Raw genomic sequence first — 57,488 nt, 5'->3', positions numbered from 1 at the left:
AAGATGTTTTTGATAAAAACATTTTGAATACTTCTCAGGGCATCTTACCAAAGTTAATAAGCGATTTTTTATGTAAGGCAAAATATATTCACTTATTTCATCATAATAACTATATAGTTCCCCTTTAGTAATTTTATCTTCTGAGTAAATAACTTTATCAGCGTGAGTTAAACCAGCCGAAGTCTGCTTTTTCTTTGATCTCTTTTCCGCACTTATAGTTGCTTGCCTAACCTTTTTAATAGGTGTTTCAACTTCTTTGCTTACGAAACGAGCATCTTTATCGTAACGCAAACCTTGAAAACTAGGATGGCGCAAGCGTTCATCATTAGTCCACTCCGTGAATTCAACTTCTGCAACTAAAATAGGGTTTACCCATAGTGCTTTAGAAGCATCAGGAGGACGCGAGTTAAAAGGATTTTTTGTTGTGCGATTTTTTTCTAATTCTTTAAAAACGGACTTTAATGATGCTTGGGTAAAGCCTGTGCCTACGTTACCACAGTAATGTAATTGGCCTTGTTTGTCGTAAAATCCTACCAGTAATGAACCAAAATAATGGCGAGCTCCTTTAGGTAAAGTATAACCGCCAATAACAAACTCTTGCCGTTTAATACATTTAACTTTTACCCAATCTTCTGTCCGCTTTTCTAAATAAGTTGAGTTAACTTTTTTTGAAACGATGCCTTCTAAAGCTAGCGCGCAGGATTGCTTTAATACTTCTTCACCTTGATCAATAATATGTTCACTAAAACGCAGAACTTCTTTATTACTCGATTCAAGGACTTTAGCTAACATCGTTTTTCTTTTTAAAAGAGGCTGCTCTCTTAAATCAGATTTTTCAGCATAGATTAAATCAAAGATATAGTAAATAAAGGGTATTTTTTTATTGGCTTTAACTGAATTTTGTAATAATTGAAAATTAGATTTATGTTGTTCATCAAGTACTACAATTTCGCCATCAAAGATTGCTCGTTTTACAGGTAATTTCTTAAGCTCAGCAACAATATTAGGAAAATTACTTGTCCAATCCTTATTATTACGCGACATCAGTCGAATTGTACTACCATCTTTAAAGGCTATAATCCGATAGCCGTCCAATTTAATTTCATGAAGCCAATCAGAGCCTTCTGGTATTTCATCAACTAAAGTCGCAAGCTCAGGTGAAATTGTATCTGGAAAAATTGATTTAGCTTTATTTTCTGATAATGCAGAAGCTAATTGTTTAGCAATGTCTGACTTTTTAATTTTTGGGGCTTTCTTTAGACCCTGTTTATCCCAGCTATGCGTATAATTTTCAGTAATTTCTTCTAAGTTCTGACCTGTTAAAACACTATTTGGTTTTTCTTCAGTAATATTATATTCAGCTAATGGTTTTGCTTCTTTATCTTTATATTTTATTAAAAACCAAACTTTTTTATCTTTATAAGATTTAATTAAATCCCAGCGCCCCTTTAATTTTTCAGCATTTAGTTCAAAGCGCAAATGTCCTTTTTCATAAGCTGCTACCGGATCATCATCTAAAGAGCGCCATTTACCTTTATCCCAGAGCATGACGGTTCCACCACCATATTCGCCTTCCGGAATAATCCCTTCAAAAGAACCATATTCAACTGGATGATCTTCAACCTGCATTGCTAATCTTTTTACGGTAGGATCAAGACAAGGTCCTTTAGGTACAGCCCAGCTTTTAAGTACGCCATCTAACTCTAAGCGAAAATCGTAGTGCAGGTGGCTAGCCGCATGCTTTTGAATAATAAAAAGATTTTTATGAGTATGCTGGACTTTGCCCTTAGGCTCTGGCGTTTTATGAAAATCTCTTTTTTCATGATAAGTTTTCAAATTCATAAGCGTATCCTTATGCTTACTAAGCCTCTATTGGACAGAAAAGAACAAACAATCTTACTTTAAGATAGGGGTTTTATACTAATAATACACTATAGAATCTTAAGGTTAGTTTATGCTTTGTTGGGCTAACCATAGCGTAGCCCAACCTACCTTTGCTGTTGTACTTCAAACGGAAATGATAGAAAAAATTAAAAGCAACAAATTATTTAGCTAATAGCGGTTTTAAAAATTGGCCAGTGTAAGAACCTTTACACTCAGCGACCGCTTCTGGTGTTCCCGTTGCAATAATCTGCCCACCTTTGCTACCACCTTCGGGTCCTAAATCAATAATCCAATCTGCCGTTTTAATAACGTCTAAGTTATGTTCAATGATAATAATCGTATTTCCATGCTCTCGCAGTCGAAATAAAACAGCTAATAGCTGCTTTGTGTCATGAAAATGTAAACCTGTAGTCGGTTCATCAAGGATATAAAGCGTCTTGCCTGTATCTCGCTTAGATAATTCACGAGCCAACTTAATTCGTTGCGCTTCACCACCTGATAACGTCGTCGCACTCTGACCGATGTGAATATAAGACAAACCTACATCAATTAGCGTTTGGCATTTTCTTGCTATGACTGGAATTGCGTCAAAAAATTCTCGTGCCTCTTCAACAGTCATTTCTAACACTTCATGAATATTTTTACCCTTATATTCAATTTCTAGTGTTTCACGATTATATCGTTTTCCTTTACAGACATCACAAGCCACATAAATATCGGGCAGAAAATGCATTTCAACTTTAATTAATCCATCACCTTGACAGGCTTCGCAGCGTCCACCCTTAACATTAAAACTAAAACGGCCAGGCTGATAACCACGCGCCCGTGCTTCTGGTGTATTGGAAAATAACTCACGAATAGGCGTAAATACACCTGTGTAAGTGGCAGGGTTAGAACGTGGGGTGCGACCAATAGGACTTTGATCGATATCAATTACCTTGTCACATAATTCTAAGCCTTGAATACTTTCCAAAGTCCCATTACATAATAAATTAGCTCGATTCAGTTTATTCGCTGCAATAGGATATAAAGTATCGTTAATTAAGCTTGATTTACCGGAACCAGAAACACCTGTAATACAGGTTACTAAACCAAGTGGAATACTTACTTTAATATTATTTAAATTATTGCAATTAACACCTGATAGGTGCAGCATACGAGATTCATCTATTACTCTTCGCTGCTCAGGAATTGTAATACTTTCAACGCCAGATAAATATTTTCCAGTTAGAGAGGCTGGATTTTTCATAATTTCTGTTGGATTTCCAGAAGCAACAATTTCACCACCATGCACTCCGGCACCTGGACCTACATCAAGCACATAATCTGCAGCACGAATTGCATCTTCATCATGCTCAACAACGATGATTGTATTACCTAGATTACGTAAATGCATTAATGTTTTTAGTAGCCTATCATTGTCTCGCTGATGTAACCCAATGGAAGGCTCGTCTAAGATATACATTACCCCTACAAGTCCTGAGCCAATTTGACTAGCTAGACGAATACGCTGCGCTTCACCACCAGAAAGCGTTTCAGCACTGCGAGAAAGGGAGAGATAATCAAGGCCTACGTTAACTAAAAACCCAAGTCGCTCAACAATTTCTTTATTGATTTTATCAGCAATTTCACCACGGTAACCGGTTAAATGAAGGTTCTTAAAAAATTCATAAGCTTTATCAATCGAGTACGCACAAAGCTCGGGTAAATTTTTATCATCAATAAAAACGTGTCTCGCTTCTTCACGCAAACGAGTGCCAAAACAAACTGGACAAGGTCGCGAGGAAAGATACTTAGCTAATTCTTCTCGCGTTGCTAATGACTCTGACTCATGATAGCGGCGTTGCATGTTAGGAATAATACCTTCAAAGGCATGTCTTCTAAGGAAATAACCACCACGAGGTCGCTGGTAGCGAAATTCAATTTCTTCTTTACCGCTACCATGCAGAACAACATTTTGTATTTTTTCTGGTAAATCACAAAAAGCTGTATCAAGATCAAAGCGATAATGCTGCGCTAAGGACTCTAATAAAGAATAATAATAGGTCGTTTTTCTATCCCAACCCCGCACAGCGCCGGATGCTAAACTGGCTGTTTCATCATGTATTACACGATTGGGGTCAAAAAATTGATTAACACCTAAGCCATCACAGGTCGAGCATGCGCCTAAAGGATTATTAAACGAGAATAGTCTTGGCTCTAATTCACTTAAACTATAACCACATTCAGAGCAGGCAAATTTTGATGAGAAGACAAGATCAGCAAAGCTGTTATCTAATGAAACAACCAGTGCTATGCCTTCGGCTAAGTTAAGCGCATTCTCAAACGATTCGCTAAGGCGTTGTTTAATATCCGGGCGAATTTTAAAACGGTCAACCACGACTTCGATAGTATGCTTCTGACGTAAAGACAACTTCGGTGGATCGTCCAATTCATAAATCTCGCCATCAATCCTCGCTCGAATATAACCTTGTGCTTGTAGCTGCTGTAATAACTGTAAATGCTCACCTTTTCGCTCCCGAACCACAGGGGCTAAAATCATCGCTTTACTATCTGCTGGTAATGCTAAGACCTGATCAACCATCTGACTTACAGTCTGAGCATGTAAGCTAAGTTGATGAATGGGGCAGCGAGGCTCACCTACCCGTGCAAAGAGTAAACGTAGATAATCATAAATCTCTGTAATAGTCCCTACGGTTGAGCGCGGATTATGAGACGTTGCCTTTTGCTCGATAGAAATTGCAGGGGATAAACCTTCAATAGCATCTACGTCAGGTTTTTCCATGACTGATAAAAATTGACGTGCATAGGCAGAGAGCGATTCAACATAACGCCGCTGTCCCTCTGCATATAAGGTATCAAAAGCAAGTGATGATTTACCTGACCCAGATAGACCAGTTATAACTGTTAATTGATTGCGCGGTATTTTAACGTCAACATTCTTTAAATTATGTGTTCTTGCGCCTCGAATACTTATTGACTGCATAAGACTAGCCATCTTGCTATAAAAAATTACAAATTATATACCTGTTATTAAGCATTTTGCGAGTTTATATCTTCATTTAGTCAATAAGGATAAATATTAACCTTCAGCAATTGCTATACTACTGATGTTAAGTGTTTAATAGGGAAATTTAAATGCCTAAGTATATTTACAAATTTATTTTATTGCTTACTCTTCTACCAATGCTATCCTTTGCTGATAATGCCAACGTTTTAGCCTGGACCAAACAAACTCTTTTAAACACATTATCTCTTAACTATAAAACAATGGATAATCAGTTAAATTCAGTAAAATCACATTATACGCCAGAGGCTTGGCAGAATTTAAATAGTTTTCTGGGCGATAAGATTAATACAATCAGAGATAATCAACTTACTCTTCATCCCAGTGCAGTTAATACAAAACAATTTATAGCTCAGCAAGGTTTTGAAAATGTCGTTTTTTGGCGGGTGAACCAAGGTTTTAATATTCCTGAGCTAAAAACAACTATTTATTTTTCTGTGGTTGTTATTCCTGCTAAAAATCCACCTTATTTAATTCAAAGTCTTAATGTTACTAAATTAGATGATTAGCTTTATTTAAAAAACTGCATGTATTGCTAATTTTAAAAATTTATTAAACAATTCTTACTGATATAAAATTTGGTATTGAGAATACAAAAGAATAAGCCACTAGGTACTGTTAAACGCTTTTTGAGAGACGTTGATAAAGTAATTTTAATGAGGATTGTTTTATTCTTTATTTCTTATCCTAGTAGTACTCTATAGGAAAGCCTGTTATTTAATTTTGACCTCAAACTTTCTCGTTTGCCATTTTAAAATATTAATGAATCATTTTAGTATAGGGATATCTATGAAAAAAAATTACCCTTGGTTAATTATATCAGCTAGCCTAATAACTGGAAGTGTCACTGCAGGAACCATGGGCCCTGTCTTGCAACCTTCTCCTTGGCGCTGGATAGGTACATTAAGTGTAGGTCCTGTTTGGAACGATGATGTAAGTGCGCAAACTTTTTACTTAACCCCTGAAATTATAAAAACCTATACGGCAAATAAAACCAATTCCACGTTAGTTAATGGGGAAGTTTTTCTTGGTATCCAACACGCCTGGTCGCCAAGCTTCTATAGTCAATGGGGCTTAGCTGTGGCAGCAACTAACAATGTAAAATTGTCAGGTCATATTTGGGATGATGCCGACCCGCAATTTAATAATTTCACCTATCGCTATAAAATTCAACATACTTACGTGGGGTTTAAAGGCAAGTTCTTAGCTGATATGGGTTATTGGTTGATACCTTGGATCAGTGGGAGTCTAGGCGCAGGTTTTAACTACGCACACGATTTTAACAATACGCCTTTGATTTTTGAAGCACTGCCTAATTCCAATTTCACTTCTCATACGGAAACGACTTTTTCCTACACGGTAGGCGCTGGTGTACAAATGACCTTAAATCCTAATTGGCAAATCGGCGTGGGCTATGAGTTTGCTGACTGGGGTAAAAGCCATTTAGGACGCGCTACCGGACAAACTAACCATTGGGGCTTAGAGCAAAATCACCTCTACACAAACGGTGTTTTATTCAATCTTACTTATTTAGCCTAAAAAAGACACGCTAATAAAAGGGCATTATAATGAAAAAGGATTTAATGAAGAGACTAATTATTAGTAGCTGGTTGTTGTTGGCTATGGCCTTTGTTCAGGCAGGAACGCCTTTATGGACGTTCACGCCTCTAACACCAACTAAAATCACAGTTCCGGTGTCGAGTACTGCTACTGTGCAATATCAAGTGACTAATCAATCAAAACGCGTTCATACGCTGGTCATGACGCCTATTCCAGGCATTACCCAAGTCACTACAGCGGGTCATTGTCCTCTTGTCTTCGTGTTAGGCTATCAACAGTCCTGTCTTTTAACGCTATTTATCGAAAGCAGTAGTTTAAGCGGCAATGTTATTGGCGGCCCGGTGGTGTGCGATCAGGCCAATCCCCTACAGTGTTATCGGCCGAGTCAGGCTAATAGCTTAAAAATTACGAAAGGCCGAGCGGTGTCTTTCACGGTAGGTGGTCGAACTTTCGGCCTTTTAGGCACATTAGTATTAGTGAATAATGGTAGTGAAGCATTAACGTTGAATGCAGATGGAACCTTTACCTTTCCAACTGCCTTGCCACCTGGCAGTACTTATTCGATTACCGTTCAAAACCAGCCTGCTACCCAAACGTGTACCGTTAGTAATGGCAGTGGCACAATAGCCAATGCCAATATACGCAATATCAGAGTCAATTGTTCAACGAATGCCCGCACGATAAGCGGTACTGTGACAGGACTTGCACCCTCTGAATCAGTAGTGCTGCAAAATAATGGTGGCAATAACTTAACAGTTAACAGCAATGGTACTTTTACGTTTTCTGCACCCGTGGCACAAGGCGCACCTTATAATGTCACTATTTTAACCCAACCCACTACGCAAACATGTACGGTAACCAATGGCAGTGGTACAGCAGGTGCTACAAACATTAACAATGTTCAAGTCACCTGCGCAACTAATGCTTATACGGTGGGTGGAAACGTCTCAGGTTTAACAGGCACCGTGGTTCTACAAAATAATGGAACTGATAATCTAACACTCACAAGCGATGGGTCGTTTACCTTTCCCACGCCTGTAGCCCAAGGAGCAACTTATCAAGTCACAATCTTAACCCAACCGGCTAGTCAAAACTGTACCGTTAGCAATGGCAGCGGTATTATGGGTGGTGCTAATGTCACTAATGTGGCGGTAAATTGTGCTGATAATACGACTAATTTAACTATTAGTACAAGTAATTTGGTTTTGAGTGTAACAGGATTGATTGAATATGGTATGCCAGGAAACCCTAATTCTGGGGTCGCACGAACCATTACTATTACTAACACAGGCAGTTTGCCAGCATTTAATTTAGTTGTTTCTTCGGCAGACTTGCCTACTGGCACCACCAGTAGCTCAGATTGTCCGACCACATTAGCTGCCGGTGCTAGTTGTACCATTACCGTTACCCCAGGCAATACAGCGAGTTCCGACGGTACTAATCCATGCTCTACTGGAACCCAGGCTTCCCCAAGTTTTATTCAAGTATTTGGTAGTAATACAAATCAGGTTGGCGCCAGTGTCTATGTATTAAGCTATGGTTGTTTTTATCAGGGTGGCTATGTGTATGCTCTTAATGATCTTACGCCAGCCAATACAAGTATAGGTGGAAAATTAGCAGCACTCAGCGATCAATTCCCACTTCCTCAGGTGTTCTGGAGCACCGATAATAGTAGTCCGCCTAACGTAGCCTATGATCGTATTTTTGGTATTTCAGAAACCTCAACCACGGCTTCGCCTAATCCTAGTAGTGGTCAAGTAACTGGACAAATAGCCTGTGATGGCGCTATTGATGGCGCTTGTAATACGAATAACATTTATGTCTATTATCAAACTGCCGCCACCGGTGCGCCAATCAATCTATCTACTTACGCCGCTGGAATTTGTAAACAAAATATCAATGGACTTAACGATTGGTATTTACCTGCCATTTGTGAGCTTGGCTATGAGGGTACTAGCAGTGCTAGTATTGCCATTAACTGCGGTACAATGTCTGAACCTTCTTTACAAAATATACAATCCAGTCTTATAGACTTCGGCAATCTTATTTCGCTCACAGGTACCTATTGGAGTTCAACTGAGCTCGCAAGCGATCCAGTGAACGGTGCTTGGCTCCAAGTTCTCTCTCCTTTAAACTCAGGACAGATCCCAAGCGATAAAGGACAGCTCACAGGAGTGCTTTGTACTCGAATTTTTTAGGCACTTAGCTTTTTTCTCTTGCAAGGCCACTTTAAGTGGCCTTAGTTTAAACACCTAAGAAAAGGGCACTAAGATTATTAGTTTTAGAAAAACTATTATAAAAATGATACAATCTCAACCTATTTGCTTTGAGTTATCACTATGCGCATCTTCACTAATATAATTCTTACTCTATTTCTCTTAATAGCTACGTTTAATGTAAGTTATGCCGAAAATAAACTACAAGAAATCGAACAAACTATTAGCGACTCAGTGATAACCACGAAAATCACTGCAAAATTCACTAAAGATAAAGATTTAAATCCGCTTAAAATTTCTGTATCAACAGAAGATGGCGTGGTTACTTTAAAAGGGTATGTTAAAAACAATGAAGCGTTTATCAAAGCATTACGATTAGTCAATACAACCAAGGGGGTCAAATCCATTGACGTAGAAGATTTAGTCATTAAGCAAGTTAATACGGCCTTAACCGACACTTATATTACAGCTAAAGTTGAAGCAGCCGTTCTTAAAGCAAAAGTATTAGATGATGATTCTATTCCTTTGGTAGGTATTAACGCTAGGACTATAAATGGCGTGGTTACCTTAAGCGGACAAGTGAAGGATAGGAAATCGATTGTAGCGATCATTAAACGTGCCACTGCGGTTCGCGGTGTTAAAAAAGTTATTTCGCATTTAGAAGTCGGTAAAGAATCATCATAACATTTAATTATTAGTCTTCTTCAAAAGGATATTGTTTCATGACTACCTTAACTCGCTTTAAGTTTTTTCTTTGGTATTTCGGGCGCTTTCAAGTGCCCTTAATTGGTTATTTAAAACCTAAGATTATTGAAATTAATGATAGAAATCTAATTATTCAATTACCTTTAAGGCGACGTAGTAAAAATCATTTAAATTCCATGTATTTTGGTGCTCTTGCTGTTGGTGCTGATTTAGCAGGTGGATTATATGGCTTTTACTATGCTAACCAAATGAAGAAAAAAATATCCCTTGTATTTAAGTCATTTCAAGCTCAATTTATCAAGCGGCCAGAATCAGCTGTTTATTTTGTTTGTCAGATGGGTAATAGTGTTAGAGAAATGCTTATAGAATCAGAACAAACTAAAGAGCGAATTAATAAAATTATTGAAGTCCAAGCTTATACACATTATCTTAATGCCGCTGAACTAGTAGCAACTTTTAAGCTTGAATTATCAATAAAAGTACTTAAAGTGTAAAATTATCTCTTGACAATCTAGCCATATGACAAAGTTAAAAACATTCTATAACTTACCTATGTTTGCTTTTATTTTCTTAGTTATAATCACTTATATCTTGCTTTTTTATTTCCTATCTAAGCTAGATTTAAGGTTAGATTTTGTCTCTTTCTATGCTTCAGCGCTCGCTTATAATAATCACTCTAATCCTTATACTGCTTTAAGTGCCACTTTTTTATCCACTAATGAAAAACTACCTATTAATTTAAACCCTCCCTTTTTCATGGAATTTATTAGGCCATTGGCACTTCTTAATTATAAAGACGCAGTTATACTTTGGTCAGTAAGCATATTCATATTAGGATTAATAGGTGCCTACTTTTCCTTTAAGCTAACGCTTAAGCCTGTTTTTTTTCGAAAACATTGGTTTTATTGTTTAATGATGTACCTCGCATTTTATCCAACAATAATGTCTATTAATCTCGCACAAATAGGTGGTCTCCTATTATTTTTTATAATTATTGGATATTTTTTTTACCGCAAAAACAATAATTTTTATGCCGGTATTTTATGGGGGATTATTATCTCACTTAAACTATTTCCTGCTTTATTATTTATTTTTGCCTGGAAAGAGAAGCGCTATCAAGTTGTAGTTATCATGATTATAACCTGTCTTATTGCCCATTTAATTCCTATTTTTACCTATGGAATCAATATATATTCTCTTTATTTTTCTTTATTACGACGAGTACTTTGGTATAGTGATTCTTGGAATGCCTCTATCTATGGTTTTTTATTTCGCTTTCTAGTAGACCCCTATAGTAGAAATCCGGATTTGTGGCTAGTTCAGTTAATTTATTATATTACTTTTATTAGCGGCTTAATTTGGTATATTAAAAGGCTTAATTATCTAGATTTAGATAGAAATAATCACCGCTCATTTTGCTTAACTTTAGTTGTCATGCTAGTTTTAAGCCCTCTAGGTTGGCTTTATTATTTTCCTCTTTTGATAATGCCGCTTGTTGATTTATATGAATCTAGCGAGCAAGGACCTCCTATTACGCTTGATATGAGTCTATGGATAATTAGTTTTCTTTTTGTTAATTTTCCTATAGGTTATCTTGCTGCTCATCAAATGCCCCCTGATATCTTCTATAAGTTAACCTGCTTTTCTGTTTATTTTTATGGCTTATTGATAATGGCCTATCTTTTGAGCAAGCCCAAAGTTAGGCATGTAGCGTCTAATTTAGAGTCCAATATTATGGGAAAGAATTATTTACTATTTCCTGCTATGCTTATCTTATCTTTTGGATTATTTATTCCATTACTAGTTTTTGTTACACATTTACCTTAAATATGCTTCTTAAGATAAATTTCTGCGATAAAAATAATGAGCTTTTAAAAAGCCATAATTTGACAAGAATAAATCTTAAGATTAACGTTAATAAAATGAGTAAGGGAATTGTTTAAAGCAGCTATGATTGATTTAACAATTTATACCCAACCTGATGACGAAACATGCGGTCCTACAAGCTTACATGCAATTTATAGTTATTATAATTTAGATCTCTCCTTAGATCAGATAATTAGTACCGTTGAACGCGCCATTTCAGGAGGCACTTTAGCATCCATGCTAGGAAAGCATGCTTTGCTACAAGGATTTAGTGCGATTTTATACGTTAATAACCTTAATGTTTTTGATCCAACATGGTTTGAAAACAATGGGATGAGCTGTCCTGAGCTATTGGCACGGAAAATTAAAACTCAGATGAAATATAAAAGAACAAAACGCTTTCTGCAAGCTAGTCATTCCTATTTAGATTATATGGCTTTAGGAGGCGAAATACGCTTTAAAACCTTAAATATTCAACTACTAAAAGAATACTTTAACCAACAAATTCCCATCTTAACAGGCTTAAGTGCAACCTATTTATATCGAAGTGCACGAGAAATTTATAACAAAGCAGGCCAGGGACTATATGATGATATTCGCGGAAAACCTTCTGGGCACTTTGTTGTTCTATGCGGCTATGATGAATCACAAAAATTAATTATTGTTGCCGATCCCCATCGAGAAAATCCCCTGTCACAAGATAATTATTATAAAGTAAATAGTAATCGATTAATTAATGCCATCATGTTAGGTGTTTTAACTTATGATGCTAACTTACTAATCATACAACCTAAGGAGGCGCTGGATGCAAACTATAGTCGTAACTGATGAACCTCCCAGTTGGGAATTTTTAAGCCACTTGGCGCCAATTGTTCACGCCAGAGATTACCTGTCTAAAGAAGAATATACCCAAACTAAAGCTATACGTGTAATTAATCTTTGCCAATCTTATCACCATCAAAGCATTGGCTACTATGTTTCGCTTTTAGCACATGCACGCGACCATAAAGCAATTCCATCGGTAGATAGTATTCAGGATGTACTAAGTACTAGTTTATCTAAGTTAATTTCCCAAGAAATTGACGATGAAATAGAACATAGCTTACATGATATTAAAACGGATGAGTTCGTATTTAGCCTTTATTTTGGGCAAAATATGGCTAAACGCCATGCTTTACTGGCCAAAAAACTACATGGTCTTTTCCCTCTTCCTTTACTTCGTTTTACCCTTGAACGAAAGAAACAATGGCGAATTAAGAATTTACAAGCCTTATCAATTGCAGATATACCTCCTCATCATATGTCTTTTTTAAAGGAAGCAGCAGATAGTTATTTATCTAAAAAACGTTTTCACCAATGGCGTAAAAAACAACGTTATCATGATTTAGCTATTTTAATTGATCCTACTGAACTCAATGCCCCTTCGAATAAAAAAGCATTAGAATTTTTTGCCCATACGGGTGAGGAAATGGGTTTAAATGTCGACTTTATAGAAAAAAGCGATAGTAAGTCGATTGCGGAGTATGATGCCTTATTTATCCGAGCTACTACCGCAGTCAACCATTATACTTATCGTATGGCGCGTTATGCTCATCAACAAAATATGGTGGTTATTGATGACCCGCAATCTATTGTTAAATGCAGTAATAAGGTGTATTTAGCGGAATTAATGCGTAGCCATCAAATTTTAACGCCAGAAACACTTTTTTTAAGTAAATATGATAAAGATGTTCCTGAAATTAATTTTCCTTGTGTATTAAAAAAACCAGATGGGGCTTTTTCACATGGGGTAATTAAAATTGAAGATAGTAAATCACTGCAAAAATCTCTATCCCAATTTTTTAAAACCTCTGATCTCGTCTTAATTCAGCCCTTTATTCCTACCGAATTTGATTGGCGTATTGGCATATTAGATAACCGACCTATATTTGCTTGTCGCTACTATATGGCTAAGAACCATTGGCAAATTTATAATTGGGAAGAAGCTACGCAGGAAACACGGGAAGGTAAAATTGAATCCTTTCCTATCCACGAAGTACCCGAAGCTATTATTAAGACCGCTTTAAAAGTAACGCGCTTAATTGGTGATGGTTTATATGGCGTCGATATGAAAAGTTATAATGGCAAACATTATGTCATTGAAGTGAATGATAATCCCAATATTGACTATGGATGGGAAGATAAAATACTGGGCGAAGCCCTTTATCAGCAAATTATGAATGTTTTTCTTCAACGAATTCGCAGGAAGCATGGTTATGTCTAATTATTCTATTTTTTCTGTCATTGGTATTGAAATTGAATATATGTTAGTTGACAAAACCTCGCTAAATATTCAGCCAAAAAGTGATCTTATTTTGCAAGAACTTGCTGGTGAAATAGTCAATGAAGTAGGCTTAGGCGAAATTGCGGTTAGTAATGAATTGGTTTTACATGTTCTTGAATTAAAAAATAATGGCCCTCGCCCTATATCTGAACCGCTAGAGACTTATTTTCAAAAGACAGTTGAAAAGCTAAGCAAACTATTAGACAAATACAATCTTCAGTTGCTGCCTACAGGTGCCCATCCATGGATGAATCCTTTTAAAGAAACTAAACGCTGGCCACATGATAAAAAAGAACTTTATCAACAATTCGATAATATCTTTAATTGCGAAGGCCATGGCTGGTCAAATTTACAAAGTATGCATCTTAACTTACCTTTTGCTAATGATGCCGAATTTAATCAGCTACATAATGCAATTCGTATACTATTACCCTTATTACCTGCCTTAGCAGCAAGCTCGCCTTTCCTTGAAGGTGGCATAACTAATATTTTAGATACAAGACTGGATTTTTACGGTAAAAATCAACTTAAAATTCCTGCGATAAGTGGCAGTATTATTCCAGAGTTTATAAGTTCGGAAGCAGATTACCAGCGAAAAGTGTTACAGCCAATGTATAAAGCTATTAGCCCTTTTGATCCTGAAGGGATTCTCCAATATGAGTGGCTAAACTCCCGGGCGGCAATTCCCAAATTTAATTATAAAGCGATTGAAATTCGTATCTTAGATACTCAGGAATGTGTTAAAGCTGATATTGCTATTGCCAAGGCAATTTTTTATATAGTTAAAAACTGGATTGAAAACTCAAATTATTTTTTAGAAAATCCTTACCCTACACAACAATTAAGAGCCCTTTTTGACCAAACCAAAGTGAATGGTTTGGCAGTACCGATCAATGATCAAGAACTAGTAAAACAATGGCAGTTAAAACGTCCTGTTAAAAATTGCAATGAAGCATGGTCTCAACTTATTGAACAAGTTAGCCATCATTTAGATGATACAAGTCAACGTGTCTTAGAGTATATTTTAAGTCAAGGGAATTTAAGTGAGCGTTTATTAAAGGCTAGCGGTCCAAATGTTGATAAGAATATTTTATCAAGTATTTATCGCCAGCTTGGCCATTGTTTGTTAACAAATCAACAATTTAATCCAACGTGAAACAAATAAAAGTTATTTTAAGCTGCGAACATGCAGTCAATACGATACCATCAGCGTTCAAGCATTATTTTAGAAATCATCAACTACTATTAAATACCCATAGAGGACTAGATATTGGCGCTTTAGCTATCGCTAAACACTTAAGTCAAGTATTTAACTATCCTTTAGTCTCGGCTACCGTAAGTCGCTTATTGATTGACTGTAATCGTAGCCTTAAACATAAAACCTGTTTTTCTGAGATATCACAACAATTTTCACCTCAGGAAAAAGAGTATTTAGTACAAAATTATTACTTACCTTTTCGGCAAGCAGCTGAAAAGATCATCCAAGATGCCATTGTTGAAGGGTATCAAGTCTGGCATTTATCTATTCACAGTTTTACACCAAGTTTAAGTGGCGTAACTAGAACGACTGATATCGGGTTTCTTTATGATCCAAAGCGGCCTACTGAGCAAAAGCTTGCTCGACTATGGCAGCAAATATTAAAACAGAATCATCAACATTTGCGAGTACGACTAAACTACCCTTATCGAGGTACCAGCGACGGCTTTACTACTAGCCTAAGAAAAAAATATGCAGCCGAAGATTATTTAGGCGTTGAATTAGAATGTAAACAAAGTTTAACTGAGAAACCACATTCATTGGCAGCGCTCAATACAAACTTAGTTGACTCTTTAACATTGCTACTTAAGGAGTTAGACATTCTAGATATTCGTATATAAATTTAATTATTAGACTTCTCTGTATTCATTTCTTTAAACCCATTGCTCGTAGAAGTGCTCTAGTTAATTCCCGAAAAGTCTGACGCACAATTTGCCGAAATAAGCTACTTTTACCAAGCGTCGTTATGATAGATAGCTCGTCTTTTTCTTGATTGTTTTTATTTATTTTACCAGGTTCTGGATGCCTTTTATTGGCTAACACTTCTGCTGCTGATTTCTCAGTTATAATCTGACTATAATAAGCTAATAATTCAGATTTCATAATAATTGAATTAGCTTCTTGATTGGTTAAAGAACCCATACGTGATTCCGGCGGGCGCATCATACAGTGCACAACAGGTGTTGGCTGGCCACGGTCATCAAGTGCGGTTACTAATGCCTCACCTATCCCTAGTGAAGTTAGTAAATTTTCAATATTATAATAATTTGAAGGTGGAAAATTCTGAGCGACTAATTTTATTGCTTGCCTATCCTTTGCTGTAAATGCCCGTAAAGAATGTTGAATTTTTAAACCGAGCTGGCTTAGTATACTGGCAGGAATGTCACTAGGTGTTTGGGTGCAAAAAATAATACCTACTCCTTTGGAGCGAATTAACTTGACAGTTGTTTCTAAAAGTTGCAATAAGGTTTGACTGGCTTGGTTAAAAATTAAATGCGCCTCATCAATAAATAACACCAATTTTGGCTTAGGTGGATCGCCTATTTCAGGTAATTTTTGATAAACATCGGTTAAAAGTTTAATCATAAATGTTGAAAATAGCTTAGGATTCTCTTGCATAGTCATTAAACGTAAAATAGAAATAATACCTTCCCCTTGCGCGTTAATGCGAAGTAAATCGTTTATTTTGAAAGCAGGCTTGGAAAAAAATTCCTTGATACCCTGCGTCTCCAAATCAATAATTTTACGTAAAATAATATTAATGGATGTACTAGCAACATTGCCAAATTGAGCTTTAAAGTCAGCTTTTCCTTCTTCTGTTTGAATAAAATTCAAAATAGCTTTGAAATCATTTAAAGTGATGAGTGGTAAATTGTTTACTTTCGCATATTCAAAAATAACAGTAATAATACTGGCTTGTGTTTCATTAAGTTCTAAAAGACGTGCGAATAAAAGTGCACCAAAATCGATTAATGTCGTACGTAGTTGAACACCTGTAAGCTTCTCACTTAAAGTAAATAACTCAACAGGATAAGCTTTTGGTATAAAGGATATATTTAATAACTGGCTAAGACTTTTTAAAAAATCATTGGGGATAGCGGGCATAGCTAATCCTGATACATCCCCCTTAATATCCATGACCAGTGAAGGAATACCTGCTTGTGATAATTGCTCACATAATACTTGCATTGTTTTTGTTTTACCTGTGCCTGTCGCACCAGCGATTAGCCCATGACGATTAAAATTTTTAAAAAGTAGATTGACTGAGGCATTAGGAACAATCTTGTTATCAATTAAAATATTACCTAAGCTGAAAGAAAAAGTTGGGCGAGCTTGATAAGGCACTGATAGTTCAGATGTTGATGACTTATTCATTTATTATTTTTAAGCAATTTACTTCAGGCTATAATATACTTTTTCTTTTGCAAAAGAAGAGATTTGTACATTAAAAGCCGAAGTTATTTCTTGTATTTAGTTCCTTTAAGTCAAACCAAGGCAGGTTCTCATTAGGGATATGTTTTAATTCATTTAATAAGAATTTGCTAAAAGGATGAGGACGATGCTCGCTATCAGAATCATTTAAAAAGTTACTAATGAGTTCAATAGCATCAGCATTATTTGTCATAGCTTGTAGTTCATCGTTTAAAGCAAGCACAGTTTGTTGATCCATTTCATTTTGAGACCAATTACCAAAAAAGCTACTAGAATACATATCTCTGTTATCCTGATATGTAACAACTGCTCTCACAACAGCATCTTTTATTGCAGTTAATATCGATTCATCAACGATAGCTTCATCCAATTCTTCTTTGGAATCATCTTTTAAAGATAAATTTATTGCCTCTTGTAATTGAGCTTCATCGTTTAATGTTTCTATAGCTTCCTTTTGCTGATAAGGTGGATCCTCGTCAACTATGGGTAGGGTATATCTGGTTAGAGAATTAGCAGGTATTTTTTTAACAGAAGGCCGATCATAATAATTAGGATCATCAAGCGATCCTGAAGAAATTGGCTCTATGGGATCATTAGAGTAACTATCCATTTTATCTTCATTGTTTCTATGTAATGGTAATTCACTTGCTTTAAATGATATAGGTCGTGGATAAATTAATGGTGTAATAGGTAAATGAAGAGTATCTAATAAATCTGCTCTTTCAGCTGCGACAAGGTCAAGCAAATAATTTAGCTTGCTTATATATAATTGTTCTCTAAGCTTACTATTTTCATTATTTGGATTAATCTTTGTCTCTCTATCAAATGCGGTTTGAGAAGCAATATACTTTAGTGATTGATAAAGATCGCTCGTTTCATCTTTAATAGTTTCTAAAGTAGCTAAATAACTGTACGGATCTGAAAATAATTCAGGATCTAATACTTCAAACAGCCTAGAGCCGCAGTAACTATAGAATATTTCTTCTTTATTTTTGAGCTTTTCATCTAATTTAGAGAATCTACTAGTCAAACTAACTTGGCTAACTAGCGAATTTCGTCGCATCATTTTCTGCCATTTTTTTAGTCTCGTTTGTTGCATTTCTGGCGTAAGTGGTAATTCCGGAAGTAAATCAAGTGGTATGGGTTTAGGAGCTACATCTTTAAAAGGATTATTCTCGCCTTTTAAGATTTCAGGAGGAACACGAACAGCATCACCATTAGCAATTAATTGGCTTACTTCAAATTGTCCTGAAGTATGAGATTGATGCCAGTTTGTCTTATAGAGCACTCCATTGTCTAAATAAAACCCATGATTTGCTTCTGCTAATGGATAAACTTCAATTTCCTGAGGTGATGGCTTAAATTCTAATTTAGCATTCGTTACCCAAGATCCCTTATTAACGGGCATCCATTTTGCCCATCTAGTATCTGCAGTAGCAATTTCTGCTAAACATGAGTTATCGGCTTGAATATTAAAGCGCACCCAAAGTTTTTGTTTATCGCACCAAAAAGGACCTAAGAACATAGCAAAAGCCAAAATAGCTAACTTAGGTCTATCATAACATATTTTTGCAAATTATTAAACAAAAAGGCCATTAAAAACCCAATATGTACTTCAATTTGTTACTGGCAATCAGGGCACAAACCATAAATATTTAAGGCATGATCAGTCATTTTAAATTTAGCTTTTTCAGCAATTAATTGTTGTCTTTGCTCAATGACCTCATCAATAAATTCTTCGACCTTGCCACATTTAACACAAACAAGATGATCATGATGTTCACCTTGAGATAATTCAAAAACTGAATAACCGCCTTCAAAATTATGGCGCGAAACTAAACCGGCTGCTTCAAATTGAGTTAAAACCCGGTATACAGTTGCTAATCCTACATCTTCTCCCATATCTAATAGTTTTTTATAAACAGCCTCAGCACTTAGATGATGATCCGTAGATTGTTCCAAAATCTGTAATACTTTTAATCTTGGTATAGTAATTTTTAAACCGGCGTCTTTTAATTGCTGACTTTCTTCCACAAATACTCCTAAAACAGTAATGATGCTTAAAGCGGGTGTTTTTTCTAAAGATAGCATGATATTATGGCGAAATTTTTAATTGTGGGCAAAAAAATGAGATTTACACCACGTATCTTACTGATTGCTTTAGTATTAACATTAACACAATGCATGTCCTATGACTTTGCTAGACGTGTCGTCCAGCAAGGAAATTTGCTACCTCAAGATAAAGTTGCACGCTTACACGTTGGCATGAGTAAAGAAGATGTAGCTATTTTAATGGGAACCAGCCTTTTAAGCCCTACTTTCAATAATGATCGTTGGGACTATGCTTATACTTGGCAACGTGGTAATAGTATAAGAGAGGTTCGTAATATTGTATTATATTTTAGACACGATAGGTTAACTCGAATTGAACATATGCCTTAAATTGTAATATTAGTTCCTCTTAGCTCGCAAACGCCGTTTTTCTTTAGGATCACTAACTAGCGGGCGATAAATTTCAATTCGATCGCCTGTTTTTAAAGGTGTTGTCCGCTCTACACGTTTCGAAAAGATACCAATAGGTAACTTTTGTATATCTGGGCAAAGAATAAATATTCCAGATTCATTAAGTGCATCTTCTACAGTCGCACCTTCAGGTAGCGTACAATGTAAATGTGTCATTACCTGCTCGTCGCTAATATAAATGACTTCAACGTCGACCATAAATAGACTCAGCACGTTCACAAAAAGCATCGACCATTTTATCAGTAACCTGCTCAAATACAGATCCTAATAAGTACGCAAACATTCTACCTGCAAATTCAAACTCTAAATCAAAACCGATTTGGCAACCTTGTGGTACTTCATCAAAGCGCCAAAAACCTTCTAAATGTTTAAACGGACCGTCAACCAAGCGTATTTCAATCATTTTATTGAGCTGTTGAAGGTTTCTAGTAGTAAATGATTTACTTATACCAGCCGCAGTGATAACTAAGGTCGCTTGAATCTCATCCTCATCACGATAATTTACTCTACTTTCAGAGCAATACGGGAGGAATTCATGATAACGCTCAACATCGTTAACTAAATTAAACATTTGCTCGCAAGAAAAGGGTACAACTCGCAATTTTTTAACCATTGTCATATCCAGTTAAGCTCCTTTAAATTGCGTCGATAACCAACTGGCAATATCGATAATTTCTGAAGGGCAAATGGCATGCTCCATAGGATATTGTCGCCAAGTAATATTATTAAATTCATTCGCTATCAACCATTCTTTTGTTTGCTTTGACCAGTCTGGTAAGACAATTGGATCATAAAGTCCAGACGCTAAAAAAATGGGTGTATTCTTATCTAAGATAGGTTTCGATTCAAGAGCAAGTGGCAAATAAGCAGATAGCGCAATGACGCCTGCTAGAGGAAGGTCATAGTGAAGAGCACTGTATAAGGCCATTGCCCCACCTTGTGAAAAACCAGCTAGTACGATTTGTGAGGTCTCATAACCAGCACTTACCTGTTGTTCAATCACTTCTTTAATATAATTAAAAGAATGTAAAATGCCTGCTCTATCTTCTCTATCAGTTAAATTTAAGCCAACAATATCATACCAAGCACGCATAGGCATGCCAGCGTTTAACGTAACGGGTCGAATAGGGGCATCTAAACAAAGATGTTCTACAGCTAATTCAACGATAGGATACTCAGCAGCTAAACCTGCCATATCTGAGCCATCAGCCCCAAGCCCATGCATCCAAATAACACAGCCCTGAGAGCGTTTAATATCTTCAGAATTAAAATTACTCACTTAAACTCCAAACTAAATTATTAACACTATCCTTACCTATCTTAAGCATTTTATTAGCAGCTTACTTTTTAGAGGAGTGTTGAACTAAACCTGGTAGTTTAAGCGATTTTGCTTATTAAAGCACCTAGTGAGTTTAATTTAATCATTTAATAATAAGAATTAAATTTTTAATTTTCTCTTATTTATGAATAAGTAAGCTATGTTTTAAACAAACCATCCAAAAAGGTACTTCTCTTATCAATCAGAATAATTTATAATTAGTTAGTATATTTTTTGTTCTAAATTAATTTTAAGGTAGTAAGGATTTCTTTTTATGCGTCAAGAGGTTGAAAAATTTAAAAGCCGTTATATTAATCTCCCTATATTCAAAGACCTTATTAGTAAGGGCAAAGAGCTTAATGATGATCAGTGGACACACTTACATGATCGCGTTAAAGCATTGGGCATAAAAAAATTACAGGCTTCTCGTCTAATTCAACTATTAAGCGAAGTTCTTGATACTAACTTTAGTACTGTTAACGCTGGCCTACAAAGAAAAAATACAGATAGAGCTTGCAAACGCATTGTGTCAGACGATGAACCTGCTCCTTCAACTAAAAAAAGAGCTATGGAAAGAGAATATAAGGACACAGAAGCGAATCAGGATCCTCAACGACAACTTATTATGGATGTTATAGATGCTAATAACATAACACCTCTAAAGAAAAAGAAATTAGAAAAATATAATGTAAGAATTACCTCTCTCACAGAAAGTTCTCCTGTGAAAGGTTATGAAGGGGTACCTACGGTACGTACCCCTGGTAAATCTACTGCTTATCAAGTATATGCAGCAGAAACAACAATAGAAGATATATCTGGCAAAATATCTGAGCGCCGTTACAAATTTTTTAAAAAAACTACGCCAGAAAAAAATAAGTTAAATCCCGGTCGAGCCAGGATAAAAGACCTATCAATTGAGGAAATCAGAGAGGAAATACCACAGTTGGTCTCTAAAAAAATTCCGCCGCAAGAGTATACTGTTAAATTCCAAGATATTTTGAAAGCGCATGTTAAAAAGAGACGTTTTGGCCAAAATAGTTTAACTGGTGCATCATGTCGTGAAGTATTTGCTGCCTATGGAGCGGACACTATTATTAAGCCTAAGGGAAGTGATTATCATTGGAGCCACATTAGAGGCCTTTGCCTAGGTGGTCAACATTCTGCCGACCATTTATTTCCAGCTACAGCCGCTTCTAACTATAGTACTTTATTAGTTGTTGAAAATTTCATTATTGAAAAACTAAGTGAAGAAAGAGAATTTCCCATAGAGCAAATTAATATCAAAGTAACACCCGTTTATAGTCAAAATTCAGAAATCCTCATACCAGAAGTGATAAATTTTGAATTAACCTGGGAAGAGCTTAACAGTGATCTAGAGGTAGTTTCAAAAAAAGAAATAATTACTATTAGTACACGCTCGGAGTTAAAACTCACTCAAGGTGCTCGAGCTGCTATTAACTCTATGAGGGTAGGGGCAAGCGATGAAGTTGAAACTAAAGAACAATTAACTGAGATTCCAAGGCGACACCAATAGCTATCTAATGCACTATTTTTTATAATGAAATAACAAATTAGCTAATTTTCTCATTATCATGAAATTTATATCAGCATTATTTATTTTAATTACAGTTATTAACCTTTCTTCCTGCGGTCAAAAAGGGCCTCTTTATTTACCCCCTCCTCCTAATCAACAAAAACCTGTATCCTAGTTATTTTGATTGAAAATAATATGCCACTTCACTTTACTAAAATGCATGGTTTAGGTAATGATTTTATTGTTATCGATGCTTTAAGACAAAAAATTGATTTAAGTAAGCTGAACATACCTAGCTTGGCCAATCGTCATACTGGTATAGGCTTTGATCAATGCTTAATAGTTGAAGCCAGTCAAGATGATAAAATTGATTTCTTCTATCGAATCTTTAATGCTGATGGGCAAGAAGTTGGTCAGTGTGGTAATGGTGCACGTTGCTTAGCGCGCTTTGTAAAACATTATGGGTTAACGACAAAAACACAAATTCGCATTGCTACCAAAACAACTAATATGTCTTTACAAATTAACTCAGATAATACCGTAACTGTTGATGTTGGCCAGCCTCTTTTTGAACCCAACCGTATTCCATTGAAAGCTTTAAAGCAAATGCCTCTTTATTGCTTACCCTTAAAAAATGGCAAAAGCCATGAAGTACATGCTTTAAGCGTAGGGAACCCGCATGCTATTACCGTCGTTGATGATTTAATTCAGACACCGGTAGCAAAGTTAGGTAAAGAAATTAGTGAGCATCCCCTTTTTCCAGAACAAACAAACGCTGGATTTATGAAAATTATAAACGAACATCAAATTGCACTGCGTGTTTATGAAAGAGGTTGTGGTGAAACGCAAGCTTGTGGCAGCGGCGCACTTGCAGCAGCTATAGCAGCGCAATTATTTCATCATTTAAAAAGCCCTATTGAAGTTGTTCTTCTAGGAGGGAATTTACTTGTTGAATGGTCAGGCTTATCAACCTCTGCTTTTTTAACAGGGCCTGCAACCTTTGTTTATGAGGGAAGATTATGCGAATAGTGATTCTCGGAGCAGGCCAAGTGGGCGGCACTTTAGCCCGTAATCTTGCTCGTGAAGAAAACGATATTACTTTGATTGATTTAGATGAAAGTAAACTGCGTGATTTAGGTCATCGTCTAGATATTCAAACAGTGCATGGTTCTGGTTCTCATCCAAGTGTTCTTATAGAAGCAGGTATAGAACAAGCAGACATGCTAATTGCTGTAACTAATAGTGATGAAATTAATATGATGGGCTGCCAAATAGCCTATAGTTTATTTCGCACGCCTATGAAAATAGCGCGTATTCGTTCTCAACACTACTACAATTATCCTGAGCTTTTTCATAAAGATCATGTGCCAGTTGATGTGTGTATCAGCCCTGAAAAATTGATTACCGAACATATCCAAAATCTTATTGACTACCCTGGCGCTACCCAAGTTTTTGAGTTTGGAGATGGTTTATTATTAATGGTAACGATTAAGCTCGCCGCAGACAGTACGATGGTAGACCAAAAGCTTTCCGCATTGCATCAAAAGCTTACTCAAATTGATTTTCGTATTATCACTATTTTTCGTAACAATACTGCCATTGCTCCTAATCGGGACACAAAACTACAAGTAGATGATTTAATCTTATTTATTGCGCCGCCCCAAGCAATTCAACATATTATGATTGTTTTAGGCTGCTACGCACCTCCTAATCGGCGTATTATAATCGCTGGTGGTGGCCATATAGGTTCGCAGCTTGCTCAAACATTAGAGTCAAGTTACCGTATTAAAGTTATCGATCATAACAGCAATCGTACAATGGATTTGGCTTCCCAATTAAATAGAGGAACAGTTTTACAAGGCGATATTGCTGACTGTGATTTATTGATTAATGAAAATATTGAATTTACGGATGTCTTTTGTGCTGTTACTGATGATGATGAAGCTAATATTATGTCTTGTTTACAAGCCAAGCGTTTAGGTGTGCGCCAAGCCATGGCACTGGTTAATCGCCATGCTTATGTAGAATTAATTAAAGACAGCGCTATAGATCAAGCCATTTCGCCTCAACTTATTACAATAGGCTGCATATTAGCAAAATTACGAGGTGGTCATATGGTTAAAGTGCATAGACTGCAAAACGGCGAAGCTGAAGCAATTGAACTAATTACTCATGGTGATCACTATACATCACATGTTGTAGGCCGCAGACTAGATGAAATTGAGATACCGCCAAGCTGTATTATCGCCGCCATTATTCGTGATAATAAGCCTCTTTTAGCATCGCCTGAATTAATCATTGAGTCAGATGATCATGTTATTTTACTTTTATTGAAACGGCGCTACATACGTCAACTGGAAACACTTTTTCAAGTCACTTTAACCTTCATGAATTAATTAATAGACTTTTTATTCAAAAATAAGTCACTATAATGAGGCCGTCACCATTAATATTTTACTGTATCAAATTTTATCATGCAAATTAAAACTATCTTTCGTTTATTAGGTTTGCTTTTAATGATGTTTAGCATCAGTATGTTGACCCCATTATTATTTAATTTTATTTTTCACGAGCATTTCTGGTTTCCCTTTATTGCAGCTTTTACCTGCACGTTTAGTATTGGTGCCTTTTTTGCTCTGTTATTTAGGCATGAAAATCATGAATTAAAAATACGTGATGGCTTTTTAATTGTCGTATTATTTTGGTTCGTATTATGTTTTTTTGCCTCCCTTCCTTTTGTCATTGCACTTAATGGGCATCATATTACAGATGCAGTTTTTGAATCTGTATCAGGCTTTACAACCACAGGCGCCAGTATTATTACGCATTTAGAAGGCTTACCCAATGCACTTTTATTTTATAGACAACAATTGCAATTTTTAGGAGGTATGGGAATTGTTGTTTTAGCAGTAGCGATTTTACCTATGTTAGGTGTCGGCGGTATGCAACTTTATAAAGCTGAAACACCAGGTCCACTTAAAGACAGCAAACTTACACCGCGCATTGCCCAAACTGCCAAAGCTTTATGGTCCATTTATGTACTTTTAACTTTATTATGTATGTTATGTTATTGGGCAGCCGGCATGGATTGGTTTGATGCGCTGGGTGAGAGTTTCGCTACAGTATCTACGGGTGGATTTTCTATGCATGATGCTAGTTTCGCTTACTATCATAATGAGGGTATAGAGTTAGTTGCTTGCTTTTTTATGTTATTAGGGGGCACGAATTTTGCTCTTCACTTCACGGCCTTTAGAAAAAGAACTTTATCCCATTATTGGCAGGATGAAGAATTTCGTTCTTATTTAGCTTTTTTGTTAATAGCAACTTTAATTGTTACCTTAAGCCTCGTTTTCTATGGTTTTTTTAATGCTAGTCATCATACCTTAATTAAAAGTCTTTTTAATATTATTTCGCTTGCCACAACGACCGGTTTTCTCTCTGAACCTTTTGGATATTGGCCAACTTTTGTGCCTTTGCTTATTATTTTACTTGCCCTAGTTGGTGGTTGTGCTGCTTCGACCAGTGGCGGAATTAAGGTAATTCGTGCTTTACTTTTATTTAAACAAAGTAAGCGAGAAATGGCCCGGTTAATTCACCCTAATGCGGTTTTTACGATTAAGTTTGGTAAACATGCTTTATCCGAATCAGTGTTACAATCGATGTGGGGCTTTATTTCAGTTTTTATTGCTCTATTTTGGACTTTAGTTCTGCTATTGATGGCCTTTAATAATGACTTTACGACTGCTTTTTCTGCTGTTATCGCAAGCCTAGCAAATGCGGGAGCGGGTATTGGAGCAATTAGCTCCAACTTTGCTGCTTTGAATGTGCCTAGTAAGTGGGTTTTGATTTTTGCTATGTTAGCGGGTAGATTAGAAATATTCTCCTTACTTATTTTATTTTCTCGTCATTTTTGGGAAAAATAATTATTCTAGAATTATTACAAATTTTGAAAAAATGTCCCATTTACTTTAATTTTCTAGATAATTTGTCATTAAATCCTTCTAGGATTACTTAATTTGGTTGTATATAAAATATTTAATTAAAATAAATATCGCCTGAATTTACAACCTTATCTAGACAAAAATAAACAAAATGATATAAAAGCAAATTTATTGTTTTAAATAAATTAAATTTGTTTAATTAGTATTTATTTGTTTGGACTATTAAGTACTAACTATCAAGTTTAATAGAGTTTTCTGGAGTTAAATGAATGCCAACCCAACAAGCCCATCACAATTTACTGTCTGATCTAAAAAAAATAACAACAAACAAATCATTTGATCGTTTTTTTAAATATGTAAGTAAGAAGAACTACACCAAAGCTTTACTAATTCTTTGCCAGAAGTGTAAAAATGATGACAACACTCGTCTGCAATTAATTGCAACACTTTTAAATTATAAAGATAGGATACAAATACATCTTAATAAAAAAGACAAGTTGGGTAAAAGTCCAATCTTTTATGCTATAGAAAATCACAGTATTGGTTTATTTAATCTATTAAAAGATGCTGGAGTAGATGTTAATCAAAAGTTAGCTGGAAATTATACCTTACTTGATGCTCATCGTTATAATCTTGCGCAAAAAACCTTAAATAATCTCTTGCCAGATTTCGAACAACAACGGGCAAAAATTGAAAATTTATTTAGTAAGTTGCCTTCAAAAGATAGCTTTCAACGAGATAATGACAATGCTCAATATGACTTACAAAGGTTAGAATTCATTTTAGAGACAATAAACCATATTTTAAGTTATCACGATATAGCCGCAGGACACCGAATTCCAGTAACATTTATTGGCAATGAACTTGAAGAACGTGTTATTTTTGATCTTACTTTACAACAAGCACGAACTCATTTAGAAAGCATTTGTATAACAATCCGTAACTTATCCGGTTCATTTCGGGAACAATATAAAAAACTTTTTGGCCCTGCGCCTTTTACTTGGCATACCTTTGAATTGTTAGGCGGTTTAATACGAATTAAAAATGATAACTGTTATATTTTATTACCTATGCAGTTGCCTCTAGATGATCCCAACAAAGCCTATCCTGATACCTTCTTAAGGCTTTACGATGAATGTAGAGATTTAGAAGAAATCGTTGAGGATGCTGTCCCTTCTATTATTAGTGCTGATCTTCCAGTTTTACGGAACTTTTTTGAAAATATATTAACAAATCAATCCCAACTACAGAATATACCTATCACTCCTATATCATTAGTTGCTACTAAAGCCTTCACCAGTCATATAGGCGATACTTTAACTCTTCTTAATTTACTTAACTTGTTTAACTATTCAGAGCATGAAGAGTCTAAATTATATGAAAACAAACAATTGAGCAATAATAATGCACTTATAATTGATACAGGATTCACACATGACAAGCAATATCAACAGCGTTTTGATTTAACTAAAAAATCTGGTCAACATGCGGCCTTACGGCGCTTACAAGCAATAGGAGAATTATGTACTGGTAAAAAGCTTTCTAGAGAAGTGACCGATTTGGATGAAACTATCGATTGGGGCGCTTTTGTAACAGTAAGAGATGGCCTTTGTCATCCTGACGAAAGAGATAACAAACATAAAATCGATTTATTACTATCAGATATATCGCGCTTGGAAAAAATTGTTGGAAGTGAAGTTAGTAAGTTTTGGCTCACAATTCCTAAACTTCTTAAAACTCGTGAAATGGAAATTGGTAAGTATGAATATGACTCTCAAAAACGATGGTTACAAATTCTACAACGCTATACTACTAAAATAAATTCTTTAGCAAATGATGAGCCGAAAGAGGAATCGGAAGTAACGCAACGCACATCGGAAGCAGACGAAAAATTGTTTATAGATGCTCTTATTGAGAAAGCGGCACCACAGGAAATCATTGAAGAATGCCGCAATATCTTTGCTGGCAAAATTCCTATTCCAAATAAAAAAAGACAAGGAGAACTTTTTCGTTATCTGCCCCCTCGCGCAGAAAATAAAGAGCGCTATAAAAAGCTTGCGGCCATCTTCCCTAAAACAGATGCAATTCAAACAACAGAAGAAGAAAGGAATCGTAAGCGCAGAGAGTTAGAAGAACAAGCAAAACAAAGAGAATTAGAAAAAGAAAGTAAGTTTATTCATTTTCCTACCTTAAGAGAATTAGCGAAGCTCTTTAAACAAGATCCTGTAAGTGAGCATCAATTAAACCCGTTTAAACGAGTTTGCTTAGCCATTGAAGCCTTAAATAATATTGAAGAATTTCTTTACGAAGAAGGTTATTTAATTAAAGGGCTCTCTTATAAAACGCTGGATGAATGGGAGTACTATCATGAATTTCAAGGGCGTAAAACACTTGTTCATCAGCTTGAACTGAATCGACAGCTCAATGATGCTATTGAATATAATGCTGGGCACCTCTTACAGCATTTAGATCGAATTCAGCATTATGCAGAAGCCAGTTTTTGTAGGTACTTGAACGAAGATTATGAAGCTATTCGAAGCCTACGTAATTATATTGAACATGGTGATCCGCTGCTTGATCCTATTGGCTATGATGTTAAACGTTATGAGAAGGGCGAATTGCGTCAACGTACTATCTTAAAAACGGTCATTGAGTTAATTTATAACTTAAAGCCTGCTCTACATGCTATTAGAGAATCCATGGAACAAGTAGAAAGAAGATCAAATGATAAAGATGATAATAAAGTAGTGCTAGCCTCTAAAGACCAAGAGGAAAATAAAACGGTTGCTATCTATTCAGGCAATAATAACAATTATGCGCCGCAATTTTTTAATAAGGCAATTGCAGATATTCAAATTAATCATGGGCCTAATGCCAATATAACACGATCTGGACCTCAAAGCCCCGAAGGAAATCCTAAACAAACTGTTGATCAAAAGATACAAACTAGTAGTTCAATCTACTAAAGCTGCTTACATGGACGTATTAAATAAAATTAAGTATCTTTTAACTTCCAGCGCTTATGTAACCACATCCATTGCGCTGGATGTTTGAGAATAATACGCTCTAATGCTTGATTATAGCGTAAGGTATTATGATAAATTGCTTCTTGGGTATTAGTATATTCTTGCCACAAAATGGGCTCATGAAATTCAAGTACGTGGCGTCCATTAGGTAAACGATAACCTGCTGCCGGGACTACAGGTATGCCTGTATGACGAGCAAAGCTTGCTAAACTGCGATAAGTCCCCGCTTTCTTGCCAAAGAATTCTACCGCAATACCATCTCTGTTTTTTAAAGATGCATGTTGATCTAAAACAAAAACGACTGCATGATTCTTCTCTAAAGCATCGCAAACTTGTTGAAGCGAGTTTTTCTTGGGGATAACGTTTAAGCCAGCTTTGTAATAACGGCGAAAAAGTATTCGCTCTATTGTTTTATTACCTAAAGTACGTCTTATAAAATGAAATTGTCCTTGGAATTGTTTAAAATTGAGAACACCACCTAGCGGCGCAAATTCCCAATTACCGAAATGTCCTGTTAAAACGAGAACACCGCGCCCTTTAGCAACGATCTCTAACATGCGCTCATGGCCACGTACTTCAACGCGTGCCTTTAGAGTTTCCTCTCGCATAAACCGCAATAAAATGGTTTCTTTAATAGAAATAGCCAAATGAGAATAAAAAGCTCTGGCTAAATGTTTCTTTTGGGCTTCGTTTAGTCGATCACCGAAGACTTGATTAATATTGCTCATAATAACTGAACGACGATAAGGCAGAAATCTATAAATTAGGCGCCCTATTAATGAAACAGGTAATTTAGAAATTTTCTCAACCAAGTTAGCCATTCGATTTAATAACCAAACATGCATTCATACTTGCAAAACCTCGATTAATCATAACAGCAATCGAGCTTCGGTCTTGTAAGTAGCGGTGCTCTTTACTTATGTTTAAATCACTACAGCTTGCTGCTAGTTCGGAAAAATTAGCAATACCCGGTATACAGCGATTTTTTAATGAATATGTTGTTAAAACAGCGTCAATTAAGCCTGAAGCACATAAAGTATGCCCCATAGCCCATTTGAAAGCAGTCACAGGCACGTGGTATTCGTTAAACACTGACTTAATAGCTTCTGCTTCTGTATCATCTGATTTTGTATTGCCATTACCATGAGCTACAATCAAATCAATCTCTGCTGGGGTAAGGTTTAAGGATTCTAAAGTTTTCGAAAGTAACTCAGCTAAGGGACTACCTTTATCGGTTAGAGAAAACAAACCGGCTCCCTCTGTTGCTGCCATACCACCTAATACTTCAGCATAACAAAATGCATCGCGTGCTTGCACACTTGCTTGGCTTTCCAAAACAATAGCAGCAGCACCTTCAGCAAGCAGTGTACCATCATGCTCTTTATCAAAAGGTTTTAAATGCTTCTTACTAATAACACCTAATTTGTCATAATAAAACAGCGCTTGTGGTTCAACACCCATATCATATGCAACAACAATAGCTCGCTCAGCTTGTCCACTTTTAATAGCATGAAACGCTTCAAGTATAGCCTGAGTTCCGCCAACAGCATGATTTGTTATATTGTGGTTAGGACCTTTAAAATTATAAGTAATGCCTGTATAAGCTAGAACATTATTAGGTAAAATACGCAGTAACCACATAGGGTGTACTTCTTCAAATAAATGTTTGGCAAACTCAGCCATATTGCCATTTGTTTTAGCTAAAAGAGGTAAAAAATCATATTGTTGAAAATATTTATTACCAGGCGAGCCAACATAAATTGCTGTATTTTCGTTAAAAATATCTTGGTTTGGTAAATTTTCTCTATATGTTAAGAATTGACTATCTTCAACCGCCTTAATTGCCGCATAAATTCCCATCACATCCTGACGTGAAATAACTTTAATTAACTTTCGATCAGGTAACATGCGAGCGGGATTAAAATTTTTTAATTCACCACCTATTGAGCTAGGCCAAGAAGAAATATCCCAGTAGTTAATTTGCTCTAATCCACTCTGCCCTGCTAAAACAGCATCCCATGTCGATTCAGCCGTATCACCACAAGCAGTTAAAGCACTTAAACCTGTAATAAAAACACGATTGTTACATTCATTGCTCATTTAAGTCATCCTCTCAATTCAGGGTGCTTAAACAGCAAACAGCTATTTGAGCCGCCAAACCCAAATGAATTAGATAGTACAACACCTAACGATTTCTCGCGAGGTCCATCAGTGACATAATCTAGATCACATTCAGGATCAGGTGTTGTTAAATTACGAGTGGGAAGAATTTGTTGATGTTCAATAGATAAGACTGACAAAACTGCTTCTAAAGCGCCTGCTGCAGCAATCAAATGGCCAGTTTGGCTTTTGGTCGAACTTACAGGTAACCCATAGGCATGTTCACCAAAAACAGCTTTAATTGCATTCGTTTCACTTAAGTCATTCATTTTAGTAGAGGTGCCATGAGCATTAATGTAATCAACTTCAGTTGCATCTATTCCTGCATCATATAAGGCTCGCTCAATTGCTTGAATAGCGCCATCACCATTGGGGTGAGAGTCAGTAATACGATAAGAGCTTAATGAATTACCTTCCCCAGCTAATTCAGCATATATTTTTGCACCGCGTGCTTTAGCTTTTCCCCATTCTTCTAAAATTAAGAAAGCAGCGCCTTCTCCTAACACAAAACCATTACGGGTTTTATCAAAAGGCCGGCTTGCTGATTCAGGCGTACTATTATAAGTAGATAAAGCACCTAATAAACAAAAACTAGATAGGCCTAGGGGATTAATCATTGAATCAAAACCACCAGCTAATATAAAATCTGCTTCTCCACGTTGAATTACTTGCATTGCCAATCCTAAAGCTTGTCCACCCGATGCACAAGCCGTATGCACTGAACCAGCATAACCACGAATATTAAATTGTTGGATAAGTAACGATAAACCTGAATTTGACGTTGTCTTACCAAAATCAGTTAATTGGTAAAATTCATCTGCCTGTTGTTGTAATAATTTCCAATCAATGTCGCCATCTAAGGCACAAGTTTGTTGAAATCGATGCAAATAATTAAATTCAGCAGTCATCATTCCGCTACCGGTAACAACGCCCCAGCGTTCAGCATCAGCCATAGTAGGTTTAATACCCGCATCAATAAAGGCTTGTTCTGCTGCTTCGAGGGCAAAATGTGTAAAATGCATAGCAAAACGATTATGTTTACTTTTTTGATAGGTAGGTTGGAAAGGCTTTACCTCAGCGGCAATATAAGTAGGAAAAGCTGACGCGTCAAATTGCTGTATTGGTGCAATGCCTGATTGACCTGCTAATAAATTTTGCCATGTAGAGTCAATATTATGCCCTAAAGGTGAAACAACACCTAAGCCCGTTACTGCAACTCTTCGTTTATTCATTTAAATATCCTTTGCAGTCATAACGACATCTAAAATACATACTCTCTTACTGTCAACTTCACTACGAAACCGTAAGATCAACTCCTGCTCATTTTGCTGCACAAAAGACACATAACAATACAATACATCGCCCGGATAGACAAACTCATTCATTTTAATCTTACGTAATTCTGAAACCTGGTAACGATCTATTAACTCTGCTTTTTGTAAAAATAAATGTGCTAAATTTAATTTACATTCTAATAATATTGTCATAGGTAAAACAGGTTTATTAGGAAAATGATCTGGAAAATAAGGAGCACTACGGCTAATTCGTTTGACTGCTGTCATTGATTCACCGGGTTTACAGTCAATAATTTTATCAAAAGATATTTCAAATGGATTTAGTATTCCTAAATTAGCAATAGCATCGCCATCTATAGCAAATAATTCTTGATAGCGAGACCAGTCGCCTGGGCGATAAATTTCATTAAACTGGCGACGTATTTCTTCCTGACTAATAAAATTTTCCATAGGTAATAAAGGCCCCAAAGCACCATCTACTTCAAAGACGACTTCATTACCAATACGGGCAACACTATGATATTGGACAGCCTGATCATCTAAGGAATCAATAGTTGATTCTAATAGGAGTGTCTCACCAATATAAGCTTGTCGGTACAAATGAGCTGAAGCAACAATTCCTGCTACCGGGCGCTTAGTAAAGTTATTAGTATACATAACATTCCACGCCGCAAGCTGGCCTAAAGTTTCACCAATTAAAGAAGAGGCAAAATAGCATTGCCCCTCTTCATTTTTATAGATATAACCATCATCAGGCGTGATATGTTTAATGCCCCGAATCATGGTACCTGGCACGAGTTCTAGAATTTGATCAACAAATAAAAAACGCATCAGGCAACAGTTTCGCAAGATTTATTAGTATTGACAGCATTAATGACGAGCTTACAAAACGTTTCGACTGTAAAAAGCATTGGAATTTCGTTTACTTTTAAATTCGGTTTAAAGTAAGCTGCAGGAACTTCAGTTAAATAATCCTTTAATGCTTGCATTCCTTGCTCAGTTAACACACCACCTTTTTCAAATTCATCTTCAGCAAGTGCACCACGCGCATTTTTTTCTAATTGTCCACGGGGAATTTTAATACCAAATTCTTTTTCTAATTGAAAAACTAAATCCAGGAAGTCAATTGATTCAGCACCTAAATCAGTGATAAGCCGGCTGTCCAATTTTATTTCATCTTCATCAATAACAAGAACATCAGCGATAATTTCCCTTACCTTTGGGTAAACGCTTTCTACATTCATTTTATATCCTCGAATTCTGCTAAATGGTAAATTTAAGGAGTATATCACAAAGTTTTAATGCCGAGCTATGCGTTATATATAAGGATTTTTTCCTATTTTTAACCTTCATCATTACCAAGCAAAACAACTACCCCACTTGGCTATAGCCAGCATCAACGACTAAGGTGTGTGCATTAATCATTTGAGCTTCCGGTAAGCATAAAAGGTAGATCGTATTAGCCACATCTTCTGGATTTAAAGGCCGAGAAGCCAATGAGCGAGATTGCGATTCATCAAGCAATTGCTCACGATTAGGAAAATATTTCAGTGCATCAGTATCAACTACGCCAGCAGAAACAGTATTAACACGAATATCAAACGCTGCCAACTCAAGACTAAGCGAGCGAACTAATGCTTCTAATGCTGCTTTTGATGCGCCGATGAAAGCATAATTAGGAATAGCCCGATGCGCACCCAAACTAGACAGAGCAATTACAGCGCTACCTTTAGGCATTAAATCCTTTCCTTCTTGTACTAAATGATTTAAAGCCAGTGCATTCGTTTCTAGACACCAACGCCAATGCTTTGTCGACATTTTTAAAGCTGATTTAAGCACACCACTTGCAGCATTACTAATTAAAAAATGAAGTTCATTAAAAGACTTGCGAAACTCTACAAACATTTCTTTAATTGATTGATGATCTGCCACATCCGCTTGTATAGCAATTGCTTTGCGCCCAAGCGCTTGAATTTCCCTTACTAATTGTTGTGCTTCATCAGAGCTACTGTAATAAACGATAGCAATATCGCTACCTGCTTTAGCTAACTTTAATGCAGTAGCACGACCGATACCTCGAGCACCGCCGGTAATTAATGCAACTTTATTATTAAAAATGAGACTCATATTATCGTCCAAATCTAAATGTAGGGCTAAAGCTAACGTCAATATTAGTAACTGTCAAATGTTAAGTTATTTTCATCATTGCGCAAAAGTACATCCTACCCTTAGTTAGGCCTATTGCTACAACCTTTGTCTCGTATTCGTGCTATATTTAGACAAATGATTAATCAAATTGAATTCTTGAATATTTAATATCAAACAGGATGTTTAATGCAAAAAATAATATAGAAAGGAGGGCCATATAATGGATGTTAAAATATTACAATTCTACCCTCTAACTGGTTGTAATATAAATAAATCTTTAAGCCTAGATTCCACAAGAGCTTTTATTTTAATCTTTTTCTGGCACTACTTTAAGGAAAATTTTCTTATAAAAAGGTGCAGCAATGAGTAAGCAATTAATTGAATTTCGAATAATTATAATTGATGATAATCCAGCAATTCATCAAGATTTTATAAAGGTCCTAGCCACTTCAAGTAATAAAACCAAGTTGACTGAATTAGATAAAGAATTATTTGGGAATACTTCTACAAATAAAGCACAACAAAATCCCTTACCCGTATTCGAAATAGAAACAGCAGAGCAAGGTCAAGAAGGGGTAGAAAAGATAAAGTTAGCCATTCAAGAAGGCAAGCCATTTGCCCTAGCTTTTGTTGATATCCGTATGCCGCCAGGCTGGGACGGTTTAGAAACCATTAAACATATTTGGGCAATAGATCCTAATGTTCAAGTAGTTATTTGTACTGCCTACTCAGATTATTCTTGGGAAGAAACAGTACAACAGTTAGGTTTATCAGATAACCTTTTGATCTTAAAAAAACCGTTTGATACAGTTGCTGTTCGACAGCTTGCTAGTGCACTTACTAGAAAATGGCTTTTGACTAAAGAAGTTAACTTGCATACAGAATCCTTACGTCAAATTGTCGCAGAGCGTACTCAATCTCTTAACCAATCAGTATCCTTATTAAGGGCGACAATAGATTCTAGTACTGACGGCATTTTAGTAACCGATCTTACTAAAAAGGTAGTAGATTATAATCAGCAGTTTGTTCATATGTGGAATATCTCGGAACCTGTCTTACACACTAGAAATTTTGTATTAATTTTAGAATCTATTTTAGAACAACTGCTTTACCCAGAAGATTTTGCTAATCAAGTACATTCCTTAGAAGAAAATATAAGCGAAAGTAACCTGCAAATAATTGAAGGAAAAAATAATAAAGCATTCGAATATTATTCGCAACCACATTGCATTGATACAACAATAGTAGGACGAATTTATAGTTTTAGAGATATTACTGAAAAAGCCTCTTTAGAGAAAAAACTACAATTCCAAGCAACGCATGATCCGTTAACGGGATTACCTAATAGAACGCTTATGCATGAAAAACTTATTAATACTATAAGATTTTGTGCACAGCAAGACAGTCACTGTGCTGTGTTATTTATAGATCTCGATCGGTTCAAATTAGTTAATGATAGTTGGGGACATCACTTAGGCGACAAATTACTAAAAGCAGTTGCAAAACGATTAGCTCCTTTAATCCGCTCTCAAGATACGTTAGCTCGGCTTGGCGGCGATGAGTTTGTCATCATTTTAACAGGTTTAGAACATGGGAAAGGAGCAGCTAATGTTGCTCAAAAAATTATAATGGCACTAAATAAACCATTATCCGTAGGCAATCAAGAAATAATTATGCCCCCTAGTATAGGCATCAGCGTTTATCCCTATCATGGTAAAACAGCCAATACACTGCTTAAAAATGCTGATGTCGCTATGTATCAAGCGAAGCAAAAAGGAGGAAATCAATTTAAATTTTATACTCGCAAAGCTAATCCATATTTAAGTAAACAGTTACAAAGGGAAGCAGAACTTAGAGCCGCTATTAAAAACCATGAATTTTTCATGCTTTATCAACCACAATTTAACGTGCAAAATCAAGATCTGTTAGCTGTTGAGGCACTTGTGCGCTGGCAACATCCTAAAAGAGGCCTATTATTACCGAATGAATTTATTCCCTTAGCTGAAGAATCTGGACTAATTATTCCTCTCGGAGATTTAATCATTAATGAAGTCTGCCAACAAATGAATACTTGGCATTCACAAGGTTTACCTTGGATTAGAGTGGCTATAAATATTGGATCACAACAACTACAACAACGAAATTTTGCTAAACGTTTAGCAGCAGTTTTACAAAAATATAAAATTGAATCGCAATATTTAGAACTTGAAATCATCGAAAACGTTATTATTGTCAATCCAGAAGTACAAAGTATGCTGCAAGAATTAAAAAATCTTGGTGTTAAAATTGTTCTTGACGATTTTGGTACAGGGAACTCAAGCTTAAACTATTTAAAGCGAATACAATTCGATCGCTTAAAAATTGATCAGTCATTTATAAAAAATATTAGTAAATCACGAAGTGATGAAGTTATTATTCAAGCCATTATTGCTATGGCGCAAAGCTTAAATTTTAAGGTGGTAGCAGAAGGCGTGGAAAATCAAAAACAGATTAACTTTCTTAAAGAGCGTTATTGCGATGAGGTTCAAGGATTTTTATTAAGTGAACCATTAACAGCTAATGCTGTTGAGGTGCTTCTAAAAAAACATGTTTGATTGTTTTAACGGAAAAACAACTTGTACATACCAGCTCAACTTTGTACTATTTCACGTTCAACGTAGTTATTTAAATTTACATGAAATATTCTTGGTCAAAAAGCGCTTTTCCAATTGCAGCTATTTTCTCGTTTCGCATGCTGGGCCTGTTTATGCTAATCCCCGTGTTTACAGTCCTTGCTAACCAATTGAATCATGCCACACCTACTTTAATTGGTATTGCCCTCGGCAGTTATGGCTTAAGCCAAGGGTTATTACAAATGCCTTTTGGTATTTTATCTGATTACTATGGTAGAAAAAAAATAATAGCTATTGGCTTAATTTTATTTGCTATTGGTAGTCTAGTAGGCGCCTTAACTCACTCTATTTATGGGATGATTATTGCCCGTATCTTACAGGGTATGGGCGCAATTGGTAGTGTGTTAATTGCTTTACTTGCTGATTTAACCGTGGATGAGGAACGAACGCGTGCAATGGCTGTTATAGGGATGACTATCGGTATTTCCTTTAGTCTAGCGATGGTACTTAGTCCTGCAATTGCCCACTATTATGGCCTATCCGGTATTTTTTATCTAACCACCTTATTAGCACTTCTTGGTTTAGTAATGCTTTACGGCGTAATTCCTAATCCGCAAACACAACGTTTTCATACAGATAGTGAAGCTAAAGTATCACTATTAAAAATGACGCTTATTGATAGAAACTTACAACGTTTAGATCTTGGTATTTTCTTGCAACATTTTATTTTAACGGCTACGTTCTTTGCTATACCTCTATTATTACAGCAACAGTTAAAGCTAGGCCACTTAACTCATCAGTGGCACTTTTATTTACCCTTAATGGTTCTTTCTTTTGTACTTATGGTACCGCTTATTTTTCTGGCTGAAAAAAAGCAATTTATGAAGCCTATTTTTTTAACTGCTGTAATAGCCACTGCAATTGCCCAGTTTATTCTTATATTTTCACACAGTGAGTGGCTCTCTTTTTGCTTTGTTATGCTCCTTTATTTCACTGCTTTTAATATTCTTGAAGCAAGCCTACCTTCGTTAATATCTAAACAAGCGAGTGCAAATAATAAAGGAACTGCTATGGGTGTCTATTCCAGCTGTCAGTTTTTGGGTATTTTTATTGGCGGTTTTAGCGCCGGTGTTTTATATCAATATCTAGGTATTCACGCTATTTTTATTACAAATGCTTTACTAGGATTAATGTGGTTTATTATTGCCTTGCCGATGACTATTCATGCGCATCGAATTAATATCATTCTCGCTAAACCTAATATGAATAAACATGTGGAAGAGAAATTAATTAATACATTACAATCTTTACCAGGTGTTATTAATGTTACTATTGCAAGCGAAGAAAATACGATTTATCTAAGCGCTAATAAAGCAATTTATAAAGCCGGCAGTGCTGAAAAAATACTAACACATTATCAATAAATGACTATAATTTAAATAGCTTATTCATTTATTTATCATCTAAATTTTAGAGCAGATTATTCTTTATAAACCTTCGAAAATCAGCTTACATTGGCTATAATGTTTGCTCTAACTATCTCGCAAGCAGGAGAATTTAATGGCTCGTGGAATTAATAAGGTCATCTTAATAGGTAACGTTGGGAGTGATCCCGAAGTCCGTTACATGCCTAATGGTAATGCTGTTGCTACTTTATCGATAGCTACCAGTGAAACTTGGAAGGATAAACAAAGTGGTGATAAGCAAGAGCGAACTGAGTGGCACCGTGTTGTTTGCTTTAATCGTTTAGGAGAAATTGCTGGCGAATATGTACGTAAAGGATCCAAATTATATATTGAAGGTAGCCTTCGTACTCGCAAATGGCAAGATCAACAAGGACAAGACCGCTATACAACTGAAATAGTTGCTACAGATGTACAAATGCTTGATAGCAAGGTAGGTGGCGCAGCTGGGTTTGATGATACACAATCAGCTCCTCCGCAGCAGCAGCAACCCTCTTACCAATCACAGTCAACTAATCGTAAAAATCCAGCAGAAGACGCTTTTGCAGAATTAGATGATGATATTCCATTTTAAATTAACGTTTAACATAACGTCATTAGCAAACTACAGACGTTATTTTAGGCTTGCTTAATTTGAGAATATATTTATTAGAAGGCTTAGGTCGGCCGCTGGACAACAATTTTGTCGCTTTAAATTTCCCATGCCGAATTAAATATTGGCTCGACCTACCTCCTTATAAGTATAGGCAAAAATTTTTTCATTACTAAATCTTACTAAATTTATAAGGTCATTAGGCTACTCAAACTAACATCTAGTTTCTTGGTTAATCTAACCTTTCAGTGAAATAATTTATTTCTAGCAAATATTATGGCTTTGGACATGAAAATATTGTTAAACATATCTTAAGCAGAATTAACTTATAAAGTTTGTTACACTAAATTATATAATTTAAATAATGATTGTTCTTATGCGAGCGAAAAAGTCAGAAGCGTTCTCTATCTATCAATTATTATTGAAAAACAAGCTAATTCATTTACATGAAACATTATTCTTTGAGTATTTAGCTAAAAATAATAAAACTTACAGATTTGAAGCCAAAGTAACGACTAAAGGGTTATTAGTAGGGACAGCCTATTTAAATCCGAGCTTCGCTGCTATTCAATACTTACTTACCATAGGTGATGCTCGTCCTATAAATGGTTGGGTAGTCTGGCACAATAAAGAGGGTAAATCACTCTCTGACCTATATAAACAGGCCCTTAATATTTCTCAATCCCATTCTAATCTTACAAAGAAGACCGCTTTTTTTAATCGTAATGTTTACCACGAATACCCTATGATACGCGATACAGTATTTTTTTTAGGCGCTGGAGCGTCTATTGCTGATGGAGCGCCACTACAAAAAAATATTATTCCTCTCTTATTTAACTTTAGAAATGATCATTACGAAAAATCTAACCTCTATAAAATTGTCACTGACTTTATTAAAACTTACTTTATCTGTGATTTAAATAAAGATTCCTTTCCAAATTTAGAACAAATTTTTGGCTTCATTGAGTATTTTATTATGCGGGGCGAAAGTTTAAGTGGTTTATATACGTTAGAACATATAGTCTACTTAAGAGAAAGTTTAATTAAATTAATCTATTATATTATTGGAGCAAGCGCCCGAAAAAAAAGTATCGTTTTAAAAGAATTTTGGAAACAGATTTATATGTTTCAACAAAACATATCTATTATAACAGTTAACTATGATACCTTAGCTGAAGATGCATTTCCCGTTTTATACCCGCTTAATTGTTATTTAGATTATTGCTACCCTTTAGCAAATTATAATTTCGAATACCTTCATCCCTCTGACTGGTGGGTAAATCCACAAAAGCCCATTCTATCAACCTCAGCAAACTACCCTTTAAGAATAAAATATATTAAATTACATGGTAGCTTAAATTGGAAATATTGTAATTGTTGTAATCAATTAATATTAAGAGCGTGGGAAAAAGAGAATGAGTTTGCAAGTAGCCCTAGTACGACGGATTTGTTAGAGGAAACAAATACAAATTTTTGTTCACTAGATGGAAATGAATTGAAAAGTTTAATTATTCCACCTTCCTATAATAAAAATCTTATGCACCCTATTATTAGTCAAATGCTAAATGAAGCTAGCTCTGAGATTCGACTAGCGAAAAAGATAGTTTTTATTGGCTACTCTCTTCCTGAATCTGATGTTCATATTAAAGCAGTATTATCTAAATCTGATATAGCAAAAAAAGAGATTATTGTTATTAATCCGATAAAAAATTTGGAATTACAAAGGCGTTTTCTTGAACTATCATCTAACTGTAAATTTATTACTAAGCCATTTAATCAGATTATTAATGATGGGGATCTAAAACAACTTTTAGGTGTCGCTTAATTCTAAAATGTTTAGCTGCTTGTGTTTATTTTTAAGAAAGGTTATTAATATTTTGTAATCATCGAAAGTATCTGCTAATTGTTTCTTGCTCATTTTCAAATTAGCTAGTTCTGCTTCGCTGCTTACTGAGCCTAGATAATGCCATTGATCAAAAACTAAATATTGCGTCATTTTATTGCCTTTATCTTCCTCTTTAATAGCGATACTGCCCCTATAGGGCCAAATTTCTCGTTTATATTGCTTTAACACTTCTTCAACACGCCTGTTATAAACTTCATAAGGCTCCTCATGTATGCAAGCGCCTTGGCACTTTTTTAACTGGTAAGCAAAACAAGCATGTTTTGTTTGTTCAAGATTACAAAGCTTAGAGCAAAGCCCAAACTCCTTCACCCAATATAGCATCAAATTTTTAGCTGCATTTATACTTCTAAAAGCACCATATAAATTATTTTGTAACATTGTATCTTCATCTTCGACTGTGGTTCGTAAAGCCGTTAATGTTATGTAACCATCTATTTCGGTAGCTCGAATAGTAACTAGGCTTTTCTTTTTTCGTAAGCGTCGATTATATAATGGCATTTTCTCTTTAATCAGCGCTGACTCCAAAAGTAAAGCACTTAACTCGCCTGCTGTAGGAATAATTTCGATATATTTAACTTGTTGTGCTAAAACAAACTCTTTTGCGTGAGCATGATCGGCTTGAAAATGAGATAATATTCTTTGTCTAAGTGCAATACTTTTACCTATATATAAGGGTAAAGTTCTCTCATTTCCATAAAATATATAAACGCCTGGTGTGTCCGGAAAGGCATTGCAATCAGTTATTAAAGTTGAAGGAATACTCGATTGCTGATAAACCTTTTTTGCTTTGTTCAATACCTCTATTAAAGAAAACTCTTGAATCAAATGCTCAATTACTTTTCGTAATAAATTAACATCCTCTTGTGCTCGGTGAATAATCTCTCTAGCAAGGCAAAAAGCTTCTGCTACTGCGATTAGTTTGTAACTCTTAAAAGCAGGATAGAAATTTTTTAATAATTTTATTGAACATAAAACAGGAATTTGAAAAGAGATATTACATTCTTTAAAAGCATTTTTCAAAAAACTATAATCAAAGCGAGCGTTATGCGCTACTAAAATACAACCTTGCAAAAGTATTATTAGTTCCTCGGCAATTAATTCAAAAGTTGGAGCATATTGTACTAAATTATTATCTATTCCAGTTAACTTAATAATTTGCTCAGGAATAGATCGCTCAGGATTAATTAAACTATGCCAAGTTGCTTCTACACCTTTTTCAGTTAAAATGATTACCGCTATTTCAATAATTTTATCTTGCTTAACATGTAAGCCTGTTGTTTCAATATCAATTAAGGCCCATTTAAAGCTTGCTGACATATTAATTTCACTTACAGGTAAAGGCAAATAGATAAGCAAGAAGTATAATTTTTTTAATAAAAAAAAGCACGTCTTTAAATGAGCTTAAAAATAACTTTATCGTTCGCAAAACGTCATTTAAGATTATTTTAATAATTTTACTTTATAATAGGTAACTAATTCACCACCTTGCATAATTTATGTTCAATTTTTTTTATCCAAATGATAGAGTAGCGAACCTAGACCTTCGTGCTTTTAAGAAATGTCAATGGCAAGAGAAACTACTATCAATCACAAATCAAGAAGTAGTTAAATTTCCAGAATACAAGATTTTAAATGGTTCTAATGCAGCAACCCATAATGAGTTTACTTGCTGTGTCTTTATTCTCTTTTCAAGGTCTAACCCTATCTATTTTTTGGGTCATTTTAATAGCGTGAATTATGGGGAATCAAGAAATCTATTTCATAATGACTTTCAGGAAATACTAACACACATAAGTGCAAATAGGCTGTCCTTAGATTCTTATGAAGCTATCTTAATTGGGGGTGATAAAAGCCTTTTCGAGGCTATATCAAATTATTTATCAAGCTTGAATATAAAAATTACTGCTAGTTATTTCGATAATTATCACGCTCATGCCAGTGTATTAGATGATGCGTTGTTGGCAAAACATGTTATTTTTGATTACAACAATTATCGAGCTTATATATATTCTGCAGAATTTCCTAATCAAGTTCTACCTTTAAGTAATTCTCATGTTACCTTTGAAAGAGATTTTTCATTTCAAAAAGGTATGTTAATTACATTAATGAATGAGGCACTGAGTAATTTATTTGAAGAAAGTAGTGATGATAATAGTCTTGCAACGGGAATGAGTTAGAAAATTGAGTTTACCTATAAAGGTATAGAAATCTCAAGCGTTTAACAGCCTCAGCTGGAATCATAAATTCTCTAATTTCACTTATAAAATGTATGATAAAAATGCAGTTAAATAAAAAAATAAAAGCCCTATATTGTGGGCTTTTATTATGAAAGCTTTTGTCCATTTAAAAGTATCTGAACGTTATTCGTTATTGTCCTCATCAGTGGTAACAGGACGATCAACAAGTTCAACGACAGCCATTGGTGCATTATCACCAGGGCGGAATCCACACTTTAAAATACGCAAATAGCCGCCTGGTCTTTCAGAAAAACGAGGACCAAGGACGGTAAATAATTTACCAACCGCACTTTTAGAGCGTAATTTATCAAAAACATGTCTTCTAGAGGCAACTGAATCTTTTTTACTAACAGTAATTAAGGGCTCTAAATAACGACGTAGTTCTTTTGCTTTGGGAAGCGTAGTTTTAATTAATTCATGTTCAATTAAAGAGCAGCACATATTTGAAAACATCGCTTTACGATGGCTACTAGTTCGGCTAAAATTTCGGCCGGCATTACGGTGACGCATCTTAAACTCCTAATATTAATCGCCTAGATTAGCTGGAGGCCAATTTTCAAGTTTCATACCTAAAGACAATGAGCGAGAAGCAAGCACGTCTTTAATTTCTGTAAGTGACTTCTTACCTAAATTAGGCGTCTTTAACAATTCATTTTCAGTTTTTTGTACTAAATCACCAATATAATAGATATTTTCGGCTTTTAGACAGTTAGCTGAACGAACTGTAAGCTCTAAATCATCAACTGGTCTTAATAAAATTGGGTCAAAATCATTACGCTCTTTGTTATCAGTACGAGACTCTTCAAATTGCATATCAACAAAAGCATGTAGCTGTCGTTGTAGAATAGAGGCAGAAATCCTAATAGCTTCTTCAGGATCTAAAGTGCCATTAGTGAATAAATCAATAGTTAATTTATCTAAATCAGTTCGATTTTCAACACGCGCACTATCAACAAAATAAGCAACTTTGACCACAGGTGAAAAGCTATTATCAAGTTTAAGCTTACCAACAGATTTCTGGGTAGTTTCTTCTTCAAAAATAGAACTAGCATAATCAGTTGTGTGAAAACCAATTCCACGTTCTACTTTCATTGTCATATTAAGTTTGCCATTTTCGTTTAATGTGGCAATCACATGATCAGGATTAACAATTTCTTGATCAGCTGATAACTCAATATCACCGGCAGTAACAACACAAGGACCAACTTTATTTAAAGTAAGAGTTGCTTCACGGCCAGCAGCAATTTTAATTGCAACTTGTTTTAAATTTAAGAGTATGTCAACTACATCCTCACGAACGCCCTCTATTGTACTATACTCATGCAAGACACCATCAATTGCTACTTCAGTAATTGCCCAGCCTGGCATTGATGATAGAAGAATTCTTCGTAATGCATTTCCTAAAGTATGACCATATCCACGCTCTAAAGGTTCAAGTACAATACGAGAATGATGTTTAGTGTTCGCCTGTACTTTAAGTACAGTAGGTGTCAGCATTTCATTAATTTCATACATTAGACAATGTCTCCAGATCTTACTTAGAGTAAAGTTCTACAACTAAATTGACGTTAAAATCAGACGACAAGTCATTGATACTAGGAGCAGAAGCAAATGTACCTTTTAACGAATTAGAATCGACTGTTAACCAATCGCAGGGTGCTCTTTGCTCAGATAAAGCAATAGCTGCTTTAATACGACCTTGCTCTTTAGCTCGTTGACGAATAGCAATAACATCACCAGGCTTAACAAGATACGATGGAATATTAACCACTTGATCATTAACTAAAATTGCTTTATGACTAACAAGTTGTCTTGCTTCAGCTCGTGTGCTAGCAAATCCCATACGATATACAACGTTATCCAAACGACTTTCAAGTAAAACCATCAAGTTCTCACCAGTAGAACCTTTTTTACGAGCAGCAGCTTTATAGTAATTACGAAATTGTTTTTCTAAAACACCATAATAGCGACGTAATTTCTGCTTTTCTCGTAATTGAAGACCATAATCACTTAAACGTGGTTTAGAACCACCATGTTGACCTGGTAATTTATCTGCTTTACATTTAGATTTAAAATCTCGCACTGCACTTTTTGTAAGAAGATCAATGCCCTCTCTACGAGATTGTTTACACTTGGGACCAAGATATCTAGCCATTAATCACTCCTGAATCTTTAAACGCGACGTTTTTTAGGGGGCTTGCAACCATTATGAGGTATGCCTGTAACATCGGTAATTTCAACAATTTTGAAATCTTGAGATATTAACTCACGAATAGTTGATTCGCGTCCAGGTCCAGGCCCGTGAACAAATACAGCCACAGATTTCATACCAAATTCTTTAGCAACTGCTGAGGCGCGTTCAGTAGCTACCTGTGCGGCATACGGGGTACTTTTTCTAGAACCACGAAATCCAGATCCGCCGGAAGTTGCCCAACACAGGGCATTGCCTTGACGATCTGTAAAAGTAACAATAGTGTTATTAAAAGAAGCATGTACATGCACAATACCATCAGAAACGACACGTTTAACTTTTTTTCTGGTCTTTTGTTGCTTTGCTTTAGCTGTAGCCATCTCAATTTCCTAAAATAATTATTTACTTACGCCTTTGCGACGACCTTTACGAGTACGCGCATTAGTTTTGGTACGTTGACCGCGTAAAGGAAGCCCTCGACGGTGACGTAAGCCTCGATAACAACCTAAGTCCATTAGACGCTTAATATTCATCGTAACAACACGGCGTAAATCACCTTCGATTGTCATTTTTGCAATTTCAGCACGTAATGCCTCAAGTAAGTCCTCAGAAATTTGAGAAACTTTAGTGGCAGGATCAACCCCCACAATTTGGCATAATTTTTTTGAAGTTGTTTTACCAATACCATAAATTGACGTTAATGCAATAACAATATGTTTATTATCTGGTATATTTACACCTGCAATACGAGCCATTAATCTCTCCGTACGTTATTTTGCTCTGCCAGAAAGGGACAGAAGAATACTATTTTATTGATACAAAATCAAGCAATAATTAACCTTGCTTTTGTTTATGCCTTGCATCCTTACAAATAACACGAATAATTCCATTTCGCTTGATAATTTTACAATTTCGGCATAGGCGCTTGACTGATGCTCTAACTTTCATCGATAACTCCAAAAAATTTATTTATAAAAGACCAGGCAATTTTGTGCCTCTAAAATTGGCCTTTTTCATCAAAGAATCATATTGCTGTGTCATTAAGTGCGCTTGTACTTGCGCAACAAAATCCATAATTACAACAACAATGATTAAAAGTGAAGTCCCGCCAAAATAAAAGGGAACGTGCCAGGTATACATTAGAATTTGCGGTAACAAGCATACTAAAACTAAATAGATAGCACCAATTAACGTTAAACGGGTCATAACAGAATCGATATAACGTGTTGTTTGCTCACCAGGACGAATACCAGGAATATAAGCGCCGGACTTCTTTAAATTATCTGCTGTGTCTTTGGGATTAAAAACAAGAGCAGCATAGAAAAAAGCAAAAAACAAAATAGCAATAGCATAAACTATTAAATAAAGAGGTTGTCCAGGTGAAAGAGCCATACCAATATCAGCAAGCCAATCCATACCTTTACCTTTAGCAAAAAATTGCGCCAAAGTAGCAGGCAATAAAATAATGCTAGAAGCAAAAATCGGTGGAATAACACCAGACATGTTTATTTTTAATGGTAGATGACTAGATTGCGCAGCATAAACTTTTCTACCGTGGGTACGCTGAGCATAATTTACACGAATACGTCTTTGCGCTCTTTCCATAAAGACAACAAAACCTGTAACAACGATAACTATCAAACCTATCAGAATTAAAGTAAGTGCTTGCATTTGTCCTTCACGAACTTGCTGAAAAATGGAAGCAAGTGCGTTAGGCATACTGGAAACTATTCCTGAAAAAATAATCAATGAAATTCCGTTACCTACGCCTTTCTCAGTAATTTGTTCACCAAGCCACATCAAAAACATAGTACCAGTAGCTAGGGTAACTACTGCTGTAAAATAGAAAAAAATGTCAGCATGTAACGCAATATTTTGACCAGCTAACCAGCGTGCCATACCTAAAGATTGAAAAATGGATAACACTAAAGTTAAATAGCGAGTATATTGATTTATTTTTCGCCGTCCAGATTCACCTTCTTTTTTTAATTGCTCAAGCTTAGGAGAAACAACAGAAAAAAGTTGGATGATAATAGAAGCTGAAATATATGGCATTATCCCAATTGCAAAAACAGTAACTCGAGATAATGCGCCACCTGAAAACATATTAAATAAGCCAAAGATAGTATTCTGCTGTTCGCCAAAAAAGTTAGCTAATTTTTGTGGATCTAACCCAGGAACAGGAATATGCGCACCTAATCGATACACGAGAATACCAAGAACTACAAATAAGAGCCGAGCTTTTAATTCGGCTAATCCACCTTTTGTTTGGCTAGTTAATTGTTTTTTGTTATTCATATTAATCTTCTACGCTTCCACCTGCTTGCTCGATTGCTGCACGTGCACCCTTCGTTGCACGAAGACCTTTAATCTTTAAAGGTTTAGTTATCTCGCCAGATAATATAATTTTGACATCTTTAATGAGTTTATTAATTAAACCAAATTCTCTTAAAGTATTGATGTCAATCGTATCAGCATCTAACTTAGCGAGTTCAGATAAAGTAACTTCATCAATTAGCTTACCATTGCGGGATTTAAAACCCATTTTAGGCAGACGACGTTGAATAGGCATTTGACCGCCTTCAAAGTTTATTTTGTGAAAGCCACCTGCTCTTGCTTTCTGACCTTTATGACCTCGTCCACTAGTTTTACCTAAGCCTGATCCAATCCCGCGACCAACACGACGTTTCGCTGTGCGTGAACCGTAATCAGGAGAAAGTGAATTTAAGTTCATTTAAGCGCACTCCTCGACTTTCAATAAATATTCAACTGCATTCACTAACCCACGAATACAAGGGTTATCTGCATGAATGACAGAACTATTTAATTTACCTAAGCCAAGCTGTTTAACAATTTGAATGTGCTTAGGCTTACGACCAATAATACTTTTAACTAAAGTAATTTTAATATTTTTACTCATGCTGATCTGCCATTATTTGTTCAATTGACTTTCCGCGTTTCGCTGCAACATAGTCAGGAGTGCCAATATTAGTTAAGGCTCCAATAGTAGCTCTTACAATATTACTAGGATTAGTTGAACCAATACTTTTAGCTAAAATATTTTGCACGCCTAAAACTTCTAAAACAGCACGCATAGCACCGCCAGCAATAATACCTGTACCTTCACTAGCTGGCTTCATAAATACTTTTGAAGCACCATAATTCCAAGTAATTTCGTGATGAATAGTATTTCCGGCTAATGGAATATAAGTCATGTTCTTGCGTGCTTGCTCCATAGCTTTTTGAATTGCTATTGGCACTTCACGCGCTTTTCCGCGACCAAAACCAACCTTACCTTTGCCATCACCAATTACAACTAAAACAGCAAAGCCAAAAACGCGACCACCCTTTACAACTTTTGCTGTACGAGTAACGGAAACTAATTTCTCTTGGTAGCCCTCGTTTACTTTAGAATCATCAAATGCCATTACTTTTCCTTTAAAAATTCAAACCAGCTGCACGCGCACCATCAGCCAATGCTTTAACTCGGCCGTGATACCTATAGCCAGAGCGATCGAAAGCTACATTAAGGATTTCTTTAGCTTTAGCTCTTTCACCAAGTAATTTACCTACTTGTTGGGCTTGCTCAACTTTAGTGCCACTTAATGAAGTTTTTAATTCTTTATCTAGTGTTGAACAAGAAACTAAAACAACATCGCCTTTTTCACTGCCAATCACGATCTGCGAATAGATATTGCATGCACTGCGATAAACAACAAGACGCGGATGATTACATTTTCGCTGTATTGCTTTGGCTTTCATACCACGTCGAACACGAGAAGTTCGTTTATTCATTTTTAAACCCTATTTCTTCTTAGCTTCTTTACGAGCTATATATTCGCCAGCATATTTAATACCTTTGCCCTTATAAGGTTCAGGCTTTCTAAATGCTCGAATTTCAGCAGCAACTTGACCTAACAATTGCTTGTCAATAGCACGTAAATTAATAGTAGTATTATTTGGCGTTTCAGCAGTTACCCCTTCAGGCAACTTAAATTCTACTGGATGAGAAAAACCTAAACTTAAATTAAGTGTTTTCCCGCTTGATTGTGCCCTATAACCTACACCAACTAGTTCCAAAGTTATGGTAAAACCTTCAGTTACGCCTTTAACCATATTATTGAGTAACGCTCTAGCAGTACCAGCATGAGCCCAACCTTTAGGATCTTTTGAAGCAGGCTTGAATGTTACTACATTTGAACCGTCAGTAGAGATATCAACTAACTTATTATAAGTTTGAGTTAATTCCCCTTTTGGCCCCTTTACGGTCATTAATTCTTTAGTTACAGTTAACCCTACGTTATTTGGTAGAGATATTGAGGCCTTTGCTACTCTTGACATATCATTCCTCGCAAACTTTAAGCTATTTCACAAAGTACTTCGCCACCAACCCGTTGGGATTTAGCTGCCACATGAGTCATAACGCCCTTCGAGGTTGATAAAATGGCAATTCCAAATCCAGGTATAGCTAATAACTCATTAAAAGGCTTATAAACTCTTAAGCCAGGACGACTTATACGTTCAATCCGCTCTATTACAGGTCTACCGTGGTAGTATTTTAAATCGATAGTAATACTTTTAATATTATTCTTACTAGACTCAATACTATAATCTAGTATGTAACCTTCCTCTTTTAATACACGAGCGATTTCTTCTTTCAATTTTGATGAATGAAGAGTAACGCTTTGGTGTTTCGCCTGCTGTCCATTTCGAATTCGGGTCAGCATATCAGCTACAGGATCATGCATACTCACTCTTTTTCTCCAATAGTCTTGATATTACCAGCTAGATTTCCGACCGCCAGTAACATTACCATTCATTAATTGTTGCCGTAAGCAAATTCTGCAAAGCCCGAACTTTTTATATACGGCGTGTGGCCGGCCACATTGTTGGCATCGAGTGCTATGACGGACCGGATTAGAATTAACAGGCAGTTTTGCTAACCGCTCTTGTGCATCCATTATTGTATCAAAATCTTTTGAAGTTTTGATTAAATTTTTTAATTCGATTCGTATTGGTAGATACTTTTCAACTAGCTTTGCACGCTTTTTTTCTCGTTCGAGCATTGATTTTTTAGCCACGGTAATACCCTTCTTTAATGTTTGTCTCTATCTTTTAAAGGTAGATTAAATGCCTCTAGTAAAGCTTTCGCCTCTTCGTTGGTTTTAGCACTAGTTGTTATGCAAATATCTAAGCCTCTAATTCCATCAGTTTTATCAAAATCAATTTCAGGAAAAACGATTTGTTCGCTTAAACCCATACTATAGTTACCTGTACCATCAAAAGATTTTGGACTGAGGCCACGAAAATCACGAACGCGTGGTAAAGCGATACTTATAAGTCTATCTAAAAACTCATACATTTGTTTTTTTCTTAAAGTAACTTTACAACCAATAGGCCAGCCTTCACGAATTTTAAAACCAGCTAATGATTTTCGAGCTTTAGTAATAATTGGTTTTTGCCCAGCAATCAAAGTCATATCTTCAACAGCATGATTCATAACCTTTTTATCACCTACTGCTTCACCAACGCCCATATTCAATGTTATTTTAACAATTTTTGGGACTTGCATTACGCTTTTGTAGCCGAACTTCTTCATCATCATTTCAACTACTTCGCTATTATAATATTCTTTAAGTCTTGCCATTTCCCGCCACCTACGTAATTAGATTAAGTCAACTACTTCATCGTTAGACTTGTAATATCTAACTTTGTATGTTTTGCCATCTTTCTCTATGTTTCTAAAACCTACTTTATCTGCTTTTTTGGAAGCAGGATTATATAAGGCGACATTAGAAATATGCAGCGGTGCTTCAATAGAGCGAATGCCACCTTTATCATTGACCTGTGGATTAGGCTTAATATGTTTTTTAACCAAATTGGCGCCTTCAACAACCACTGAGTCACCAAATACACGGTTTACTTTGCCAATATGCCCTTTACTCTTACCAGTGATAACAATGACTGTATCGCCAGAACGGATACGCTTCATAATTTTATCCTTTTACAATACTTCTGCGGCTAAAGAGATAATCTTCATAAATTTCTCTCTTAACTCGCGTGTTACTGGACCAAATATACGGGTACCGATAGGCTCGTTTTGGTTATTTAAAAGAACAGCTGCGTTTCCATCAAAGCGAATTAATGAACCATCATCGCGGCGAACGCCTTGGCTAGTTCTAACCACTACAGCCTTCATGACTGCACCCTTTTTTACTTTACTTCTCGGAATTGCATCTTTAATACTAACTTTGATGACATCCCCTACTCGTGCATAGCGACGATGAGATCCCCCTAGCACTTTGATACACATCACTTTGCGCGCGCCACTGTTATCAGCAACATCAAGCACCGTCTGCATTTGTATCATAATAAACTCCAGTTCTTAATACGACCAGAAAAAGGTGGCTGATTATATCAGCCCTTTTTGAATTTTAAAAGTCGTTACAACCTATTAAGAAATAACTTCAACAAGAACCCAACTTTTTGTCTTTGAGAGAGGTCTTGATTCACGAATCTTAACAGTATTGCCAATTTTACCTATCTCATTTTCATCATGGGCATGTAATTTAGTTCTTTTCTTTATAATTTTGCCGTACTTAGGATGCTTTACTGTACGCTCGACCATGACTACAATAGTTTTTTGCATCTTATCGCTAACGATTTTTCCAACCAGCGTTCTGGCACTAGATTCACTATTTTTCGACATAAGTCTTTCCAACCTTTTCCGTCATAATTGTTTTTACTCTAGCAATGGCTCGCCTCGCCTCTTTAATAGGATGAGTTTTTTCTAATAAGCCATTTGCTTTTTTCATTCTTAATTTAAATTGTAATTTTCTTAAATCAAGTAATTCTTCATTTAATTGCTCTTGAGAAAGCTTTCTTAATTCGCTATTGTCTTTCATTACATCACCTTCCGCTCTTCAAAGATAACCTTGAAAGGTAATTTTGCTTTCGCTAGATTAAAAGCTTCCATAGCCAATTCTCTAGTCACACCTTCCATTTCAAACAAAACCTTTCCTGGTTGAATTTGAGCAACCCAATATTCAACGCTTCCTTTACCTTTACCTTGACGAACTTCAAGTGGCTTTTGCGTAATTGGTTTATCCGGAAAAACACGAATCCATATTTTTCCTCCACGTTTAATGTGACGAGTCATTGCACGTCGAGCTGCTTCAATTTGGCGAGCAGTTAAACGTCCACGTTCCAAAGCTTTTAAACCAAACTCACCGAAACTGACTTTATTACCTGTCAATGCTAGACCGCGATTGCGACCTTTCATTTGTTTTCTATATTTAGTACGTTTAGGCTGTAACATGATCAACAATCCTCATTCATTTACTGCTTTCAACGTTACGATTTTTTTGTGGCAGCACTTCACCTTTAAAGATCCATACTTTAACACCAATAATACCGTAAGTTGTTTTTGCTTCTGCAGTACCATAATCAACGTCTGCACGAAAAGTATGTAAGGGTACACGGCCTTCACGATACCATTCGCTACGAGCAATTTCAGCTCCTCCAAGACGGCCACTAACGCAAATCTTAATTCCTTTTGCACCAGCCTTCATAGCCGAAGTTACAGCCCTCTTCATTGCTCTTCTAAACATTACTCGTTGTTCTAATTGCTGAGCAATACTCTCTGCAACTAAAACAGAATCTAGTTCTGGTTTTCGAACTTCTTCAATGTTTAAATGAACAGGTACATTTAACTTAGCCGCGATCTCACTGCGTAGACCTTCAATACCGCCACCTTTTTTACCAATTAACACACCAGGTCTAGCACTATGAATAGTTACTACAGCGTTATTAGCTGGTCTTTCAATTTGGATACGGCTGACGGCAGCGCCCATAAATTTTTTCTTAAGATCTTTTCTTAAGTTAATATCTTCGTTTAATAATTTGGCAAACGTTTTACTGGCGTACCATTTTGAATTCCAGTCTTTAGTAATACCTAAACGAATACCTATTGGGTTTACTTTCTGTCCCATTGTGCTATACCCCGTCAGATACTTTAATTAAAATGTGGCAATTGCGTTTGCAAATACGATTAGCTCTTCCCTTGGCACGTGGACTAATTCTTTTAAAAGTAGCAGCCTCATCCACACAGACAGTTCCAACTTTTAGCTCATCTATATCAGCACCATTATTATTCTCAGCATTAGCAATCGCTGACTCTAATAATTTTAACATATACTTTGCACCCTTTTTTGGAGTGAAACGCAATACATCAAGTGCCTTTGAAACACTTAGACCACGAATTAAATCCGCAATCAATCTGCCCTTTTGGGCAGATAGAGGTGCATTACTTAATTTAGCTGTAACTTCCATCATGACCTCTTATTTACCTTTGGCCTTTCTGTCACCAGAATGCCCTTTAAATGTTCGAGTCATAGCAAACTCACCTAACTTGTGACCGACCATATTATCAGTAATATAGACAGGAACATGTACTTTACCATTATGAACGGCAATGGTATGTTCAATCATTTCAGGAATTATTGTCGAACGTCTAGACCAAGTTTTAATTGGTTTTTTAGACTTTGTTTGATTCGCCAATTCTATTTTCTTTAATAAGTGTCGATCTATAAATGGACCTTTTCTTATGGAACGTGGCACCTTAATATCCTCTTAACTAATTATTTCTTTTTGCGTCGTCTTACAATAAAGCGATCAGTTCGCTTATTGCTCCGAGTTTTGTACCCTTTAGTAGGCACACCCCAAGGTGTTACAGGATGACGTCCGCCTGAAGTCCTTCCCTCGCCCCCTCCATGAGGATGGTCAACTGGATTCATAGCTACACCGCGCACAGTCGGTCTAATACCACGCCAACGTTTTGCACCAGCTTTTCCAAGGCTACGTAAGCTATGCTCACTGTTGCTAACTTCACCGATTACTGCACGGCATGAGGTTAACACCTTGCGCATTTCACCAGATCGTAATTTCAATGTGGCATAAACACCTTCTTTTGCAACTATCTGCCCACTACAACCTGCACTACGTAATAGCTGAGCACCTTTTCCGGGCTTTAATTCAACGCAATGGATAGTAGTACCAACAGGAATATTACGAAGAGGCAGGCAATTACCTACACTAATAGGGGCATCTTCACCACTTACAACAACAGCTCCAACTTCTAAATTAGAGGGAGCAATAATATAACGTCGTTCCCCATCATTATACACAATAAGAGCAATAAGAGCTGAGCGATTAGGATCGTATTCTAAGCGTTCAACTTTAGCTTCAATACCATCTTTATTACGTTTAAAATCAATAATTCTATATTTAGATCGAGTCCCACCGCCAATATGACGAACAGTGATACGACCATAGTTATTACGTCCGCCAGTTTTATTTAATTTTTCAACTAAAGCGGCATGTGGTTGTCCTTTATGAATATTATGATGAACAACCTTTAGCTCACCACGCTTACCCGGTGAGGTGGGTTTAGATTTTAAAAGAGCCATCTTAATCTGCCTTATTCTGCCAAGCTAAAGTCAATATCATAATTTTCCTGCAGAGAAACATAAGCTTTTTTCCAATCACTTCTTTTACCTTGTAATTGTCTAAAGCGTTTCTGCTTGCCAGGAACATTTATTACTGACACACTTTTAACTTTGACGTTAAACATCTGTTCTACTGCTTGTTTAATCTCTGACTTAGTAGCTGTAGGCAATACTTTAAATGTAAATTGCTTAAATTTTTCAGCCATTATTGTAGACTTTTCAGAAGTATGGGGCTCACGCAGAACCATTATTATGTGTTCAGCATTCATTGTAATAACTCCTCAAGTCGCTTAACAGCGCCACTAGTCATAACTACTTTTTCAAATCGTAGTAAATTTACAGGATCTACAGATATAACATCACAAATATCGAAATCAGCTAAATTTCGTGAACCTAAGTATTCTTGCTCACCTATTTCATCCATAACAATTAATGCATTAGTGAGTTCAAATTCACTTACTTTCGCAATAAAATCTTTAGTTTTATGTGAATTACATTGGAAATCATCAACCACAATTAGATTACCATTGCGATAAAGTTCAGAGATTATACTACGTAATGCCCTTTTGTACATTTTTTTATTTAATTTTTGGCTATAATCTCTCTTTTTAGAAGCAAAAGTCACACCGCCGCTACGCCATAGAGGGCTACGAATAGTCCCTGCGCGTGCTCTACCTGTTCCTTTTTGATTCCAAGGCTTCTTGCCGCCGCCTCTAACTTCTGCACGAGTTTTTTGTGCACTATTACCACTACGGGCATTATTCATGAAAGTTACAACTGCTTGATGGATTAGACCTTCATTATAATTGTAATCAAAAATCTGCTCGTTCACTTTTAAGGAAGTATTGGTATCTTTCGTAATAAGTTCCATTATTCTCCCCTTGCTTTCTTTTTAACAGCTGGCGTTACGCGCACTTTAGAACCTGGACAGCCAGGAATTGCACCTTTTATGAGCAGTAAATTACGTTCTGCATCAATTCGTACTAATTCTAAATTTTGTGTGGTGCAACGGACATTACCCATTTGACCAGCCATCTTTTTACCTTTAAACACTCTACCAGGCGTTTGATTCTGCCCGATGGAACCAGGTACTCTATGTGATCTAGAATTACCATGTGTAGCATCTTGAGTGCGGAAATTATAACGCTTTACAGTACCAGCAAACCCTTTACCTTTTGATGTTCCACAGACATCTACAAATTGACCATTTGTAAATACGTCTGAAACATTAATGACCTGTCCTGCTTGAAACTCATCAGCAGACTCTACAATAAATTCACCTACCGCATCTCCTGCCTCAATTTGTGCTTTTGCAAAATGTCCGGCAAGAGGCTTGCTAACTCGGCTAGCTTTTTTTTCACCTGCAGTTAGCTGAATAGCAATGTAGCCATCATTTTCTAAAGTTTTTAACTGGGAAATCCGATTGGGTAGTACCTCAATTACAGAAACAGGTATTGAAACACCAGCATCTGTAAAAATGCGTGTCATACCTACCTTTCTGCCAATTAACCCTAATGTCGTCATAGTAATACCTCTTTAGTATCCATTGCCTCGTAATGATTATTCATCATCTAGGCTTATCTGAACATCGACCCCGGCAGCTAGGTCTAGTTTCATTAAGGCATCCACTGTTTTCTCAGTTGGATGTACGATTACTACTAGACGTTTGTGGGTTCGTAATTCGTATTGATCACGCGCATCTTTATTAACATGTGGTGAAATCAATACTGTGAATTTTTCCTTTTTAATAGGAAGGGGGATAGGGCCCCTAATTTGAGCCCCTGTACGCTTTGCTGTTTCAACAATTTCGCGAGTCGATGTATCGATTAAACGATGATCAAATGACTTTAAGCGAATTTTAATATTTTGATTGTTACTCATCTTGCTCACTCAATAATTTTTGCAACGACACCAGCACCGACAGTTCGGCCGCCTTCACGAATAGC

General features: G+C 36.0%; 65 protein-coding genes (1 of these 65 running past the window's edge). 22 read left to right on the top strand and 43 right to left on the bottom strand.

Annotation, left to right across the window (positions count from 1 at the left end; genetic code table 11):
- Positions 1-1,842 carry the 5' portion of a DNA ligase D gene (ligD, locus tag E1P04_RS14290; RefSeq protein ID WP_131783579.1) on the bottom strand. It extends 684 nt beyond the left edge of the window, so the window shows 1,842 of its 2,526 coding nt (coding positions 1-1,842); the start codon lies at positions 1,840-1,842; the stop codon falls past the left edge of the window.
- Positions 1,843-2,044: 202 nt separating this feature from the next.
- Positions 2,045-4,870, bottom strand: coding sequence for an excinuclease ABC subunit UvrA (gene uvrA, locus E1P04_RS14285; protein WP_131783578.1), 2,826 nt, complete (start codon positions 4,868-4,870; stop codon positions 2,045-2,047).
- 152 nt (positions 4,871-5,022) lie between these two features.
- Between uvrA and E1P04_RS14280 the strand changes: the two genes are divergently transcribed.
- The 10 genes from E1P04_RS14280 (at position 5,023) to E1P04_RS14235 (ending at position 15,499) form a co-directional block, all read left to right on the top strand.
- A complete protein-coding gene (locus E1P04_RS14280) occupies positions 5,023-5,460 on the top strand; it encodes a DotI/IcmL/TraM family protein (RefSeq protein WP_131783577.1) in 438 nt (145 codons plus the stop codon).
- Between the two features lie 280 nt (positions 5,461-5,740).
- Positions 5,741-6,490, top strand: a complete 750-nt coding sequence (locus E1P04_RS14275; protein ID WP_131783576.1) for an outer membrane protein — start codon at positions 5,741-5,743, stop codon at positions 6,488-6,490.
- Positions 6,491-6,534: 44 nt separating this feature from the next.
- Positions 6,535-8,709, top strand: a complete 2,175-nt coding sequence (locus E1P04_RS14270) for a hypothetical protein (RefSeq protein WP_131783575.1) — start codon at positions 6,535-6,537, stop codon at positions 8,707-8,709.
- A 141-nt stretch (positions 8,710-8,850) separates the two neighbouring features.
- Complete coding sequence (locus E1P04_RS14265) at positions 8,851-9,411, top strand: BON domain-containing protein (protein WP_131783574.1); 561 nt, start codon at positions 8,851-8,853, stop codon at positions 9,409-9,411.
- A 38-nt stretch (positions 9,412-9,449) separates the two neighbouring features.
- A complete protein-coding gene (locus tag E1P04_RS14260; RefSeq protein WP_131783573.1) occupies positions 9,450-9,926 on the top strand; it encodes a DUF4442 domain-containing protein in 477 nt (158 codons plus the stop codon).
- Between the two features lie 25 nt (positions 9,927-9,951).
- On the top strand, positions 9,952-11,259 hold the full coding sequence (locus E1P04_RS14255) for a glycosyltransferase family 87 protein (protein WP_131783572.1): 1,308 nt from the start codon (positions 9,952-9,954) through the stop codon (positions 11,257-11,259).
- A 123-nt stretch (positions 11,260-11,382) separates the two neighbouring features.
- Positions 11,383-12,126 carry a C39 family peptidase gene (locus tag E1P04_RS14250; RefSeq protein WP_131783571.1) on the top strand — a complete coding sequence of 248 codons (744 nt, stop codon included), beginning with the start codon at positions 11,383-11,385 and terminating at the stop codon, positions 12,124-12,126.
- On the top strand, positions 12,104-13,561 hold the full coding sequence (locus tag E1P04_RS14245) for a RimK family protein (protein WP_131783570.1): 1,458 nt from the start codon (positions 12,104-12,106) through the stop codon (positions 13,559-13,561). Before E1P04_RS14250 ends, E1P04_RS14245 begins: the two co-directional genes overlap by 23 nt.
- The gene (locus E1P04_RS14240) at positions 13,554-14,777 is read left to right on the top strand and encodes a glutamate-cysteine ligase family protein (RefSeq protein ID WP_165482796.1); all 1,224 of its coding nucleotides are present in this window, start codon (positions 13,554-13,556) and stop codon (positions 14,775-14,777) included. The genes E1P04_RS14245 and E1P04_RS14240 overlap by 8 nt, the downstream gene beginning before the upstream one ends.
- A complete protein-coding gene (locus E1P04_RS14235) occupies positions 14,774-15,499 on the top strand; it encodes an N-formylglutamate amidohydrolase (protein ID WP_131783568.1) in 726 nt (241 codons plus the stop codon). Before E1P04_RS14240 ends, E1P04_RS14235 begins: the two co-directional genes overlap by 4 nt.
- 25 nt (positions 15,500-15,524) lie before the next feature.
- Here the strand turns inward: E1P04_RS14235 and E1P04_RS14230 are convergent, their stop codons facing one another.
- The 3 genes from E1P04_RS14230 to fur form a co-directional block, all read right to left on the bottom strand.
- The gene (locus tag E1P04_RS14230; RefSeq protein ID WP_131783567.1) at positions 15,525-17,033 is read right to left on the bottom strand and encodes a helicase HerA-like domain-containing protein; all 1,509 of its coding nucleotides are present in this window, start codon (positions 17,031-17,033) and stop codon (positions 15,525-15,527) included.
- Between the two features lie 70 nt (positions 17,034-17,103).
- The gene (locus E1P04_RS14225; RefSeq protein ID WP_131783566.1) at positions 17,104-18,615 is read right to left on the bottom strand and encodes a hypothetical protein; all 1,512 of its coding nucleotides are present in this window, start codon (positions 18,613-18,615) and stop codon (positions 17,104-17,106) included.
- 98 nt (positions 18,616-18,713) lie between these two features.
- Positions 18,714-19,124, bottom strand: coding sequence for a ferric iron uptake transcriptional regulator (gene fur / locus E1P04_RS14220; RefSeq protein ID WP_131783618.1), 411 nt, complete (start codon positions 19,122-19,124; stop codon positions 18,714-18,716).
- 63 nt (positions 19,125-19,187) lie between these two features.
- Here fur and E1P04_RS14215 point away from each other — a divergent pair, with 63 nt between their 5' ends.
- Positions 19,188-19,532, top strand: a complete 345-nt coding sequence (locus E1P04_RS14215; RefSeq protein WP_131783565.1) for an outer membrane protein assembly factor BamE — start codon at positions 19,188-19,190, stop codon at positions 19,530-19,532.
- 9 nt (positions 19,533-19,541) lie between these two features.
- On the opposite strand, the gene E1P04_RS14210 is transcribed toward E1P04_RS14215, so the two are convergent.
- From E1P04_RS14210 to E1P04_RS14200, 3 genes are read right to left on the bottom strand one after another with little or no spacing between them, the layout of a single operon-like run.
- Complete coding sequence (locus E1P04_RS14210) at positions 19,542-19,811, bottom strand: RnfH family protein (protein WP_131783564.1); 270 nt, start codon at positions 19,809-19,811, stop codon at positions 19,542-19,544.
- A complete protein-coding gene (locus E1P04_RS14205; protein WP_131783563.1) occupies positions 19,798-20,232 on the bottom strand; it encodes a type II toxin-antitoxin system RatA family toxin in 435 nt (144 codons plus the stop codon). Before E1P04_RS14205 ends, E1P04_RS14210 begins: the two co-directional genes overlap by 14 nt.
- A gap of 6 nt (positions 20,233-20,238) precedes the next feature.
- Positions 20,239-20,892, bottom strand: coding sequence for an alpha/beta hydrolase (locus tag E1P04_RS14200; protein WP_131783562.1), 654 nt, complete (start codon positions 20,890-20,892; stop codon positions 20,239-20,241).
- Between the two features lie 313 nt (positions 20,893-21,205).
- Between E1P04_RS14200 and E1P04_RS14195 the strand changes: the two genes are divergently transcribed.
- From E1P04_RS14195 to E1P04_RS14170, 6 genes are all read left to right on the top strand, one after another.
- A complete protein-coding gene (locus tag E1P04_RS14195; RefSeq protein WP_131783561.1) occupies positions 21,206-22,465 on the top strand; it encodes a DNA/RNA non-specific endonuclease in 1,260 nt (419 codons plus the stop codon).
- Positions 22,466-22,523: 58 nt separating this feature from the next.
- Positions 22,524-22,640: an LPS translocon maturation chaperone LptM gene (gene lptM / locus E1P04_RS14190; RefSeq protein ID WP_131783560.1), complete on the top strand. Its 117-nt coding sequence runs from the start codon at positions 22,524-22,526 to the stop codon at positions 22,638-22,640.
- A 20-nt stretch (positions 22,641-22,660) separates the two neighbouring features.
- Entirely contained in the window at positions 22,661-23,494 is an 834-nt protein-coding gene (gene dapF, locus E1P04_RS14185) for a diaminopimelate epimerase (RefSeq protein WP_131783559.1), read from the top strand.
- Entirely contained in the window at positions 23,485-24,861 is a 1,377-nt protein-coding gene (gene trkA, locus E1P04_RS14180; RefSeq protein WP_131783558.1) for a Trk system potassium transporter TrkA, read from the top strand. Before dapF ends, trkA begins: the two co-directional genes overlap by 10 nt.
- A gap of 120 nt (positions 24,862-24,981) precedes the next feature.
- Positions 24,982-26,388 carry a TrkH family potassium uptake protein gene (locus tag E1P04_RS14175; RefSeq protein ID WP_242604473.1) on the top strand — a complete coding sequence of 469 codons (1,407 nt, stop codon included), beginning with the start codon at positions 24,982-24,984 and terminating at the stop codon, positions 26,386-26,388.
- Positions 26,389-26,675: 287 nt separating this feature from the next.
- Entirely contained in the window at positions 26,676-29,372 is a 2,697-nt protein-coding gene (locus tag E1P04_RS14170) for an ankyrin repeat domain-containing protein (protein ID WP_131783556.1), read from the top strand.
- 29 nt (positions 29,373-29,401) lie between these two features.
- Here E1P04_RS14170 and E1P04_RS14165 read toward each other — a convergent pair whose 3' ends face one another.
- The 6 genes from E1P04_RS14165 to fabL all read right to left on the bottom strand — a co-directional run bounded on the left by E1P04_RS14165 (position 29,402) and on the right by fabL (position 35,014).
- Positions 29,402-30,253, bottom strand: a complete 852-nt coding sequence (locus E1P04_RS14165; protein WP_131783555.1) for a lysophospholipid acyltransferase family protein — start codon at positions 30,251-30,253, stop codon at positions 29,402-29,404.
- Positions 30,246-31,532, bottom strand: a complete 1,287-nt coding sequence (locus E1P04_RS14160) for a beta-ketoacyl-[acyl-carrier-protein] synthase family protein (protein WP_131783554.1) — start codon at positions 31,530-31,532, stop codon at positions 30,246-30,248. Before E1P04_RS14160 ends, E1P04_RS14165 begins: the two co-directional genes overlap by 8 nt.
- Before the next feature lie 5 nt (positions 31,533-31,537).
- Positions 31,538-32,824 (bottom strand): beta-ketoacyl-[acyl-carrier-protein] synthase family protein, encoded by a 1,287-nt coding sequence (locus E1P04_RS14155; protein ID WP_131783553.1) that lies wholly within the window; start codon positions 32,822-32,824, stop codon positions 31,538-31,540.
- Positions 32,825-33,718, bottom strand: coding sequence for an ApeI family dehydratase (locus tag E1P04_RS14150; protein ID WP_131783552.1), 894 nt, complete (start codon positions 33,716-33,718; stop codon positions 32,825-32,827).
- A complete protein-coding gene (locus E1P04_RS14145; protein ID WP_131783551.1) occupies positions 33,718-34,131 on the bottom strand; it encodes an acyl carrier protein in 414 nt (137 codons plus the stop codon). Before E1P04_RS14145 ends, E1P04_RS14150 begins: the two co-directional genes overlap by 1 nt.
- Positions 34,132-34,258: 127 nt before the next feature.
- Positions 34,259-35,014 (bottom strand): enoyl-[acyl-carrier-protein] reductase FabL, encoded by a 756-nt coding sequence (fabL, locus tag E1P04_RS14140; RefSeq protein ID WP_131783550.1) that lies wholly within the window; start codon positions 35,012-35,014, stop codon positions 34,259-34,261.
- Positions 35,015-35,397: 383 nt separating this feature from the next.
- Here fabL and E1P04_RS14135 point away from each other — a divergent pair, with 383 nt between their 5' ends.
- The 4 genes from E1P04_RS14135 to E1P04_RS14120 all read left to right on the top strand — a co-directional run bounded on the left by E1P04_RS14135 (position 35,398) and on the right by E1P04_RS14120 (position 41,527).
- Positions 35,398-37,629, top strand: coding sequence for an EAL domain-containing protein (locus E1P04_RS14135; RefSeq protein ID WP_131783549.1), 2,232 nt, complete (start codon positions 35,398-35,400; stop codon positions 37,627-37,629).
- Positions 37,630-37,709: 80 nt separating this feature from the next.
- The gene (locus E1P04_RS14130) at positions 37,710-39,071 is read left to right on the top strand and encodes an MFS transporter (protein WP_131783548.1); all 1,362 of its coding nucleotides are present in this window, start codon (positions 37,710-37,712) and stop codon (positions 39,069-39,071) included.
- 136 nt (positions 39,072-39,207) lie between these two features.
- Entirely contained in the window at positions 39,208-39,684 is a 477-nt protein-coding gene (gene ssb, locus E1P04_RS14125) for a single-stranded DNA-binding protein (protein ID WP_131783547.1), read from the top strand.
- Positions 39,685-40,078: 394 nt separating this feature from the next.
- Entirely contained in the window at positions 40,079-41,527 is a 1,449-nt protein-coding gene (locus tag E1P04_RS14120) for an SIR2 family protein (RefSeq protein WP_165482795.1), read from the top strand.
- Here E1P04_RS14120 and E1P04_RS14115 read toward each other — a convergent pair.
- Entirely contained in the window at positions 41,513-42,925 is a 1,413-nt protein-coding gene (locus E1P04_RS14115; protein ID WP_131783545.1) for a 3'-5' exonuclease family protein, read from the bottom strand. The genes E1P04_RS14120 and E1P04_RS14115 overlap by 15 nt on opposite strands.
- A gap of 179 nt (positions 42,926-43,104) precedes the next feature.
- Here E1P04_RS14115 and E1P04_RS14110 point away from each other — a divergent pair, with 179 nt between their 5' ends.
- On the top strand, positions 43,105-43,785 hold the full coding sequence (locus E1P04_RS14110; RefSeq protein ID WP_131783544.1) for a hypothetical protein: 681 nt from the start codon (positions 43,105-43,107) through the stop codon (positions 43,783-43,785).
- 183 nt (positions 43,786-43,968) lie between these two features.
- Here the strand turns inward: E1P04_RS14110 and rplQ are convergent, their stop codons facing one another.
- From rplQ to rpsJ, 28 genes are all read right to left on the bottom strand, one after another.
- Positions 43,969-44,355 (bottom strand): 50S ribosomal protein L17, encoded by a 387-nt coding sequence (gene rplQ / locus E1P04_RS14105; protein WP_131783543.1) that lies wholly within the window; start codon positions 44,353-44,355, stop codon positions 43,969-43,971.
- Between the two features lie 15 nt (positions 44,356-44,370).
- Positions 44,371-45,360, bottom strand: a complete 990-nt coding sequence (locus E1P04_RS14100; RefSeq protein ID WP_131783542.1) for a DNA-directed RNA polymerase subunit alpha — start codon at positions 45,358-45,360, stop codon at positions 44,371-44,373.
- Between the two features lie 19 nt (positions 45,361-45,379).
- Entirely contained in the window at positions 45,380-46,000 is a 621-nt protein-coding gene (gene rpsD, locus E1P04_RS14095; protein ID WP_131783541.1) for a 30S ribosomal protein S4, read from the bottom strand.
- A 17-nt stretch (positions 46,001-46,017) separates the two neighbouring features.
- Complete coding sequence (gene rpsK / locus E1P04_RS14090; protein WP_115329961.1) at positions 46,018-46,416, bottom strand: 30S ribosomal protein S11; 399 nt, start codon at positions 46,414-46,416, stop codon at positions 46,018-46,020.
- Positions 46,417-46,434: 18 nt separating this feature from the next.
- Positions 46,435-46,791, bottom strand: coding sequence for a 30S ribosomal protein S13 (gene rpsM / locus E1P04_RS14085; protein ID WP_131783540.1), 357 nt, complete (start codon positions 46,789-46,791; stop codon positions 46,435-46,437).
- Between the two features lie 79 nt (positions 46,792-46,870).
- A complete protein-coding gene (gene rpmJ / locus E1P04_RS14080) occupies positions 46,871-46,984 on the bottom strand; it encodes a 50S ribosomal protein L36 (protein ID WP_115329957.1) in 114 nt (37 codons plus the stop codon).
- A 21-nt stretch (positions 46,985-47,005) separates the two neighbouring features.
- Positions 47,006-48,334: a preprotein translocase subunit SecY gene (gene secY / locus E1P04_RS14075; RefSeq protein ID WP_165482794.1), complete on the bottom strand. Its 1,329-nt coding sequence runs from the start codon at positions 48,332-48,334 to the stop codon at positions 47,006-47,008.
- 1 nt (position 48,335) lies between these two features.
- The gene (rplO, locus tag E1P04_RS14070; protein WP_131783538.1) at positions 48,336-48,770 is read right to left on the bottom strand and encodes a 50S ribosomal protein L15; all 435 of its coding nucleotides are present in this window, start codon (positions 48,768-48,770) and stop codon (positions 48,336-48,338) included.
- A complete protein-coding gene (rpmD, locus tag E1P04_RS14065) occupies positions 48,771-48,956 on the bottom strand; it encodes a 50S ribosomal protein L30 (protein ID WP_115329951.1) in 186 nt (61 codons plus the stop codon).
- Positions 48,949-49,464 (bottom strand): 30S ribosomal protein S5, encoded by a 516-nt coding sequence (gene rpsE / locus E1P04_RS14060; protein ID WP_131783537.1) that lies wholly within the window; start codon positions 49,462-49,464, stop codon positions 48,949-48,951. Before rpsE ends, rpmD begins: the two co-directional genes overlap by 8 nt.
- A gap of 10 nt (positions 49,465-49,474) precedes the next feature.
- The gene (gene rplR, locus E1P04_RS14055; RefSeq protein WP_131783536.1) at positions 49,475-49,831 is read right to left on the bottom strand and encodes a 50S ribosomal protein L18; all 357 of its coding nucleotides are present in this window, start codon (positions 49,829-49,831) and stop codon (positions 49,475-49,477) included.
- 9 nt (positions 49,832-49,840) lie between these two features.
- Positions 49,841-50,377, bottom strand: a complete 537-nt coding sequence (rplF, locus tag E1P04_RS14050; protein WP_131783535.1) for a 50S ribosomal protein L6 — start codon at positions 50,375-50,377, stop codon at positions 49,841-49,843.
- 17 nt (positions 50,378-50,394) lie between these two features.
- Entirely contained in the window at positions 50,395-50,784 is a 390-nt protein-coding gene (gene rpsH, locus E1P04_RS14045; RefSeq protein WP_207386034.1) for a 30S ribosomal protein S8, read from the bottom strand.
- A 30-nt stretch (positions 50,785-50,814) separates the two neighbouring features.
- The gene (gene rpsN, locus E1P04_RS14040; RefSeq protein WP_131783533.1) at positions 50,815-51,117 is read right to left on the bottom strand and encodes a 30S ribosomal protein S14; all 303 of its coding nucleotides are present in this window, start codon (positions 51,115-51,117) and stop codon (positions 50,815-50,817) included.
- Positions 51,118-51,131: 14 nt separating this feature from the next.
- Positions 51,132-51,683, bottom strand: coding sequence for a 50S ribosomal protein L5 (gene rplE, locus E1P04_RS14035; RefSeq protein ID WP_115329939.1), 552 nt, complete (start codon positions 51,681-51,683; stop codon positions 51,132-51,134).
- An 18-nt stretch (positions 51,684-51,701) separates the two neighbouring features.
- Positions 51,702-52,028, bottom strand: coding sequence for a 50S ribosomal protein L24 (gene rplX, locus E1P04_RS14030; RefSeq protein WP_131783532.1), 327 nt, complete (start codon positions 52,026-52,028; stop codon positions 51,702-51,704).
- 12 nt (positions 52,029-52,040) lie between these two features.
- Positions 52,041-52,406, bottom strand: coding sequence for a 50S ribosomal protein L14 (gene rplN, locus E1P04_RS14025; RefSeq protein ID WP_115329935.1), 366 nt, complete (start codon positions 52,404-52,406; stop codon positions 52,041-52,043).
- Positions 52,407-52,490: 84 nt separating this feature from the next.
- Complete coding sequence (gene rpsQ, locus E1P04_RS14020) at positions 52,491-52,745, bottom strand: 30S ribosomal protein S17 (protein WP_115329933.1); 255 nt, start codon at positions 52,743-52,745, stop codon at positions 52,491-52,493.
- Positions 52,732-52,941, bottom strand: a complete 210-nt coding sequence (gene rpmC / locus E1P04_RS14015; RefSeq protein ID WP_131783531.1) for a 50S ribosomal protein L29 — start codon at positions 52,939-52,941, stop codon at positions 52,732-52,734. Before rpmC ends, rpsQ begins: the two co-directional genes overlap by 14 nt.
- A complete protein-coding gene (rplP, locus tag E1P04_RS14010; RefSeq protein WP_115301548.1) occupies positions 52,941-53,354 on the bottom strand; it encodes a 50S ribosomal protein L16 in 414 nt (137 codons plus the stop codon). The genes rpmC and rplP overlap by 1 nt, the downstream gene beginning before the upstream one ends.
- 16 nt (positions 53,355-53,370) lie before the next feature.
- Entirely contained in the window at positions 53,371-54,027 is a 657-nt protein-coding gene (rpsC, locus tag E1P04_RS14005) for a 30S ribosomal protein S3 (RefSeq protein ID WP_131783530.1), read from the bottom strand.
- 4 nt (positions 54,028-54,031) lie between these two features.
- On the bottom strand, positions 54,032-54,367 hold the full coding sequence (rplV, locus tag E1P04_RS14000) for a 50S ribosomal protein L22 (protein WP_115329925.1): 336 nt from the start codon (positions 54,365-54,367) through the stop codon (positions 54,032-54,034).
- Positions 54,368-54,376: 9 nt separating this feature from the next.
- Positions 54,377-54,655: a 30S ribosomal protein S19 gene (gene rpsS, locus E1P04_RS13995; protein WP_115329923.1), complete on the bottom strand. Its 279-nt coding sequence runs from the start codon at positions 54,653-54,655 to the stop codon at positions 54,377-54,379.
- Between the two features lie 20 nt (positions 54,656-54,675).
- The gene (gene rplB, locus E1P04_RS13990) at positions 54,676-55,503 is read right to left on the bottom strand and encodes a 50S ribosomal protein L2 (protein WP_131783529.1); all 828 of its coding nucleotides are present in this window, start codon (positions 55,501-55,503) and stop codon (positions 54,676-54,678) included.
- Positions 55,504-55,514: 11 nt separating this feature from the next.
- Positions 55,515-55,811 carry a 50S ribosomal protein L23 gene (rplW, locus tag E1P04_RS13985; protein WP_131783528.1) on the bottom strand — a complete coding sequence of 99 codons (297 nt, stop codon included), beginning with the start codon at positions 55,809-55,811 and terminating at the stop codon, positions 55,515-55,517.
- Complete coding sequence (gene rplD / locus E1P04_RS13980; protein ID WP_115329916.1) at positions 55,808-56,413, bottom strand: 50S ribosomal protein L4; 606 nt, start codon at positions 56,411-56,413, stop codon at positions 55,808-55,810. The genes rplW and rplD overlap by 4 nt, the downstream gene beginning before the upstream one ends.
- Complete coding sequence (rplC, locus tag E1P04_RS13975) at positions 56,413-57,066, bottom strand: 50S ribosomal protein L3 (RefSeq protein ID WP_131783527.1); 654 nt, start codon at positions 57,064-57,066, stop codon at positions 56,413-56,415. Before rplC ends, rplD begins: the two co-directional genes overlap by 1 nt.
- Before the next feature lie 36 nt (positions 57,067-57,102).
- Positions 57,103-57,423: a 30S ribosomal protein S10 gene (gene rpsJ, locus E1P04_RS13970; RefSeq protein WP_115329912.1), complete on the bottom strand. Its 321-nt coding sequence runs from the start codon at positions 57,421-57,423 to the stop codon at positions 57,103-57,105.
- Between the last annotated feature and the right edge of the window lie 65 nt (positions 57,424-57,488).

Source organism: Legionella gresilensis (assembly GCF_900639865.1).
GTDB lineage: Bacteria > Pseudomonadota > Gammaproteobacteria > Legionellales > Legionellaceae > Legionella_C > Legionella_C gresilensis.
This window is presented reverse-complemented; position numbering and strand designations above follow the sequence as displayed.

Bases quoted from the DNA above. Each gene is read 5' to 3' on its own strand.
- uvrA (WP_131783578.1), bottom strand. From the start codon at position 4,870: ATGCAGTCAATAAGTATTCGAGGCGCAAGAACACATAATTTAAAGAAT.
- E1P04_RS14280 (WP_131783577.1), top strand. From the start codon at position 5,023: ATGCCTAAGTATATTTACAAATTTATTTTATTGCTTACTCTTCTACCA.
- E1P04_RS14275 (WP_131783576.1), top strand. From the start codon at position 5,741: ATGAAAAAAAATTACCCTTGGTTAATTATATCAGCTAGCCTAATAACT.
- E1P04_RS14270 (WP_131783575.1), top strand. From the start codon at position 6,535: ATGAAGAGACTAATTATTAGTAGCTGGTTGTTGTTGGCTATGGCCTTT.
- E1P04_RS14265 (WP_131783574.1), top strand. From the start codon at position 8,851: ATGCGCATCTTCACTAATATAATTCTTACTCTATTTCTCTTAATAGCT.
- E1P04_RS14260 (WP_131783573.1), top strand. From the start codon at position 9,450: ATGACTACCTTAACTCGCTTTAAGTTTTTTCTTTGGTATTTCGGGCGC.
- E1P04_RS14255 (WP_131783572.1), top strand. From the start codon at position 9,952: ATGACAAAGTTAAAAACATTCTATAACTTACCTATGTTTGCTTTTATT.
- E1P04_RS14250 (WP_131783571.1), top strand. From the start codon at position 11,383: ATGATTGATTTAACAATTTATACCCAACCTGATGACGAAACATGCGGT.
- E1P04_RS14245 (WP_131783570.1), top strand. From the start codon at position 12,104: ATGCAAACTATAGTCGTAACTGATGAACCTCCCAGTTGGGAATTTTTA.
- E1P04_RS14240 (WP_165482796.1), top strand. From the start codon at position 13,554: ATGTCTAATTATTCTATTTTTTCTGTCATTGGTATTGAAATTGAATAT.
- E1P04_RS14230 (WP_131783567.1), bottom strand. From the start codon at position 17,033: ATGAATAAGTCATCAACATCTGAACTATCAGTGCCTTATCAAGCTCGC.
- E1P04_RS14225 (WP_131783566.1), bottom strand. From the start codon at position 18,615: ATGTTCTTAGGTCCTTTTTGGTGCGATAAACAAAAACTTTGGGTGCGC.
- E1P04_RS14215 (WP_131783565.1), top strand. From the start codon at position 19,188: ATGGCGAAATTTTTAATTGTGGGCAAAAAAATGAGATTTACACCACGT.
- E1P04_RS14210 (WP_131783564.1), bottom strand. From the start codon at position 19,811: ATGGTCGACGTTGAAGTCATTTATATTAGCGACGAGCAGGTAATGACA.
- E1P04_RS14205 (WP_131783563.1), bottom strand. From the start codon at position 20,232: ATGACAATGGTTAAAAAATTGCGAGTTGTACCCTTTTCTTGCGAGCAA.
- E1P04_RS14195 (WP_131783561.1), top strand. From the start codon at position 21,206: ATGCGTCAAGAGGTTGAAAAATTTAAAAGCCGTTATATTAATCTCCCT.
- lptM (WP_131783560.1), top strand. From the start codon at position 22,524: ATGAAATTTATATCAGCATTATTTATTTTAATTACAGTTATTAACCTT.
- dapF (WP_131783559.1), top strand. From the start codon at position 22,661: ATGCCACTTCACTTTACTAAAATGCATGGTTTAGGTAATGATTTTATT.
- trkA (WP_131783558.1), top strand. From the start codon at position 23,485: ATGCGAATAGTGATTCTCGGAGCAGGCCAAGTGGGCGGCACTTTAGCC.
- E1P04_RS14175 (WP_242604473.1), top strand. From the start codon at position 24,982: ATGATGTTTAGCATCAGTATGTTGACCCCATTATTATTTAATTTTATT.
- E1P04_RS14170 (WP_131783556.1), top strand. From the start codon at position 26,676: ATGCCAACCCAACAAGCCCATCACAATTTACTGTCTGATCTAAAAAAA.
- E1P04_RS14165 (WP_131783555.1), bottom strand. From the start codon at position 30,253: ATGGCTAACTTGGTTGAGAAAATTTCTAAATTACCTGTTTCATTAATA.
- E1P04_RS14160 (WP_131783554.1), bottom strand. From the start codon at position 31,532: ATGAGCAATGAATGTAACAATCGTGTTTTTATTACAGGTTTAAGTGCT.
- E1P04_RS14155 (WP_131783553.1), bottom strand. From the start codon at position 32,824: ATGAATAAACGAAGAGTTGCAGTAACGGGCTTAGGTGTTGTTTCACCT.
- E1P04_RS14150 (WP_131783552.1), bottom strand. From the start codon at position 33,718: ATGCGTTTTTTATTTGTTGATCAAATTCTAGAACTCGTGCCAGGTACC.
- E1P04_RS14145 (WP_131783551.1), bottom strand. From the start codon at position 34,131: ATGAATGTAGAAAGCGTTTACCCAAAGGTAAGGGAAATTATCGCTGAT.
- fabL (WP_131783550.1), bottom strand. From the start codon at position 35,014: ATGAGTCTCATTTTTAATAATAAAGTTGCATTAATTACCGGCGGTGCT.
- E1P04_RS14135 (WP_131783549.1), top strand. From the start codon at position 35,398: ATGAGTAAGCAATTAATTGAATTTCGAATAATTATAATTGATGATAAT.
- E1P04_RS14130 (WP_131783548.1), top strand. From the start codon at position 37,710: ATGAAATATTCTTGGTCAAAAAGCGCTTTTCCAATTGCAGCTATTTTC.
- ssb (WP_131783547.1), top strand. From the start codon at position 39,208: ATGGCTCGTGGAATTAATAAGGTCATCTTAATAGGTAACGTTGGGAGT.
- E1P04_RS14120 (WP_165482795.1), top strand. From the start codon at position 40,079: ATGCGAGCGAAAAAGTCAGAAGCGTTCTCTATCTATCAATTATTATTG.
- E1P04_RS14115 (WP_131783545.1), bottom strand. From the start codon at position 42,925: ATGTCAGCAAGCTTTAAATGGGCCTTAATTGATATTGAAACAACAGGC.
- E1P04_RS14110 (WP_131783544.1), top strand. From the start codon at position 43,105: ATGTTCAATTTTTTTTATCCAAATGATAGAGTAGCGAACCTAGACCTT.
- rplQ (WP_131783543.1), bottom strand. From the start codon at position 44,355: ATGCGTCACCGTAATGCCGGCCGAAATTTTAGCCGAACTAGTAGCCAT.
- E1P04_RS14100 (WP_131783542.1), bottom strand. From the start codon at position 45,360: ATGTATGAAATTAATGAAATGCTGACACCTACTGTACTTAAAGTACAG.
- rpsD (WP_131783541.1), bottom strand. From the start codon at position 46,000: ATGGCTAGATATCTTGGTCCCAAGTGTAAACAATCTCGTAGAGAGGGC.
- rpsK (WP_115329961.1), bottom strand. From the start codon at position 46,416: ATGGCTACAGCTAAAGCAAAGCAACAAAAGACCAGAAAAAAAGTTAAA.
- rpsM (WP_131783540.1), bottom strand. From the start codon at position 46,791: ATGGCTCGTATTGCAGGTGTAAATATACCAGATAATAAACATATTGTT.
- rpmJ (WP_115329957.1), bottom strand. From the start codon at position 46,984: ATGAAAGTTAGAGCATCAGTCAAGCGCCTATGCCGAAATTGTAAAATT.
- secY (WP_165482794.1), bottom strand. From the start codon at position 48,334: ATGAATAACAAAAAACAATTAACTAGCCAAACAAAAGGTGGATTAGCC.
- rplO (WP_131783538.1), bottom strand. From the start codon at position 48,770: ATGAACTTAAATTCACTTTCTCCTGATTACGGTTCACGCACAGCGAAA.
- rpmD (WP_115329951.1), bottom strand. From the start codon at position 48,956: ATGAGTAAAAATATTAAAATTACTTTAGTTAAAAGTATTATTGGTCGT.
- rpsE (WP_131783537.1), bottom strand. From the start codon at position 49,464: ATGGCATTTGATGATTCTAAAGTAAACGAGGGCTACCAAGAGAAATTA.
- rplR (WP_131783536.1), bottom strand. From the start codon at position 49,831: ATGAATAAACGAACTTCTCGTGTTCGACGTGGTATGAAAGCCAAAGCA.
- rplF (WP_131783535.1), bottom strand. From the start codon at position 50,377: ATGTCAAGAGTAGCAAAGGCCTCAATATCTCTACCAAATAACGTAGGG.
- rpsH (WP_207386034.1), bottom strand. From the start codon at position 50,784: ATGCATGATCCTGTAGCTGATATGCTGACCCGAATTCGAAATGGACAG.
- rplE (WP_115329939.1), bottom strand. From the start codon at position 51,683: ATGGCAAGACTTAAAGAATATTATAATAGCGAAGTAGTTGAAATGATG.
- rplX (WP_131783532.1), bottom strand. From the start codon at position 52,028: ATGAAGCGTATCCGTTCTGGCGATACAGTCATTGTTATCACTGGTAAG.
- rplN (WP_115329935.1), bottom strand. From the start codon at position 52,406: ATGATACAAATGCAGACGGTGCTTGATGTTGCTGATAACAGTGGCGCG.
- rpsQ (WP_115329933.1), bottom strand. From the start codon at position 52,745: ATGTCGAAAAATAGTGAATCTAGTGCCAGAACGCTGGTTGGAAAAATC.
- rpmC (WP_131783531.1), bottom strand. From the start codon at position 52,941: ATGAAAGACAATAGCGAATTAAGAAAGCTTTCTCAAGAGCAATTAAAT.
- rplP (WP_115301548.1), bottom strand. From the start codon at position 53,354: ATGTTACAGCCTAAACGTACTAAATATAGAAAACAAATGAAAGGTCGC.
- rpsC (WP_131783530.1), bottom strand. From the start codon at position 54,027: ATGGGACAGAAAGTAAACCCAATAGGTATTCGTTTAGGTATTACTAAA.
- rplV (WP_115329925.1), bottom strand. From the start codon at position 54,367: ATGGAAGTTACAGCTAAATTAAGTAATGCACCTCTATCTGCCCAAAAG.
- rplB (WP_131783529.1), bottom strand. From the start codon at position 55,503: ATGGCTCTTTTAAAATCTAAACCCACCTCACCGGGTAAGCGTGGTGAG.
- rplW (WP_131783528.1), bottom strand. From the start codon at position 55,811: ATGAATGCTGAACACATAATAATGGTTCTGCGTGAGCCCCATACTTCT.
- rplD (WP_115329916.1), bottom strand. From the start codon at position 56,413: ATGGAACTTATTACGAAAGATACCAATACTTCCTTAAAAGTGAACGAG.
- rplC (WP_131783527.1), bottom strand. From the start codon at position 57,066: ATGACGACATTAGGGTTAATTGGCAGAAAGGTAGGTATGACACGCATT.
- rpsJ (WP_115329912.1), bottom strand. From the start codon at position 57,423: ATGAGTAACAATCAAAATATTAAAATTCGCTTAAAGTCATTTGATCAT.